Consider the following 55,829-nt stretch of genomic DNA (forward strand, 5'->3'; position numbering starts at 1 on the left):
ATTCATCACTCGGACGCGGGCTCGCAGTACACCAGCTTCCGCCTGGCCACCCACCTCGCCGTGGAAGACATCGCGGCAAGCATTGGCACCGTCGCGGACGCCCTGGACAACGCCCTGATGGAATCGACGATCGGGCTGTATAAAACGGAGTTGATAAAGCGTCAGAAACCCTGGCGAAGCCTTACCGCCGTAGAGATCGCCACCGCCGAGTACGTCGACTGGTACAACCAGTCCAGACTCCACGGTGAGCTCGATCACGTACCGCCCGCCGAGTACGAAGCCACCTACTACCTCCAGAACCAGCCAAAACCGCTGGTCACAGCCACAACTTAGAGTCTCTACCGAACCCGGAACGATTCACTCAGTGGTCAGGGAGTCAGCGAACGCCTGAGTCGATTCGCGGCAGCGTCGGCCTACCCCAGCCTCGGGGCCGCGGCGAACAGTCTCGGACTCAACACGTTCACGCTCGTCGCGCAGATCAACCGGATCGAACGAGAACTCGGAGGGCCGCTGCTGTTCAGAGCCGAACGCGGCCGACCCATGACGCTGACCCCCTTGGGAAGGAAGGTGCTCCGGGCGATCCGGACTTCAAGGTGATGCCTAGTCATGAAGGGTTGAAGCTCACGTCGTCGTCCAGACGGTGAAAGGCCCCGTCGAACTCTCCGGACGCAAGCAGCTCGGCGATCACGCTCACCATCCCTCGAATGCCGGGATCTCGAACAATCAGCCCGTCCGAGCACCAGAAGCACCGACCACCTGCCGCTTCTCCCGTCTCCTCCCACCGCTTCATCAACCGGCCGGCCTCAGCAACGGTGAAGATCGTCGCACTCCAGCGCGAGCCATCGGGCGGGCGGACCTCAGCGTCGATGTTGCAGACCTCGTCGGGCACCTCCTCAGGGCCCGGCAGGAAGAGAGCTTCAAAGTCCTCGGTTCGGATGCGGTAGTAGGCGCCGTCCCATCCTGCTGCAGGCACCGGCTTGTCCATGGTGGTCACCGAAGGAGCATCCCAACACGGTAAGAAGTTGTTTCCGATCTGCGGGTTTGTCGAGTCACCCGCCTGATTACGGCCTGGTAACGACCCGGAAGGTCGTAAGCACCAGCACCACCAGACTGATGGGTTAAGGGGATCCGCCCCCTTCCCATCCGCTTGCCCCACCAGGTATCTTGCATCGCATGGAACCAGGTGATTCGGCCAAGCAGGCCCGGGCAGCCGCCCAGCTGCGCAAGGGCGTCCTGGAGTACTGCGTACTCGCCCTGATGCGGGACCGCCCCCGCTACGGCGTGGAACTCCTCCACGCCCTGGAGGACTCCGGTGCCCTGGCCACCAGCCAGGGCACGGTCTACCCGCTGCTCTCCCGGCTCCGCCGCGACGACCTGGTCACCACCACCTGGCAGGAATCCGCCTCCGGACCACCTCGTCGCTACTACGCGCTCACCGACAGCGGCCGGGCCGCGCTCGACGAGTTCACCCGCGTCTGGCCCGGCTTCCGCAACGCCGTCGACGCCTTCCTGACCACCCCACACCCCTCCACCGGAGACCTCGCATGAAGACCTCTGCCGACCCCGTACGCGACTACCTCTCCGCCGTCGAGCGCGAGGGCTCCGCACTCCCCGCCGACCGTCGCCAGGAACTCCTCGCCGACCTCGCCGAACACATCGAGGTGACGCGCACCGAACGCCCCGACGCCACGATCGGCGAGATCCTCGCCGAGCTCGGGGACCCCCGCACAATCGCGGCGACGGCACTGGCCGAGGCGGGGAACGGGACCACCGGCACCCCGGCCGGGAGCGACGTGGACGCACCCGCCCGGCGCGGCAAGGTGCACCCCCTGGTCCCGCTCCTGATGCTCACCCTCTCGCTGCCCTTCACGATGATCTTCTCCATCGGCCCCGACGCGGCGTTCGACCCCGGCCCGGTGTTCGGCTTCCTGTTCCGCATCACCGGCGCGGTACTTCTCTGCACCTCAGTGCACTGGACCGCCGTCCAGAAGACCACCGGCGTACTGCTCACCGTCATCGTGCCGACCACCGTCATCGTCACCTGGAACCTGATCAGCGGCTCGGCGGCGAGCGAAGTCCCGGCCCTCCTGGGCAACCTGGGAAGCCTCGCCCTGATGGCCGGCACGGCAGCATGGCTCTGGCGGGCCCGCCGCGCCTGAGAAGCTGTTTCCGGTCTGCGGGTTTGTCGAGAGCCGTTGGGCGACTGGTGCGGTGACGGAGGGTGGCCGGTCAGCGGGTGATGCGGCGGGTCATGAGGGTGATGGCGGCCCAGGTGATGAGGGTTTCGGAGTGCTGGACGAGCCGTTCGTAGTCGCGGGCATGGCGGCGGGCGTTCAACATCCAGGCCAGCGAGCGTTCGACGACCCAGCGGCGGACGATGACGACGAAGCCGGTGGTGTCCTTGGGCCTGCTGACGGTCTTGATCGTCACGTTGAGGTGGCGTTTGGCCCAGGTCACGAGCTTCCCGGCGTAGGCCCGGTCGGCCCAGACGATGGTGATCTCCGGGTGCATCAGGCGGAGTCGGAAGAGGACCTCCTTCGCGGCGGCGGAGTCGTGGAGGTCGGCCGGAGTGACCATGACGAGCAGGGGAAGGCCGCGGGTATCGACGACCAGGTGCCGCTTGCGGCCGTTGATCTAATGGGCAGCAGATCGGGAACCTGAGCGGTCGAACTGCCAACTCAGACCACTACTCGCCGTTGCCGGTGGCCGGCGTCAGCGTGACGCCCTCCGTTGATCCGGGCTGGAGCCCTCAAAGAAGACTGGCGGGCGCTGGCGCTCGCCATCGGCAACGTAATCGATCATATGATCGGACCGTTGATGTTCGTGGTCCGAGCCGCGTGCGGGGATCACCTCTGAGATGTTCGGGAGCCGACGAGCTCCTCTCAAGACCGAGGGCCCCGCTGGCCGCTGGGGTCACGAACGGCTAATCGGATGTCGGGCCTTCGAGCCCTGCCATTAGAGAGACGCGTGCCCCGCACGGCTGTGACCAGTAACAACAGCCCTTCCATGAAGGACGTGAGCCGGCTTGAACCTGTTCTGCGGTATCGACTGGGCCAGTGATCACCACGATGTCGTCATAGTCGACGCCTCCGGATCCTTACTCACCCGGGGCAGGATCGACGACACAGCCGAGGGCCTCGCCGAGCTGCTGCAGATGCTCGCCGCCCACGGCGACAGTGCCGACGACCCCATCCCCGTCGCTATCGAGACCTCCCGTGGTCTGCTCGTCGCCTCCTTGCGGGCCACCGGCCGCTCGATCTACGCCATCAACCCCATGGCCGCCGCCCGCTACCGAGACAGACACGCCGTCACCCGCAAGAAGTCCGACCACCTCGACGCCATGGTGCTCGCGAACATCCTGCGCACCGACGCCGCCGCTCACCGCCCCTCCCCGCGGACACGGAACTCGTACAGGCCGTCGCCGTGCTCGCCCGAGCCCAGCAGGACGCGGTCTGGGACCGCACGCAGGCCAGCAACAAGCTCACCTCCCACCTGCGCGAATACTTCCCCGGGTTCCTCGCCGCTGTCGGAGTGCGACGCGAGGGCGTGTCCCACCCGATCGCCAGGGTCCTGCTCGCCGCCGCACCCACACCCGAACGCGCCTTGCGGCTGACCCGAGCTCAACTACGTTCGCTGCTGCGGAAGGCCGGCCGCAAGAACACCATCGACGCTGAAACGGAACGACTCTACGTAGCTTTACGACATGCACAGATGCGCCAACACCCTTTGGTAGAAGAGGCGATGGGGCATCAGACGTTGGCGCTTTTGTGGCAACTCGACGCCGCCTGTGTCAGCGCGAACGACCTCGCTGAAGCGTCGGCTGAGGCGTTTGAGAAGCACCCCGATGCCGAGATCATCGTCAGCTTCCCCGGCCTTGGCCCTCTCAGCGGAGCCCGCGTCCTCGCCGAGATCGGCGACGACCGCTCCCGCTTCGCCGACGCGAAGGGCCTCAAGGCTTACGCAGGCGCGGCCCCGATCACCAGAGCATCCGGGAAGAGCGTCGCGGTCCTGGCCCGCCGCGTGAAGAACCAGAGACTGGCCGCAGTCGGCTACGTCTGGGCATTCGCAGCCATGGCCCACTCACCCGGCGCCAGAGCCCACTATGACCGTCGTCGAGAGACTGGCGACCGGCACACCGCAGCCCAGCGCAACCTCTTCAGCCGCATGATCGGCTGCCTCCGCCGACGGCGGTCACCCCGGCGGCCGGGACGAGGGTCTCACCGGGCAGGGTGAGCTCGAAGGAGTACGCACCGGCGGTGCCGACGGGCCGCCCGTCCGCCGTCATGGCGAGCAGGTTGCGGTCCATTTCGAGGGCCGACCACCAGACCCCGCCGCCCTCGGTCGGGGTTTCCGGGAAGCGCCCGAACGCGGCATGGAGTGTGTCGACGAAGACGTCGAGGTCCTGGTCGGTCGTGGGACGGATCTCCATTGCTGCCGCTGCCTCCCCGGGATACCGGCACCACGACTCGTGGTGTCCCGCCACAGTGCAGTGTTGACCCGTGGCCAGGGCAAGCGAATTACGGCCGGGCTCGCGGCCGGTCACAGCACAGCCCGGTCCCAGCCCGGCCCCGGGGGTGAGTTTCGGTGGTCGGGCTCGGCGGCGGTGATCCCCGCCGCCGCCCGCACGGGAGGCTCAGCCCTCGGCACGGTAGTCGAGCCGCCCGCCGCGGGTGGCCGCATTGCGCCGCAACTCCCGGGAGACGGTCGACGGCGATCGGCCCAGCCGGCGCGCGATCTCGCGTACTCCCACGTCCTGGGCCTTGAGCAGCGCGATCTCCTCACGTTCCGCGAATGACAGATATCTGCCCGACAACGGGCTGAGCTGGATCAACGGCATACCGCCACGCTCGCGGAACCACCGTGAACCCACAGGCCCCGACACACCGCACGCGATCGCCGCATCTTCGCTGGTCAGCCCCTCGGCGATCTTCACCCAGAACGCCCGCTCCACGTCCCGACGGACCGGAGGCCGCCCCGTGAACGCATCGCCGGACGCCCCGTCAACGTCGTCACCCATCCCACTGGTCTTCCCACGCAACGCCTCCACGATCAGGTGTTGCGACGACCCGTTGAATCCACCCTCGCTTCCCCTGTCGGAATGGAAGATCACGCTGTCGACCTGGCCGCCGCGGGTCGCGGCTGCCATGTTCGGCGACGCTCCCACCAGGGCCGCGTCGTGGTGCGCGCCCATCGCGTAGCCGAGCAGGCGGCGCGAGAAGAGGTCCAGGACGGTGGCGAGGTAGAGAGGAACGCCACCAACTCGGCCGGGAGCGGGCGTTCGTCCGGCCGACGTCAGGAGCTCGTGAGGATGACGAGTTGCTGGGTCGCTCGGGTCATCGCGACATAGCGGTCCACTGCTCCTTCGATGCCCTTGCCGAACGCCTCTGGGTCGATGAGGACGACCAGATCGAACTCGAGCCCCTTCGACAGCTCCGGGGTCAGCGACCGGACGCGGGACGTCGTCCGGAATGTGGGATCGCCGATGACGCAGGCGATCCCGTCGACATGTGCGGCGAGCCAGGTGTCGAGGATCGAGCTCAGATCCGAAGCAGATCCGTGTACGACGGGGACGTCGCTGCTGCGGATGGAGGCCGGCACGTTGGCGTCCGGGAGCACGGCCCGGATGACCGGCTCGGCTTCCGCCATGATTTCTTCCGGCGTCCGGTAGTTGATGCTCAGGGAGGCCAGGTTGATCCGGTCGAGCCCGATCCGCCCGAGCCGTTCCTGCCACGACTCCGTGAACCCGTGCCTGGCCTGGGCGCGATCCCCGACGATGGTGAAGCTCCGGGACGGGCACCGGAGCAGCAACATCTGCCACTCTGCGTCGGTCAGTTCCTGGGACTCGTCCACGACGATGTGCGCGAACGGGCCGGCGAGCAGGTCCGGTTCGGTGCTGGGCAGTGCGGTCTCGTCGACCAGGGTGTCCTGTATGTCCTGTCCGCGCAGCATCGTCACCACACCTTCACCGTCGTCATCGGCCTCAAGCAGGGCGTCGACGACCTTGGCCATGTGCTCGCGTTCGGCGGCGACAGAGGCGTTATGCCGACGCTTACGTCGCGACGCCTCCGGGTCGCCGAGCCGCTGCCGTGCTGCGTCCAGGAGCGGCAGGTCGGACACCGTCCAGGCCTGGGCGGCCCCGCGCTGCAGCTGCTGAACGTCCTCGGGGCTGAGCCAGGGCGCGCACTTCCGCAGGTAGGCGGGTACCGACCACAGGTCTGCGACGAGGTCAGCCGCTTCGAGCAGCGGCCACGCGTGGTTGAAGGTCGTGAGCAGCTCCCTGTTCTGCAGCAGCGACTTGCGGAGCAGGTCAGCCGAGGCGTCGCCGTCGTGCTTGTCCACCAGGATCGTGAGCAGCTCCTCCCAGATCTGGTCGCGCGCCTCGTTGTGCGGAGTACCGGGTTCTGCTGCTTCGAACGCCACGGCCCAATCGTCGGCGCCCAGCCAGATGTCGGACCAGTGGGTCGTGATCGTCATCCCCTTGGTGGGTGGCTCCTCGTAGAACCTGACGGCCGTCTCGATCGCCTTCATCAGGTTCGCCGACGACTTCAGGAGGGCCACGTTCGGGTCGGCCTCCATCGCTGCTGCGGCTCCCTCGGCGACGAGGTCCCGCAGGGTGCAGGTCTGCACGCCCTCCTCTCCGAGGCTGGGGAGGACGTCGGCGACATAGCCCAGGTAGGGCTGGTGCGGACCGACGAACAGCACGCCGCCCCGGCGGTGACCGAGGCGAGGGTCGGAGTAGAGGAGGTAGGCGGAGCGGTGCAGAGCGACGACGGTCTTCCCCGTACCCGGACCGCCGTCGACGACGAGAGCGCCGCGGGATCCCGCGCGGATGATGGCGTCCTGGTCGGCCTGGATGGTGCCCAGCACGTCTCGCATCCGTGTCGACCGGTTGCTGCCCAGGCTGGCGATGAAGGCGGACTGGTCGTCGAGCGCGGCGTGCCCGGCAAACCCGTCCGAGGTGAACACCTCGTCCCAGTAGTCGCTGATCCGGCCGCGGGTCCAGCGATACCTGCGGCGGCTCGCCAGACCCATCGGGTTGGCGTGGGTGGCTCCGAAGAACGGCTCGACCGCGGGGGAGCGCCAGTCGAGCAGCAGCCGACGACCCGCGCTGTCCGTAAGGCCAAGTCGTCCGACGTACACGGGCTCGGCGTCGTCTGCGCTGACCATGTGTCCGAGGCACAGGTCCAAACCGAAGCGACGCAGTGCGCGCAGGCGAGCGGTCAGCCGGTGGACCTCCGTGTCCCGGTCCATCGCCTGCCGGCCGATGCCGCCGGGTGCCTTGCGCTCGGCGTCGAGGCGGTCGGTCAGCTCGGCGATCGACTGCTCGAGGCACTCCGCGATGGCTGCGAAGTGCTGCTCATCGCCGGCGATCAGCGTCGGGTCGGCCTTGGGGGAGATGTGGTCGGGAAGGTCGAACGCGCTGGTGGTCAGAGGGTTCACTCATCAGCTCCGATCTGAGGCCGCTTGCAACCATTGCGCGCGGCAGGGCGTCTGGACCGGCGCGACGAACCTGGTGGCCATGACGAGCAACGCTCCGCCTGACGTGGACCCCGTGGCCGTTGTCGGTTCAGGTCGCCAGGGTGTGTAGGTTCTCGTGTTCTGGGTCCTGGCTCGACGATCCGGTGTGGTTCACGCGGACCTGGGCGGCCTTTCTCGGCTGACCGTGTCGAGCAGCAGCTTCGCGGCCACCGTTGTCCCGTCGGTGCGGATCGTGCCGGCCACGGCCGTCGCTCGTGCGCGGGTCTGGGGGGTCAGGGCCGTCTGGAGCGCGGCCGACAGGGACTCGAAGGTCGGAGTCGGACCGTCGTGTGCCGCGCCGATGCCCAGGTCGGCCACCCGGTCGGCCCAGTACGGCTGGTCCACCATCTGGGGTACCACCACCTGGGGCGCGCCGGCCCGGGTGGCCGTCGTCGTGGTGCCCGCGCCGCCGTGGTGCACGACGGCGGCCACCCGGCCGAACAGTGCCTGCTGGTTGACCTCGCCGACGACGAAGCAGTCGTCCTGGCCGTCGATCAGGGCCAGGTCGGCCCAGCCGCGCCCGACGAGTGCGCGGCGGCCCTGCGCGCGGATCGCCTCGATGGCCACCCGGGCGACGTCCTTCGATGCGCGCATGGGCATGCTGCCGAAGCCCACGTACACCGGTGGTGTGCCGACGTCCAGGAACGCCACCAACTCGGCCGGGATCGGGCGTTCGTCCGGCAGGATCCACGCGCCGGTCTGCACGACGTCGAGGTCCGGCGTCTTCTGCCACGGGTCCAGGGTCGGGTCCGTCGCCAGCCACGGCTGGTCGCCGATGACGTAGTCGCGGACGTCGTCCACCGGTGGCAGGCCGATCGATGCCCGGTTCGTGTTGAGCGCCTCACCGAACAGCGCGTTGATGCTCTGGGCGTCCAGGTCCCACAGCACCCGGTTGTCGGTTACCTCCGGCGGGAACGGCCGGCCCGGATACGCCAGCGGCGGGTGGTGCGGCGACGGCAGGGTGAGCTGCTGGAAGGTCACGGACACGGAGCGGATGCCCAGTTTCTCGGCCACCGACCGCGCGCCGGCCGCGGCCGGCAGCGCGCCGGTCGCCACCAACGCATCGCATCCCTCGGCCGCCGCGGTGACCGCGGCGAACTGGCTGGCGATCAACTCGGCCGCGCGCCGGGGGAGGGATGACGGCGGCGACGCCGCAGTCGTCAGCGCACGCGCCGACTGGCCGACCGGCACCAGCGGCACGCCGACACCGGCCAGCCGCTGCGCGAAGTCCTCGTCCGGCGGCGCGCACACCCGCACCTCCGCGCCGAGTGCCCGCAACTGCCCCGCGAGTCCCACCATCGGTTCGACGTCCCCGCGCGACCCATACGTCGACAACAGCACCCGCACTTCGCGACTCCCATTTCCTCAAGTTCTGGCTTCGGTCGGCGATTCTGCGGCACGACCCGGGTCTTGCCGCAAGCCCCCCGGTGCGCTATACGTTGAGAGTGGAAAGGAGTGGGTACTCCCCTTTCCCATTTATCGTCCGCTGTGGACGGACAACCTCCTCGCGAAGCGGCGGCGCGCCGCGTACGGGGGTACCGTCGGCCCAGGAGGATCTCCCCATGGGCCTACGGATGCAGCCGCGGAACGAGAAGTTCTTCACCCTCTTCAGCAAGGCCGGCTCGAACGTCGTCGAGAGCGCCGCCCTTCTCAGGGAGTTCGTTGCCGCGCCGCACGAGCGCTGGGTGGAGCCCGCCAAGCGCATGCACGACACCGAGCACGCCGGCGACGGCACCACTCAAGAAAACGACAAGTGCCACGGGATTACGGCACCGACACGGTGCTGGAACGGCACGTGAAACCACAAGTCACAGAATCTGACGCTGATTCAGGGCAGGGGAACCTGCAGTCCCAAGGGCCCCCGACTTCACGGCACAGTCGCAGCCTCGTGGGCATCACGGTGGCACGTGTGACGTCGCCGCGAGACTCGCCGGCAGATCCTCCTTCTCCCCGCGGCGAATGCGGGATCCACTGGGAGGGATGACTTTGGAGCGGCGCCGGAGTCTTTTCTGCAGTTGACCCGGATGAGGAAGTGGAGCGAGTCCCGTGCGCATCGTGATCAGTGAGTTCATGAGCTTGGACGGCGTCGTGCAGGCGCCAGGCGGACCCGACGAGGACACCGACGGTGGCTTTGCCCACGGCGGCTGGTCGCACCCCTTCTTCGATCCGGAGGTGGTGGGCGGTGCCTTCGACGACGCGCTGACCAAGGCCGAGGCGCTGTTGTTCGGGCGCCGCACGTGGCAGTCGATGGCCGCGGCGTGGCCCGAGCGAGCCGGTGACCCGTTCGCCGACCGGATGAACGCCATCCCGAAGTACGTCGTGTCCGACACGCTGGGCGACGCCGAGCTGACGTGGGACAACACCACGCGCATCCCCGGCGACAAGGCCGTTGCCTGCATCCGTGAGCTGCACGAGGCCGACGGCGGCGACCTGCTGGTCATGGGGAGCCCCACGCTTGCGCGCACCCTCCTGCGCGAGGGCATGGTCGACGAGCTCCGGCTGGTGATCATGCCGGTGGTCCTCGGCGGTGGTAAGACGATCTTCCCCGGCGACGGCGCGCTGCGCCCGTTGGAGCTGGTCTCCACGGTCACCAGCGGCACGGGGGTACACGTCTGCACCTACCGGCCGGTCACCGAGGGGTAGGTCGGGCGGCGGGGCGCCGGGGCCGTGCGCCGGGCCGACCCTGGTGGCCGTACGGTTCCGGCGCTTGCCGGTTCGCCTCGTTCGACCCGTCCGTCGGCGCGGCGGTCATCCGCCGGTTGCACCGCTGCCGGCGCCGAGGTCCTGGGCGGAGGGCACGGCCGGCCCGGTGGCGCGCAGCGTCATGCCGGCCAATTCCCGGCCGGCTCCGGGTCGAAACACTCCAGGGCCGCCGGTCGGTGCCCGAGCGCGACGGGACGGGGAGCCTTCTCGACCTCGCGGGACGCCTTCCAGGGAGCGATCCCGCTTCGGTCGGTGCGACCGACAGCCATGCGGTCAATCGTTCTTTGTCCGCCCGCGCCGCAGGCCGGAACCCATGCCGACCGGACGTGCCACGGCGGGTTCGGCAGCCGATAAACGCCGTTGTTGCGGACCCCGGCGATGGATACGGTTGCTGGGTCGTCCCGCGCGCGGAGCGACGTCATCGACGGGAGGTGTGCAGCACATGCGCAGGAGCTGTCAGCACCCGAACTCGTGCACTGCCAGGCCACCAACCGCTTCCTCATGACGGAGACATCTTGTCGATTCGCATCACCCCGCTGACCGACCCCGACCGCGGCCCGGCCGGCCACCGCCTGGCGTGGCTCGCATCCGGTCCCACCGGAGCTCCGACCGGATCAGCTTTTCTGCGTCTCTTCACGACCACCGGTCAGGAGCACCTGGCCGAGCTCGAACTCGACGTCCATCCGGCCGAGAGGCGGAACGGCATCGGATCACAGCTGCTGGAAGCGGCTGTGGCCACTGCTCGAGCCGAGGGCCGGAGCTGCGTCACCGCTCAGGTGGACGCGGGATCACCCGGTGACCGGTTCCTTTCGGCACGGGGCTTTCGCAAGGTCCTGACCCTGACGTTCGCCCGGCTCGCGTTGGCGCGGGCGGACCTCGCCGCTCTCACCGAGATCATCCGGAAGCCGCACCCCGGCTACCAGCTGGTGTCATGGGCCGGAACCGTCCCCGATGAGCTCGCCGAGACTTTCGCGTCTTCGCGGCGGGCCATGGACGACATGCCGATGGACGACACCGACTACGGCACGGTGAGCTGGGACGTGGACCGGGTCCGGGCAGTGGCACAGGTCATCGAGAAGCGCGGCGACCTTCTGTACACGGTCGCCGTCATCGACCAGTCGAACGGCACGATCGCCGGTTTCACCGAGCTGGTCGTCCCCGGCGCCGGCAGGGGTGACGGCCAGCACTACGGCACCGGGGTCCTGCCCGAGCACCGCGGACATGGCCTCGGCCGATGGATGAAGGCCGAGGCGATCCGGCAGGCCGTCGAGTACCACCCGGATCTCGGCGGTCTGCTGGCAGACACGGCCGACAGCAACCGGCCCATGCGCGCGATCAACGACGCGTTCGGATATCTGCCGACCCATAAATCGCTTCTGTACCAGCTCGATCTGTAGACGCGATGCCGCAAGGCCGGGATTGCTCTGTTGCCCGGACAGGGCTGCCCCGGCCGTGTGCTGCCCTCCCCGAGCGGGTCACCCCGCAGGGATGATGCGGGTGACGACCGTCTCCACAAGCCGGTCCAGGACGGCCTCGGTGTGGGGAGCGTCGGCGGTCTCGCTCCCGGTGAGCACGTCGGGCAGTGTGAAGTGCTCCAGCAGCAGGCCCGTCATGGCGAGATACAGCACGAGGAAGGCGTCGGCATCGCCCGGCAGCCCCGCTTCCCGGTGGAAGCGGGCGCTCTCGTCCAGATTGGCGCGGAAGGTCCGGTTGAGCCGGTCCCGGAGGGCGGGGCGCCGGGTGGCCTCCAGGCGCAGTTCCAGCATGGCGAGGTAGCCGGTGCGATCGGCGGCCATGCGCTGTACCAGCCATCGCATCAGTTCGGTGACCAGCTCGCGCGAGGGAGCCGGGCGCATCGCCTCCTCGACTCCGACCGGGTCCGGTGTCATCCGGTCGGTGATCCGGGCGCCGGCTTGCATGAACAGGTCGTCCCGGTTGGCGAAGTAGTTGGACGCCGTCCCGACCGGTACGCCCGCCCGTGTGTCGACCGCACGGAAGGTGAGCCCTCGCGCACCCTCGTGCGCCAGCACCTCGATGGCGGCATCGACGAGTGCCGTTCTGCGCTCCGGGTTCCTGACCATGTGTGTCTCCTCTTCCTTCGGTCCCTCTGCGGAAAGGGTCTTGCGCAACCACTACATGTGAAGCACTATAAGCGAAGTGGTTCACATGCCCGAGCCAACGCCACATTGAACGGGGATCTTGTGCGAAAGCTGACCTACTTCATTGCCTGCTCCATCGACGGCTTCATCGGTGACCCGAGCGGTGATGCGTCGTCCATGTACCGGTTCGTGGACGAGGAATTCCTCGACTACCTCAAGTCCCAGTATCCGGAGACGGTTTCGACCGCAGGCCGCCGGCAGCTGGGAATTCACGGCGTCAGGAATCAGAAGTTCGACACCGTGATCCAGGGAAGAGCCAGCTACCAACTGGCCCTGGACGCCAACATCACCAGTCCGTATGCCCAACTGCGCGAGCTCGTGGCATCCCGGACCGTGAAGGAGTCGCCGGACCCGAACGTCGAACTCGTCTCCGGCGACGTGGTCGGCAGGGTGCGGGAACTCAAGGCGGAGGAGAGCGGCCTCGGGATCTGGCTCTGCGGTGGCTCACAGCTCGCGGGGGAACTGCTCGACGAGATCGACGAGCTCGTGATCAAGACGTATCCGCTGGTCTACGGCTCGGGAATGCCGATGTTCGGATCGGATTTTGCGGCCACGGAGTTCATGTTGGATTCGGTGGCTGCCTTCGACAACGGAGTACTGGTCAGGACGTACAGCCGCAAGCGCTGACCCCCGGGCCCGCTGGCCGCGAAATCGGGTCGCCGACGAGTCGATGTGCCGGTACTTGTGGACCATGACCTATTCCTCAGAAGAGTTGCTTCCCGGTACGCAGCGGGCGCTGCTGCACCGCATCGCCTCCGCACAGGTCGAAGGCCGTACGCCCTCGCTCGTCGCTGCGGTGCAGCGCCAGGGCCGGATCGTCTGGAACGGATCGCGCAGTTGCGTCGACGGTCACGCCCCCGACTCCGATACACAGTTCAGGATCGGTTCCCTGACCAAGACCTTTACAGCCGTGCTGGTCCTGCGGCTGCGTGACGAGGGGCTGCTCGATCTCGACGACCCGCTGGAAAAGCACCTGCCAGGGACAGGGGTCGGCGGGGTCACCGTCCTCCAACTACTGGGCCACAGTGCGGGGCTGAGCGCCGAGTCGCCCGCGCCCTGGTGGGAGCGGACGCCGGGAACTCTGCGCCCCGAGCTCGCCGATGTCCTCGGCGAGCAGACGCGGATGCACCCTCCTGGCCGTCGGCACCATTACTCGAACCCCGGCTACTCAGTGCTCGGAGCGCTGATCGAGGCGGTGCGCAGCGCATCGTGGGCGGAGGTACTGCAGCGCGAGATCCTGAAACCGTTGGGCATGCGTCGTACGAGCACCCAGCCACAGGCGCCGCACGCGGGTGGCTGGGCCGTCCACCCGTGGGCCGATGTCATGCTTCCCGAACCGGCGGAGGACCTCGGTCTCATGGCACCGGCCGGGCAGCTCTGGTCGACCACCGCCGACCTCCTCCGGTTCGCCGCCTTCCTCGTCGAGGGGGATGACCGTGTGCTGGGCGCCGCCTCGGTGGAGGAGATGCGTGCTCCGTCGGCGCCGTCCGAGTCCGGTCCCGGGGAGGGCGCTTACGGTCTCGGCCTGCAGGTCGTACAACAGAGCGGCCGCACCCTGCTCGGGCACACCGGCTCGCTGCCGGGGTTCCTGGCAACGCTCTGGTTCAGCATCGAGGATGATGTGGCCGCCGTGGTGCTCGCCAATGCCACTTCTGGGCCGCTCGCCGGTCCGATTGCCGCGGACCTCGTGGAGATCGTCGCCGAGGCCGAGCCGCGCATCCCTGAGCCGTGGCGCCCGCTGCCCGAGGCCGACCCGGAACTCCTCGCGCTGACCGGACTCTGGTACTGGGGCACGCGCCCGAATGTCCTGCGCCTGACTGCAGACCGGGGGCTGGAACTGGGGCCGCTGCGTGGCGACGGCCGCGGTGCCCGATTCGTCGCGCAGCCGGACGGCACCTGGACCGGCCTCGACGGTTATTACGCGGGGGAGACACTCCGTGCCGTCCGGGACGTCGACGGAAGCGTGAGCCACCTCGACCTGGGGTCGTTCGTCTTCACACGTGAGCCGTACGATCCCGCGTCGGCCGTTCCCGGTGGGGTCGACGCGGAGGGCTGGCGGGGCCTCGGCGCCTGAGCGTCACGGCGTCCGGCGTCACGTTTCACGTGAAACGCGACGCCGGAGCCCGCTCATGCCGTCAACTCCCTTTCCAGCGGCGTGCGGAAGCGTGGAGTGATCCGTGTTTCCCCCACCCACTCCGACAGCCGGGACGCCTCCGCCTCGATCGCGGTGGTGGCATCCCGGCCGATGTCGGACAGCAGTCGCCAGGCCGGCCCGCCATCGGCGCGCTGTGCCCAGCCACCCACGATCTCGCCGTTCCACCACACCGTCGGGCCGATGTTGCCGGACCGGTCGAAGAGTGCCGCCCGGTGCTCGGCCGGAAGATGGAAACCGCGATCGGCCCAGCCCATCGCGCTCGGGTCGAGGGCGGGAAGCAGTGCCGCCCACGGCTCCAGGGACGGTTCGGGCTCCGTGTCCCCCGGGGAGACCCAGCCCGTCGCGCCGCTGTCGAGCCGCACCTCCTCGGCTCCGGCGGCTGCCAGCGCACTGCGTACCTGGCCGAGGCCCCAGCCCGTCCACCACTTCAGATCGGCCTCGGTCGCGGGGCCGTACGAGCGGAGATAGCGCAGGGCCAGTTCCGCCTGTGCCTCTGCGGGCTCCCGGGCGGGCCATGGCTCGCCTGCCGTCCAGCGGAACTGGCTGGAGGTCCAGGAGCCGCGCGGCCGGTCCCGGCGGATCAGGCCTTCGGCTGCCAGCACCCGCAGAACACGGGTGGCGACTCCCTGAACCGCCTCCTGCTTCTTGCCGGGGAAGATTGTGATCTTCGTACGCAGCGCTGGTACGGCGGCGGACAGCTCGCTGCCGGTGGCGGAGCCGCGCGCTGTGAGGGCGGCCAGGGTCGCTTTTTCCGTCTCGATGAGCCAGTTCTCGCCCAGTCCGTTCCCGTCGTCCTGCAGGTGCTTGAGGAAGGTCCGGCGCTCCTTGGCGGCCACGGCCCGGGCGTTCGACGCGTCGACATACGGGGCGAGCCCGCTCGACACCGTGAAGAGGGTGTTGCGCATGGAGAGCAGCCGGACCAGAGAGACGTCCTCGTAGAGAGCCCGCTCCACCGTGTCCACGCCGGCCTCGGCGAGCCGGGCGCAGGTGGAAAGAAAGACAGTGGCCGCGTCGGTGGCGTGCAGGGCAACGACCGCGTCGGCCACGGAGACCGCGGATGCGGCCCGCACGGAGGGCGCCAGGAAGTGACGTCGGCCGAGTCTGATCCGGCGCTGTGTGTCGCTGATGGCGCGCATCGAGCGCTCCTTCGGTCTGTCGGATCCTGTGGATTCCGAACTGCGGTCACAGAGCGAGCTTGAAACCTACGTGACTGGCGGTGAAGCCGAGTCGCTCGTAGAAGCGATGGGCATCGGTCCGCGTCGCATCGGACGTCAGCTGGACCAACTGGCAGTTCTGGCGCCGGGATTCGTCCACTGCCCATTGGATCAACTGAGTGCCGAGGCCGCTGCCGCGTTCATCGGCATGGACGCGAACGCCCTCGATGATGGAGCGGGTCGAGCCGCGCCGGGAGAGCCCGGGGACCACCGTCAGCTGCAGGGTCCCGACAACACCGCCTTCGCGGACGGCGACGACCAGGTGCTGGTTCGGGTCATCGGCGAGTCGCTGGAACGCGGCGTGGTAGGGGGCGAGATCGTCCGGCGACTCGCGCTGCGCGCCCAGCGGATCGTCCGCGAGCATGGCCACGACGGCCGGGATGTCGGTGGGGGCCGCCGGGCGTATTTCCAGATCGCTCATGATCGGCAGGCTACGCAGTTCAGGTGGCCTACGCGGGGACTTTCAGCTCTTCGACCGCCGTGACGAGCGGGGCCAGCTCGGGGTTCCTGGCCGCCTCGTCGAGGGCGGCGCGCAGAGCGGCGTCATTGGTCGGCCGGGCCTGGGCAAGCAGTGTGAGGCCGGCATCGGTGACGTTGGTGTAGATGCCGCGGCGGTCGGTGTCGCAGAGATACCGGGTCAGCAGCCCGCGGTCTTCGAGGCGGCTGACAAGACGGGTGGTGGCGCTCTGGCTGAGCACGACCGCGTCGGCGACCTGCTTCATCTGCAGATGGCCGCCCGGGCCGTTGTGCTGTCGGCTCAGGACGTCGAGCAGGGAGTACTCCCGCATGCTGAGCCCGTGCCCGGACTGCAGGGCCCGCTCGATATGAGACTCGATCTTGCCGTGGAGCAGGGAGAGGGCGCACCAGCCCTGCGAGAGGGCAGTCAGTGCAGGGTCCGTCGCTGTCATGGTCTCTCCTCTGTGCGGAGCCGCTTGCCTCCAGGATAGAGGACGTCTGCAATAGCCCGCGTTTGCAATTAATCGCGCTTGCAATTATTGTGGACGCTTGTAAGGCGCAGATGCAATCTCTTGAGAAGGTGAAACCCATGCCGCTCGCGCTCCTCGCCCTCGCCATTGGGGCATTCGGTATCGGAACCACCGAGTTCGTGATCATGGGGCTGCTCCCCGAGGTTGCTGCGGACTTCCAGGTCTCGATCCCCACCGCAGGATTCCTCGTCACCGGCTACGCACTCGGAGTCGTACTCGGCGCTCCGCTGATGACAGTCCTTGGCACGCGGGTCACCCGCAAACGCATGCTCATGCTCCTGATGGGGCTGTTCATCGTGGGCAACGTGGTGTCCGCCGTCGCCCCCGTCTTCGGCGTGATGCTCGCCGGGCGAGTGATCGCCTCCCTCGCCCACGGTGCCTTCTTCGGCATCGGATCGGTCGTCGCGGCCGATCTGGTCGCCCCACAGAAAAAGGCCGGCGCGATCGCCATGATGTTCACCGGCCTCACCGTCGCCAACGTCGTCGGCGTACCGCTCGGCACCTACATCGGGCAGAGCGTCGGGTGGCGGACCACGTTCTTCATCGTTGCGGCCCTCGGAGTCGTCGGCCTTCTGGGTGTGGCCAGGCTGGTGCCCGAGCAGCCGAAGGCCGAAGGCGTGCGGCTCCGCCATGAGCTGGCCGCGTTCCGCAATGTGCAGGTGCTGCTCGCCATGGCGATGACCGTCCTGGGCTTCGGTGGAGTTTTCGCCGCGATCACCTACATCACGCCGATGATGACCGAGATCGCCGGCTTCTCCGCGTCCTCCGTCACCTGGCTGCTGGTCCTCTTCGGGCTCGGCATGGTCGGGGGCAATCTGCTCGGCGGCAAGTTCGCCGACCGCCACCTGATGCCGATGCTGTACGTGTCGCTGGGCTCCCTGTCCGTGATCCTGGCAGTCTTCACGCTGACCGCCCACAACAAGATCGCGGCAGCCGTCACCATCGTGCTGATCGGTGGCCTGGGCTTCGCGACCGTACCGCCGCTGCAGAAGCGGGTTCTCGACCAGGCGGCGGGGGCCCCGACCCTCGCCTCCGCCGTCAACATCGGCGCCTTCAACCTCGGCAACGCGCTGTCGGCGTGGCTCGGCGGCCTCGTCATTGCTGCCGGTCTCGGTTACACCGCACCCAACTGGGTCGGCGCCGCACTGGCTGCTTCCGCTCTGGTCCTCGCCGTCCTCTCCAGCGCCCTGGAGCGCCGGACGGTCACCCGCAGCCGCCTTGTCGCCGGACGTATTCCCGAGCCGGTCGAGGCATCCGCCGCCCGGCGCTGACACCCCCACAACGCGCGCGCTCACCACAGGGCGCGCACTCTCCACCGCACCAAGGAGCCATCCCTCATGAGCACCACCCTCCCCACGGCCGTTGCTCCGCTGACCATTCAGGACGCGGAATTGCTGGTCGCCGCAGCCCGCACCGCTGCCGAAGCCGCCGGTGTCACCGCCGCTGTGACGGTCCTCGACGCGGGCGGCCACCTGCTGGCCTTCCGCCGCGACGACCGGGCCGTACTCATCGCGGGCGAGACCAGCACCCGCAAGGCGTACACGGCCCTTCAGCTCGGCGCCCCGACCGCCGACCTCGTCGACGCGGTCCAGCCGGGCGGGCTCTTCCACACCCTGCCGACCGCCCTCGACCGGCCGCTGCTCTTCATCGCCGGCGGTGTTCCGGTCTTCCGCGACGGTCGGCTGATCGGAGCCGTCGGCGTGGGCGGTGGCGCGCCCGAGCAGGACCACGGCTTCGCCACGGCCGCCGTGACGGCTCTCGGCTGACTCGCGAACCGCTGCGAAGGCAGCGGAAATCCATTGGTGTCCGTTCCCATGTGCCAGGAGAATCCCGGCACATGGGAACGGACATCTACGGTTTCATCGAGTGCCGGGCCAGTTGGTACGAGAAGGGCGAGCCCTGGTCGGCCGCAGTCGATCTCGATCTGCTCTACATGGGCCGGAGTTACGACGCGTTCGGCTGCCTCTTCGGCGTGCGCAACCGTGCCGGCTTTCGACCGCTCGCGGCCGGCCGTGGGCTGCCGGAGGGTGTCTGCGACCGCGTCCGCCAGGAGTTCGGGAACATGGCGGCCGACGCGTGCAACGCCACCTGGATCGGCTGGGACGAGCTGAAGACCGTCGATTGGGACGAGCCCGCAGCGGCGTCGGACGCGCGGATGGCCCGGCGTGAGGCCGTTCCGGTGGACGGAGACCGGAAGCCGGTGTGGACGGTGATAGAAACGCCGGCCGCCATCCACGGTGACGCAAACGTCCAGCTCGCGCTCTGGTTCGACTGACAGGACAACGGGCCGGTGACAGGCATTTCCCCGGCCCGGCGCCGTTCAGCCCGGTCCGCGTCAGCCCGTCGCCACGGTCAATGGTGCGAAGCGACGGGTCCAGTCGCCCGGCAGGTCCGGGGACCGGTAGGCCATCACCGTGGTTCCGGAGCCGACCGGCTGCAGACCACACTCCTTGAGCCGGTCCAACAGTTCTTCGTGGCGTGCGTCGATGTCCGCGCGCAGGGGACGGTCCGTCGCCTGCGCGAGGGAGTCGACGAGCGCCAGCGCCGTGACGGTGTCATGGGCGATCAGCGGACCGACCACATGGACACCGTCGCTCGGCCACAGCGCCGCGTAGCCGACAAGCCCGTCCTTGTCCTCCGCGACCCGGAGGTGATCTGCGAAGGCCGGCAGCCGGGCAAGGAGATGCGTCCGGTCCGCGCCGAACACCTCCGCGTCCAGCCGGAGCATGGCACGCAGATCCTCGGCCGTCGCCGGACGGACGGCCACGGTGGACGCTGCGGGAGTGCCGTCACCCGACGCGCCGGTCGGCCGGAAGCGACCACTGATCCGCTCGGCCCGGCCCACCCCTTCGAAACCGAGCTCTTCGTACAGCGGCCGCCCGGCCGACGTCGCGTACAGGCTGAGTGACGTCTCCCCCGCCGTTTCGATCACCTGGTGCATCAGGCGCCGGGCGATCCCCTGGCGCGCGTACCGCTCGGCGACGAGGAGCATGCCGATGGCGGCGAGGCCCTGGCCGTATGAGGTCATCACACAGGCGGCCATCAGGCCTTTGCCCTCGGGATCATCGATGCCGTAGCCCTTTCCTGCGGAGAGGAGCAGGGCCCAGCGGTGCTCGTCACGCGGCCAGCCGCGGTCCTCGCAGAGATTGGCGCAGGCGACTAGGTCTCCCCGGGTGAGGCGCCGGATGGGCGTATCGGTGTGCGGGTGGGGCAGTGGGCTGGGCATGAGGGCCAGGCTGTCCGACGCAGTGATCGCTCGTCCACCGCTTTACCGGATCCGGCCGAGACGCATATGCGCCGACCGCGCCGATAGCGCCCGCGCGGCCAGAGAGCCGAGCCCGCGGTGAGGGCTTGGCAGCGAGCTGCACGCGTGCGCAGTTTCACGTGAAACACGCAGCTGAGCGACGGTCAGAGGTGATCCGGCGCTGATGCGTGTTGCCCGCATTGTCCCCGGGTTCCCGTTCTGGCCATGGGGCAAAAGAGCGTAACGGGAGAACTGGTTCGGATACCCGGACTTCCCGCTATTTGTCCGACCTACAGGTGTCGCAGGCATGCTGGGGCGAGGGACCGCAGGCGGTGCGTGCGGTGTCGGCACGCTCATGCGACCAGAAGATGCTCGAGGCGAGGCACAATTATGGACGCTCCGGCCACCATGTCGACCGGCGACGGAACTCTGAGATCTCCCGATGCGACCCTGATCCACCGCACCCTGGCAGAGCTCACTCCTGTCGCGGACCAGGCCACCTCGTACTTCTACGCCCTGCTCTTCGTGCGCCACCCCGATCTGCGGGCCATGTTTCCGGTCGCGATGGACGCCCAGCGCGACCGTCTCCTCCGGGCGGTCCTCACGGCTGCCGACCGGATGGACGACCCCGATGCGCTGACCGAGTACCTCGGCGGACTGGCCCGCGGGCACCGTAAATACGGCGCTCTGCCCGCGCACTATCCCGCATTCGGCGAGGCTCTCCTCGGCGCACTGAGTCGCTACGCCACCACATGGGACGGGGAGACCGAAGCGGCCTGGATCCGTGCCTACACCGCGATTTCGCAGATCATGATCGACGCGGCTGCCGAGGACGAGGAACGGGCTCCCGCCTGGTGGCTGGCGGAGGTTGTCTCCCACGACCTCAGAACGCCCGACACAGCGATCCTCACCGTCCGTCCCGACCAGGCGTATCCCTTCCTCGCGGGCCAGTACGCCGCCATGGAAACCTCGTGGTGGCCACGGATCTGGCGGCACTACTCCTTCGCCTCGGCCCCTCGCCCCGACGGTCTGCTCACCTTCCACATCAAGGCGGTCCCGGCGGGCTGGGTCTCCAACGCTCTGGTGCGCCGGGCCCGCCCCGGCGACGTGGTGCGTCTCGGCCCGCCCACCGGCTCGATGACCGTCGACCACACCACCCACAACGGTCTGCTCTGCCTGGGCGGCGGCACGGGTATCGCGCCCATCAAGGCACTTGTCGAGGATGTCGCCGAGCACGGCGACCGGCGCCCCGTGGAGGTCTTCTACGGCGCACGCAGCGACCGCGACCTGTACGACATCGACACGATGCTGCGGCTCCAGAAGACTTTTCCCTGGCTCGCCGTGCGGCCTGTGGTCTCCAGCGGTACGGGGAGCAGGCTGAAAGGCCTGCTGCCCGACGCGGTACGCGAGGGCGGTCCGTGGCCCGAGTACGACGCCTATCTCGCGGGGCCGCCGGGGATGATCCGCAGCGTCGTGGACGTCCTCAGGGGGATCGGTATGCCGCCCGAGCGCATCCGGCATGACTCCGTCGAGAAACTGGCGCCCCCGGGCCCGGGCTGACCACGACGGCCCGACCCATCGGCATGGGGCCTCCGGGCTCGGGATCAGCCCAGATCCGGCGCGTGCATCGCCCGGACGCCCTCGATGTTGCCGTCCAGGTAGTGCCGCAGCGACAGCGGCACGAGATGGACGGCGGCGATCCCGATCCGGCTGAACGGCACCCGTACGACGTCGTACTCGCCGCACGGATCGTCGATCTCAGGGCCGTGCCGCCGGGACAGGTCCATCGAGTCCAGCCGGCAGACGAAGAAGTGCTGGACCTTGACGCCCTTCACCCCACCGCCCTCGATGTGTTCCACGGTGTCGACGAAGCAGGGGACCACATCGGTGATCTTGGCGCCGAGCTCTTCGTCCACCTCGCGGTGGAGTGCGTCGACGACGGTTGCGTCCTCGGGCTCGACCCCGCCGCCCGGCGTGAGCCAGTACGGATCCACCCCAGGCTTCGTGCGCTTGATGAGGATGAGGTCGTTGCCGTCGAGCAGGATGGCGCGTGCGGTGCGCTTGACCACAGGACGTTCGGTCATGGCAAGAGAGTGGCCCACAGAACCCTTTCTGAAACACCCGCCCTGCCGTCGGGTCACCAATCGACGGCAGCACGCACCAGCCACTCGTGCGCCCGCGCGATATGCGGCAGCGCGAGTGTGCCGGTCCGCGCGGCCAGGAAGTAGGTGCGCAGCGGCGGCACGGGCGGGTCCAGGACGGTCACCACCTCGCCGCGCTCCAGTGCCCCTCGCACAGATAGCGCGGTAGTACAGCGAGTCCGGCGCCCGCCGCGGTGCACTCCTGGACCGCGCGCAGATCCGGCGCGATCACGGTGCCCGCTGCGGCCGGCCGGCCGTCGAAGACGGCGGCCCAGTAGCGGGAGACGAGCGGAAGGCTCTCATGCACCTCCACCACCGGCAGCTGCTGAAGCACCATGGGACCCTTGTGCCGCAGCGCTCCGGGTCCGAGGCGTGCCGCCCAGCGCGGGGCGGTGACCAGCACATGCTCTTCGTCGCCGAGCGGCGTCGCGGTGAGCAGACCACCGCGCGGCCGGGCCGTCGCAATGGCCAGATCATGATGTCCGGCGGCGAGCCCCTCCAGCGCCTCCTCGGAATTGGCGAGGAACGTGCTGCGCAGGGCGAGGCCCTGGGAGATGAGCGGGGTGAGCGCGGGCAGGGCCCGCAACGAGGTGAATTCCGGCGGACCGGCCAGATGCAGTGTCCGTACGACCGACTCCTCGTCGAGCCCCGTCTCGGCGATCTCGACCAGTGCGTCCAGATGGGGAGCCGCCCGGTGCGCGAGCTCGTCGCCCATGGTGGTCGGGGTGACGCCGCGGGCCTTGCGCAGGAAGAGCGGACGGCCCAGCTGCCGTTCCAGCGTGCGTATCTGCGAGGTGACCGCGGGCTGGGAGAGACCGAGCAGCGCGGCGGCCCGGGTGAAGGAACCGGCCCGGTGCACCGTGACGAATGTGCGCAGCAGGGCCAGGTCCATGTCCGGTTCCCTCCCGCCCTTTCGACGTGTCCGACCCGAACAATCATAAATATGTCGATAGGTCGCTGTCGCTACTGTGATTGGACACTGACGCAGAGTCAATTAGCCTTGTCCAGGCGGTTCTTCGCGTGTGGAACCGGGACGGTCCGAGCCACGAGGGGGGAGGCTCGGACCGTCCGTACCGCTGGTTCTCCTCTGTCCTGACCTGGCCCCCTAGCCCATCGCCTCGTCCAGGGCCCGCTCCACGTCGGCGATCAGGTCGTCCGCGTCCTCGGCCCCGACCGAGAATCGGATGAAGCCCTCCGGTACGGCGTCGCCGCCCCAGCGCGCCCGCCGTTCGGCGGTGGAGCGCACGCCGCCGAAGCTGGTGGCGTCGTCGACCAGCCGCAGCCCGGCAAGGAAGCGCTCCGCGATCTCGCGGTCGGGCAGCACGAACGACACCACGGAGCCGAAGCGTCGCATCTGCCGCGCGGCGACCGGGTACGAGGGGTCGGTGGGCAGCCCGGGATACCGCAGCCCGGTCACCTCCTGCCGTTTGCCCAGCGCCTCGGCGAGAGCCAGCGCGGTCGCGCACTGCCGGTCGATGCGCAGTTCCAGCGTGGCCAGCGAACGGTGTGCGAGCCAGGCCTCCATCGGGCCGGGGATCGCCCCGACCACCTTGCGCCAACGCCGTACACCCGCCGCCAGCTCCGGATCCCGGCACGTCACATGGCCGAGCAGGACGTCGCCGTGCCCGGTCATGCCCTTGGTGTCACTGGCCACGGAGAAGTCGGAGCCCAATTCCAGAGGGCGCTGGCCGAGCGGAGTGGCGAGCGTGTTGTCCACGGCCACCAGAGCGCCGGCCGCGTGCGCGGCGTCGATGACCCGCCGCAGGTCGCAGACGTCGAGTCCCGGATTGGACGGCGTCTCGATCCACAGCAGCCGGGCCCCTTCCAGGACCGCAAGCTGTCCGTCGCCCCCGGTCGGCGCGGTCCGCACCTCGACCCCGTACGCCTCCAGCTGCTCACGCACCAGAGGCAGCGCCTGATAGCCGTCGTCGGGCAGGACGACCGTGTCACCGGTACGCGCCTGCGACAGCAGCACCGCCGATATCGCCGCCATTCCGGAGGCGAACACCGTGGTCTCGACGGCCTCTCCCGGCGCTTCGAGCTCGCCGATGGCCCGTTCCAGATGAGTCCAGGTCGGGTTGGTGTCCCGTCCGTAGGTGTACGGACCGGTCGGCTCGCCGGAGAGATGGAAGTGCGCGGCGAAGACCGGGCCGGGCAGGGTGGGTTCGTACTGCTCCGGTTCGGGAAGGCCTGCCCGTACCGCCCGGGTGCCGTCGCCCATGGTGCTCATGTTGTTCTCTCTGTTCTCTCTGGTCTGTGTGGCGTCGGATCAGTCCTCGTCGGGCAGGACCACGTTCAGTGCCCAGGACACGATCGAGATGATGAGACCGCCGAGCACGGCGGTCCAGAAGCCGTCGACATGGAAGCTGAGATTGAACTGGCCCGCCAGCCAGGAGGTCAGCATCAGCATCAGCGCGTTCACCACGAGGGTGATCAGCCCCAGTGTGAGGATGAACAGCGGCAGGGTGAGCACCTTCACAATCGGCTTGACCACGAAGTTCACCAGCCCGAAGAGCAGGGCGACCAGGATCAGGGTGAGCACCTTGCGACCGGTGCTGCCGCCCGACAGCGTGATGTCGTCCAGCAGCCAGATGGCCACGGCCAGCGCACCCGCGTTGGCGATCGTCTTGACTACAAAATTCTTCATGTGTCTGATCGTGGCAGACATGATCGGTGGCGGACACCGGCTGAACAGAAGCAAGGAGCGGACGGGCCATGAAGGCATTCAGGCTGGACGAGCTGGAGGCGGAACGTGCCGCCAACGACGGCGCGTATCTGCAGTTTCTGCGGGAGCGGAACATGTCCGTCGGCCTGTACGCGCTGGACGCCGGCGAACTCGACCCGCAGCAGCCGCACCAGCAGGACGAGGTCTACTTCATCGTCAGCGGTCGTGCCTCGATCACCGTGGGCATGGAGACCACGCAGGTGGGCAGGGGAAGCGTGGTGTACGTACCGGCCGGGATGGCCCACAAGTTCCACCACATCACCGAGGATCTGCGGGTCATGGTGGTCTTCTCTCCACCCGAGAGCTGAGCCTGGCTCTCAGGGATCCCTCGGGGTTCGATCAGGGGAGATCAAGGGCTCCGGAGCCCCCGCCGGCGACCCCCGCGCCTCTAGCATCGAGTCAGGTACTCACAGGAATGAGGTAGGGACGATGGCTGTGCGGGAGATATTCGCGGGGATGCCCTGGTGGGTGAAGTGGGTCGCAGTGCCCGTCATCGCGATCGGGGTGTTCGGCGGTCTGATCGCCAGCGTGATCGGGTTCGTGATCTATCTGCTCTTCAAGGTCCTGGTGTTCGTCATCCTGGTCGGTGGCCTCGTTTTCGTCGTACGGAAGTTCATGTCCTCCTCGTCCTCGCGCGGCGACTGGTAGGGCGGGCGGTCACCAGTCGGGCAATTAGCCCAGCTGAGCTAAGCGCAGGACGAAACGACGCCCCCTGCTTACACGGCCGATACAGTGGCAGTCCGCTGCCGCCGCCTGGGAATTAACTGTCCGTCACCGCTGTGCCCAGTGGTTTGTGCATACGTCCGGTCTCCGGACCTCAGGTTTGCGGCAGGACCGTGGGGGCGGCCCCCACGGACGGGCCGACCGCCCGTCGCCATGCCTGGGGGTGACTTTTGACCACGGCATCGAGCACCGCTGTTCCGACGTTGATCGGTTCGGTTCAGCGGGCGTTGAGGCTGTTGGAGGCTGTGGGTGCCCATCGGGACGGGGCGCCCGCGAAGCAGCTCGCACGGGAAGCGGGACTTCCTCTTCCTACCGCCTATCACCTGCTGCGCACCCTCACCCATGAGGGCTACCTGCGCCGCGCGAACGGTGTTTTCCTCTTCGGCGCTGCCGCAGAGAGGCTCGTCGACGACGGCTGTCTGCAGAATCGACGCAGCAGAATGACCCAGTCGCTGGCCCGCTGGCGCGACATCATCGGTGCGCCGGTCCACTGCGCCGTCTACCGCGAGGGCGAGATCGAACTCATCGCGGTCGCCGACACCCCCGCGGCACCCGCGGTGGACGAGTGGGCCTCGTTCCGGGAGACCGGGCATGCCCATGCGCTCGGTCAGTGCCTGCTCAGCCAGCTCGACGAGAAGGCCCGTGAGGACCATCTGGACCGTCACCCTGTGCAACCTCTCACCCGCTATTCGGTGCGGGACCGACCGGCGCTTCTTGAGCGTTTGAGGTCGTTGGAGCGAATGGAACCTGTCATCGAACGACAGGAGTACGCCCTGGGGACGGTCTGCGCGGCCATCCCGATCACGGCCGGATTCACTGCAGCCGCCATGGCGATTTCCATGCCTCTCGACCAGGAAGATCGATTGCTCCCCGCAGTCGAACGACTACGCGGCGAAGTGGCAAGCCTCTTGCGTTCGTTCGTGTTCTCTATCAGTATCTGAAAAATCACTCCTTGTGATCTGCTATCGCGTGCACCACGATGGCGTCAATAGGGCCATGGGGGATCATTCCTGGCCAGATTCAACTACTGCGGGGTTGGACGATGCGCGAGTCGGTTCAAGCTGAGGTCATGATGAGCTTTCTCGTTTCCGAGGAGCTCTCATTCCGTATCCCGGTGGAACTCCGGTACGAGGTGTGCGATCCGTATGCGATCCGGATGACCTTCCACCTGCCCGGCGACGCCCCCGTCACCTGGGCTTTCGGCCGTGAGCTGCTGCTGGACGGCCTCAACAGCCCCAGCGGCGACGGCGATGTGCACATCAGTCCCACGGAGCCCGAGGGACTCTCCGACGTACACATCCGGCTGCAGGTCGGGACGGACCGCGCCCTGTTCAGGGCCGGTACAGCGCCACTCGTTGCGTTTCTCGACCGCACGGACAAGCTCGTGCCCCTCGGGCAGGAGTGCACGCTGAGTGACTTCGAGGGCAGCCTGGAAGAAGCGCTGGGCAGGATCCTGGCCAAGGAACAGAACGCCGGCTGAGGAAGAACTGCGCGGACGGCCTACCGGCCGATCGAACGCCGTATCTGCCGAACGGATTACATGTGCTCCGCGTCGAGGTGCTCAATGCCTCGCCCTGCGACGCCGGCCCCTCCCGCCCTGTACGGGTGCCGAAGCTCCTGCTTCCGCGCCGAACCCTGTGCGGTCCGCGGAGACGACCAGTGCCGCGAGCACCGTCGTCACCGGCACCGAGGCGACCAGTCCGATCGAGCCGACCAGCGTCCGGACGATCTCCTCCGCCACGAGCTCGCTGTTGGCCACCGTCCCCACGCTGCTCTGCGCGATCGAGAACAGCAGCAGGAGGGGAAGCGCGGCGCCTGCGTAGGCGAGTACCAGCGTATTGACCACCGAGGCGATGTGATCGCGACCGATCCTGATCCCTGCCCGGTACAGCTTTCGCGCACCCATGGTCGGGTCCGCCTGGTGCAGTTCCCAGACCGCCGACGTCTGGGTGACCGTCACGTCGTCGAGCACACCGAGCGAACCGATGATGACGCCGGCCAGCAGCAGGCCGCTCATGTCGATGTGCGGGTAGAGGCCGTGGATCAGACCGGTGTTGTCGTCGGTGTTCCCCGTCAGGCTCGCCCAGCCGATGAAGAGCGAACCGAGCAGCCCGATCAGCAGCAGTGAGATCAGCGTGCCGATGACCGCGACCGAGGTACGTGCGGTCAGGCCATGGCACATGTAGAGCGCGATGAGCATGATCGCGCTGGCCCCGACGACCGCGACGAGCAGCGGATTCGACCCCTGAAGGATCGCGGGGAGGATGAACAGGGTCAGTACGGCGAACGACACCGCGAGCGCGACCAGTGCCATCAACCCGCGCATTCTGCCGACGACGACCACTGCGAGAGCGAAGATCCCGGCCAGCAGCGCCATCGGGAACGTCCGGTTCACATCCGTCACGGAGTACTGCAGGTCATGGGGCGCGTCGGGGGCGTACGCCACGACCACGCCCTGACCCTCGCGCAACTGCCGAGGGGCGTCGGGCTGAACGATCTCGACGAACGTGCGCCCCTTGTCGTGCCCGGTCGTCACCTCGACCGTGGCCTTCTCGCACAGCCCCGGTTCCTGACCGGCGCCCGCGTCCCCCGATGGTGTCGTGGTGCCGCCCGTGACCGGCGTCTGCGCGGCATTCACGTCCTTGCAGTCGACCTTGTCGACGCTCACCACCTGGCCCTGCTGGGTCTGCCGGTCGAAACCGACACCGGTGCGCTCGTGCGCGGGCGCACCGCCCGGCCAGAGAACCACCAGGCCGACAACGACCGCGGTGGCGAACGGGATCAGCACGGCCGCGATGACCTTGCGCAGATGTGTGGAGACCGGCGCAGCAGGGCCGTGGCTGTGCGAATGCCCGTGCTGATGGTCCTGCGATTCGGGGGCGCTCTGAAGGGACGTCACCGGGCGATCATTGCAAGAAGGAACAGGCCCTCTGTCCAGCACGCCGGAACAGGCGCTAGCGTGGTGGCACCTTTGCACACGCGGGAGCTCGGAGCACCGGGCTGAGAGGGCGCTGATATCCGTACATCCGTACGGGACAGGCTGCGCCGACCGCCGAACCTGTTACCGGGTAATGCCGGCGTAGGGAGTAGGTCTCATGACCACATCGGACGCACGCACGCCTGCCTCGAACCAGAGCGACGAGGCCGGCACGTCCATCGGCTGGCACAAGGGATACGTCCAGGGCTCGCGCCCGGACATCCAGGTGCCGGTCCGAAAGGTGCACCTCACCAACGGCAAGGACGTGACGCTGTACGACACGTCGGGGCCGTACACCGATCCCGCCACCGAAACCGACGTACGGCGCGGTCTTGCACCCCTGCGGGAGAACTGGATCACCGCCCGCGGCGACACCGAGGAGTACGTGGGCCGCCCCGTCCGCCCCGAGGACGACGGGCTCAAGCACACCTCGCCGCGCGGCGGACTGCGCAACCTCGACGCCGTCTTCCCCGGCCGTCCGCGCCAGCCGCGCCGCAGCCGCGACGGGCAGCCCGTCACCCAGCTCGCGTACGCCCGCCGGGGCGAGATCACCCCGGAGATGGAGTACGTGGCGATCCGGGAGAACGTCGAACCCGAGGTCGTACGCGAGGAGATCGCGGCCGGCCGGGCGGTCCTGCCGGCCAACGTCAACCACCCGGAGACCGAGCCGATGATCATCGGCAAGCAGTTCCTGGTGAAGGTCAACGCCAACATCGGCAACTCCGCGGTCACTTCCTCCATCGAGGAGGAGGTCGAGAAGATGACCTGGGCGACGCGGTGGGGCGCCGACACGGTCATGGATCTCTCCACCGGCCGCAACATTCACACCACCCGCGAGTGGGTGCTGCGCAACTCCCCCGTGCCGATCGGCACCGTGCCCCTCTACCAGGCCCTCGAAAAGGTCGACGGCAGGGCGGAGGAACTGACCTGGGAGATCTACAAGGACACTGTGATCGAGCAGGCCGAGCAGGGCGTCGACTACATGACGGTCCACGCCGGCGTGCGGCTGCCGTATGTCCGGCTCACCGCCCGGCGCAAGACCGGGATCGTCTCCCGCGGCGGGTCGATCATGGCCGCGTGGTGCCTGGCGCACCACAAGGAATCGTTCCTGTACGAGAACTTCGAGGAGCTCTGCGAGATCCTCGCGACGTACGACGTGACGTACTCGCTGGGCGACGGACTGCGCCCCGGCTCGATCGCCGACGCCAACGACGAGGCGCAGTTCGCCGAACTGCGCACGCTGGGCGAGCTCAACTCGGTCGCCAAGCGGTTCGGCGTCCAGACCATGATCGAGGGCCCGGGCCATGTCCCGATGCACAAGATCAAGGAGAACATCGACCTCCAGCAGGAGATCTGCGAGGAGGCGCCGTTCTACACGCTCGGCCCGCTGACCACCGACATCGCCCCGGCGTACGACCACATCACCTCGGGCATCGGCGCGGCGATGATCGCCTGGTGGGGGACGGCGATGCTCTGTTACGTCACGCCCAAGGAGCACCTGGGCCTGCCCAACCGGGACGACGTGAAGACGGGCGTCATCACCTACAAGATCGCGGCCCACGCTGCGGACCTCGCCAAGGGGCACCCGGGGGCGCAGGACTGGGACGACGCACTGTCGGACGCGCGGTTCGAGTTCCGCTGGGAGGACCAGTTCAACCTGGCGCTCGACCCGGACACGGCACGGGAGTTCCACGACGAGACGCTGCCGGCCGAGCCGGCGAAGACGGCCCACTTCTGCTCGATGTGCGGCCCGAAGTTCTGCTCGATGAAGATCAGCCGAAGCATCTCGGAGCAGTTCGGCGGCGACGAGCCTGCGGCGACCGAGGCCGAGATCGCCGAGGGCATGATGAAGAAGTCGGCGGAGTTCGCGGCCGCGGGCAACCGGGTGTACCTCCCGCTCGCCGACTGAGCACGCTGTACCGGAACGGCCCGCGCCCCCCGGAAACCGCCGGGGGAGCCGCGGGCCGTGTGGGGACGGCACCTACCCCCTCTTCGCGCGGGATGTCCCTGACCTGCGCCGTCCGGCGGGCACGGACATGTTGCAGGCCACGACTCTTGGTGAGCCGAGGGGTGCTGATCCCACGGCCCGTGGCACCGCGGCTGGTGATTCCCCACCACTCACGAGGCAGGCCGGGCCGCGGCGGCCGGTCAGTCCGGTTCGTGGTCCGGGGGGCCGAAGTCCGGGCTGGTGAAGTCCGGGCTCGTGAACGACGGGCGGGGGCCTGCCGCCGGCCCCTCGTCCGGCCCCGTGAAGTCCGGTCTGCTGTAGCCGATCTTCGGGATGCGGTTGGCCGACGGGTGCGGTGTGCGCGACGCGGCGCCTGCGGTGGGATCGGCGAGTGCATCGCGCAGGAACGGCAGGATGCCGCGCTCCAGCAGCGCATGACGCCAGGCCTCCCTCGCGCGCGCTACCTCCTCCGGCAGCTCGTCCTCGGCATCCTCGGCGGGCAGCGCGGTCGATCCGTTGCGCAGCGCCGTGATGAGCAGTCCGACGGCGGCGGCCAGTATCGCGGCCGCCGTCACCGCCGCGAAGAACCACCCGGCGGCGACCATGGTGTCGGCGAACGAGGGGGGCCGGCTGAGCATCTTCAGCAGATAGCCGACCAGCAGGAAGATCAGTGCGGCGGTGCCCGCGAGCATCGGCGCCAGGACCGTGACGACCGCCCCTATCCCGGCGCCCGGCCGGTCCGGATCGTCCGCGTCGGAGCCGAGGCCCGAGCCCTGGGCGGAGTCGGCGGCCGGTCCGCGCAGCTCTTCGCGGGCCTTCACATAGTGGTCGTACTCGGTGGCCGCCGCCGTGGTGATCAGCGCCGTGGCGTTCAGTGCCATGGAGCGCAGCTGTTCCGCGTTGAGCCGTTCGCCGACTCCGGCGAGATCCGGTCGTTCGTGAGCGTGACGCAGCGCGTCGCCGAGGATCCGCTCGTACTCGGGTCGGTCCTCGGCCAGCAGGTGCGGAGCGCTGTTCATGTGCATCCCCCGATGCTCCGTTGGGCCTGATTACCCGCTTTGGCCGGGCAGTTGGGCGGAAACGGAGGAGAGCCTGCTACTGATACGCCGATGGTAGAGCGCCCACGGCACGGGGTGACAGGGGGTTTCCGTAAATAGGCCCAGTGGTCGGCGTGGTCAGGTCGTGGATGCGTCTTCCCCGAAGACCGTCAGTCATGCAACGGCAGCTGGACGACCAGTAGCTTTCCGGCCATGGTCACGCCGCCGTCCATGGCGATCGCGAGCCCGTCCGCGTATACGTGCGGGCCCTCCACCACGGGTCTGGCGCTGTTCTCGCCGTCCTCCGAGCCAACCTCGCCGAGGAGATACGGAATGGGGCTGTGACCATGGACGATGCGCTGTCCGCCGTAGGCCGCCATCAGCTCCTGGACCGCCTGCGGACCCGCCTCGTCGCGGAAGGCGAAGCGCTTGGTGAGCTTGCGGAAGAGGTCCCAGCACTCGTCGGCGTCGTTACGCGTGAGAATGGCGTGCACGGTGTCATTGACGTCCTCGACGGTGGAGCCGTAATCGAGGTACGCCGTCGTGTCGGAGTGCATCAGCAGATGCCCGTCCTCCTCGACGACCGCGTCGAGCCGGGACATCCACTGGAGGTGGTGGTCCTGGAGCCGCTCCATGTCGTTCTTCTGGCCGCCGTTGAGCAGCCAGGCGGCCTGGAACGTGGCGGTGCCGGCCCCGGAGTTCACCGGTGTGTCGCCGAACCGCTTGGCGCCGATGAGCAGCAGTTCGTGGTTGCCCATCAGGGCCTTGCAGTAGCCGCCAGCGGCGGCGGCCTCGGCGGACAGGCGCATGACGAGTTCGATGACGCCGACGCCGTCCGGACCGCGGTCGGTGAAGTCGCCGAGGAACCAGAGCCGGGCGTTGCCCGCGGCCCACTGCCCCTCCGCGTCGATGAGCCCCTGTTCGGCCAGGGCGGCGTGGAGTTCGTCCAGATAGCCGTGGACGTCGCCGACGACGTACAGCGGTCCGAGCCCCGGGTCCTGGGCGGGCCGAGGGTCGGGGACGGTCTGCACCTGGACGGTGTCACGGTTGATCACGGGAAGATCGCGCGCGGTGGGCGTGTAGCCCTCCGGCTCGTCCGCCGGAACGGCACTGCCCGGATGCGGCGCCGTGGGTGGCACCGGAGTCTGCGCATAGGGCGGCACACGGAAGTCACGCAACGTCGCCGTCCGCACCACGGGTTCCTGACCGGCCCCCTGTGTCATCGACCCCTCCACCACCGTCGCGCCGCCGTACACCTGACGGGCCCTGCTGGTCGGGGTGGTCCGCGGTGTCGTGCGCCCATCATAGGAATGCGAATCGTGCTGTGTGACGCACCAGGGGTGGTGAATCCGGGCGCACGCGAGGTTCACCGGTTGATTTGTCTTAATTGCGCCGATCAGTCCCCTGAGGGGGACCGCGGGGCGCTGACCGTGGTGCGGGGCGGACGGCGTTGCGAGGACGTCCGCACGATGAGTTCTGTCGGTATGACCTGTTCCACCGGGCCGTCCTGGTCGACGCCTTCGATGGCGTCGATGAGGAGCTGGACAACCGCCGTACCGATCTGGCGCGGTTTGAGCGAGAGCGTGGTGATGGGCGGCTCGGTCGTCGCGTACACGGTGGACTCGCTGCAGCAGATGAGCAGGAGGTCCTCGGGGACGCGCAGACCGTACCGGCGGGCGGCCGCCAGCAGATCGGTGCCATTGGGATCGAAGAGCCCGTAGACGGCGTCGGGCCGGTCCGGGCGGGCGAGCAGACGGTCGGCGGCGACCGCCCCCGCGCACGGGTCGTGGGCGGGATAGGACTCGTACACCGGGTCCTGGCCCACGCGCTCGCACCAGTGGAGGTACGCGGTGGTGGAGAGGCGGGTGTACGTGTCGGTGGTGGTGCCGGTGAGCAGGCCGATGCGGCGGGCCCCGGCGGCGGCGAGATGGTCGAGGAGGCCGAGCACGGCGGCCCGGTGGTCGTTGTCGACCCAGGCGGTGACCGGGAGGGTCCCGGCTGGGCGGCCGTCCGAGACGACGGGCAGCCCCTGCCGGACGAGTTCGGTGACAACCGGGTCCTGGTCGGAGGGGTCGATGACGACAGTGCCGTCGAGAGCGACGTTCGACCAGACGTCATGGCGTGAGATGGCGGGGAGGATGACGAGGGCGTACCCGCGGGCGAGCGCGGCGGAGGTGGCCGCCCTGGCCATCTCGGCGAAGTAGGCGAATTCGGTGAAGGTGAAAGGTTCATCCCCGTACGTCGTCACGGTCAGGCCGATGAGGCCGGACTTGCCGGTACGGAGGGTTCGGGCCGCGGCGGACGGGCGGTAGCCCAGGCGCTCGGCGACCTCGCGGACATGGCGGCGGGTGGCGTCCGGGAGCCTGCCCTTGCCGTTGAGCGCGTCGGAGACGGTCGTGATGGAGACCCCGGCGGCGGCGGCCACATCCCGGATTCCCGCTCGTCCCTGCCGGCCGCCGCGCCGGGGGGTCTCCGTCCGGCTCACCTGGTGCTTCCCTGCTGCTGTCATGGCGAGCCGATAGTAGGGCTCGCGGTGACGGTTGGCCCGGTCGCATATTCACACGTCGACAGGCACGTTTCTGCATGATCATCTGGCCACAAATGCCTTGCAAAACAAGGGTGTTGGTGGGGTGGGCCGTAGTGTGTCATGTACTGAGGAGGATGGGCCTACTAAATAGTCGATGCTTCGAAGCGGTCTCAACTCACCTCTTCGAGGGATGCGTGCCACGGAGTGAGCCACCGGCGCGCGCCGGTACGAGGAACGCTCCCCCCATTCCTGGGCCCACCGGACGATTCCTCCGCTCTGCCATTCGCACAGGCGCGCAATCCTCATAAGGTGAGCAGTATTGATGTGTGCGACGGTCGAGGAGGACCTGCAGTGAGCGAGACGAGCCCCAAGCTGCGCGCCGAGCTGGACGGCGTCCCTGCCTATGTGCCGGGCAGGCCGGCGGCGGCCGGCGGACCGGTCGCGTTCAAACTGTCCTCCAACGAGAACCCGTATCCGCCGCTGCCCGGGGTGATGGAGTCCGCCCTGGCCGCGGCCGCGAACTTCAACCGCTACCCGGACATGGCGTGCACCGGTCTGATGAACGAGCTGGCCGACCGGTTCGGTGTGCCCATCTCGCATCTCGCCACCGGCACCGGTTCCGTCGGGGTGGCGCAGCAGCTGCTCCAGGCCACCTCGGGCCCGGGCGACGAGGTCATCTACGCCTGGCGCTCCTTCGAGGCGTACCCGATCATCACCCAGGTCAGCGGAGCGACCTCGGTGAAGGTTCCGCTCACCGACGGCGAGGTGCACGACCTCGACGCGATGGCGGACGCGATCACGGACCGCACGCGGATGATCTTCGTCTGCAACCCGAACAACCCGACCGGGACCGTGGTGCGCAGGGCCGAGCTGGAGCGGTTCCTGGACCGGGTGCCGGGCGATGTGCTTGTGGTGCTGGACGAGGCGTACAAGGAGTTCATCCGCGACATCGATGTGCCGGACGGCATCGAGATCTACCGGGACCGGCCCAATGTGGCGGTGTTGCGGACGTTCTCCAAGGCCTACGGTCTGGCCGGTCTGCGGGTCGGGTTTGCGGTGGCCCACGAGCCGGTGGCGGCGGCGCTGCGCAAGACGGCGGTGCCGTTCGGGGTCAGCCAGCTGGCGCAGGACGCGGCGGTTGCCTCGCTGCGCGCCGAGGACGAACTCCTCGGCCGGGTCGGCTCCCTGGTCTGCGAGCGCGTCCGGGTGCACAAGGCTCTCGTGGACCAGGGCTGGACCGTTCCGGAGTCCCAGGCCAATTTCGTCTGGCTCCGGCTGGGCGACCGTACGGTCGACTTCGCCGGGTTCTGCGAGCGGGCCGGCGTCGTGGTCAGGCCGTTCGCGGGCGAGGGTGTGCGGGTCTCGATCGGTGAGGACGAGGCGAACGACGTGTTCCTGAGGGTGGCGGAGGCGTACCGCAAGGAGCTGTAGCGCGGCGGATCCGGCCCGGGTGTACCGGAAGGCCCCGTACCTCTCGTTTCTTGGAGGTGCGGGGCCTTCGCGTGGAGCGTCCCGATAGGGGACCCCCCTCGAACATCCCGAAAGCCTGTGCGCCATAATGCTTGTGAATGTGAACGCGTTCACAAGCGTGTCCTGTTCCTCCGGCGATGGGTCGGATTAACAGGGCAAACTGCCGCTGTGACTACGGCGACGTAAGGAGAGACGACGTGGAGCTGGCTTTGGCGCCCGAGACCCTCGCGCGATGGCAATTCGGTATCACCACCGTCTACCACTTCCTTTTCGTTCCTCTGACGATCTCGCTCGCCGCGCTCACCGCCGGCCTGCAGACCGCCTGGGTGCGGACGAACAATCAGAAGTACCTCAGGGCCACCAAGTTCTGGGGCAAGCTCTTCCTGATCAACATCGCCATGGGCGTCGTCACCGGCATCGTCCAGGAGTTCCAGTTCGGCATGAACTGGTCCGACTACTCACGGTTCGTAGGCGACATCTTCGGCGCTCCGCTCGCCTTCGAGGCGCTGATCGCCTTCTTCTTCGAATCCACCTTCATCGGGCTGTGGATCTTCGGCTGGGACAGGCTGCCGAAGAAGATCCACCTCGCCTGCATCTGGATGGTCGCGATCGGAACCATCCTCTCCGCGTACTTCATCCTCGCGGCCAACTCCTGGATGCAGCACCCGGTCGGCTACCGGATCAACAAGGAACGCGGCCGGGCCGAGCTCACCGACTTCTGGCATGTGCTCACCCAGAACACCGCTCTCGCCCAGTTCTTCCACACCATCACGGCGGCCTTCCTGGTCGGCGGCGCGTTCATGGTCGGCATCGCCGCCTTCCACCTGGCGCGCAAGAAGCACATCCCGGTGATGCGCACCTCGCTGCGGCTCGGACTGGTCACCGTCGTGATCGCCGGCCTGCTCACCGCCGTCAGCGGTGACACGCTCGGCAAGGTCATGTTCAAGCAGCAGCCGATGAAGATGGCCGCGGCCGAGGCGCTGTGGGAGGGGCAGTACTCGGCACCCTTCTCGATCTTTGCGGTCGGAGACGTGGCCAAGGGCCACAACACCGTGGAGATCTCGATCCCGGGGATACTGTCCTTCCTCGCGGACGACAACTTCAATTCGTACGTCCCCGGCATCAACGACATCAACAAGGCCCAGCAGGAACGGTTCGGCCCCGGCGACTACCGGCCCAACATCCCGGTCGCCTTCTGGAGCTTCCGCTGGATGATCGGCTTCGGCATGGCGTCCTTCGGCCTCGGCCTGCTCGGACTGTGGCTGACGCGGAAGAAGTTCATGCTGCCACCGGGGCTGCAGACCGGCGAGGACGAAGTGCCGCACCTGGTCCTCTTCAAGAAAAAGGCGCTGAGCCCGAAGCTCACCAAGCTCTACTGGATCGTCGCCCTGTGGACGCTCCTCTTCCCGCTGATCGCCAACTCCTGGGGCTGGATCTTCACCGAGATGGGCCGCCAGCCCTGGGTCGTCTTCGGGGTGCTGCAGACGCGCAACGCGGTCTCCCCCGGCGTCTCGCAGGGTGAGGTACTCACCTCGATGATCCTCTTCACCCTGCTCTACGCGGTGCTCGCCGTGATCGAGGTCAAGCTGCTCGTGAAGTACATCAAGGCCGGACCGCCGGAACTCACGGAGTCCGACCTCAACCCGCCCACCAAGATCGGCGGCGACGACCACGACGCCGACCGGCCGATGGCCTTCTCCTACTGAGAGCAGAGGAGCTGAGAGATGGAACTCCACGACGTCTGGTTCGTACTCATCGCCGTCCTCTGGATCGGCTACTTCTTCCTGGAGGGATTCGACTTCGGGATCGGTGTCCTCACCAAGCTGCTGGCCCGTGACCGCCAGGAACGGCGGGTCCTGATCAACACGATCGGGCCCGTCTGGGACGGGAACGAGGTGTGGCTGCTCACCGCGGGCGGCGCGACGTTCGCCGCCTTCCCCGAGTGGTACGCGACGCTGTTCTCCGGGTTCTACCTGCCGTTGCTGATCATCCTGCTCTGCCTGATCGTGCGCGGTGTCGCCTTCGAGTACCGGGCGAAGCGGCCCGAGGAGCGGTGGCAGAACAACTGGGAAAACGCGATCTTCTGGACCTCGCTGATCCCCGCCCTGCTCTGGGGTGTGGCCTTCGGGAACATTGTCCGCGGCGTGAAGATCAACGCCGACATGGAGTACGTGGGCAACTTCGCGGACCTGCTCAACCCGTACGCGATCCTCGGCGGACTGGTCACGCTCTTCCTCTTCACCTTCCACGGTGCGGTGTTCGCGGGGCTCAAGACTGTCGGAGACATCCGGGAGCGGGCGCGGAGGCTGGCACTCAAGCTGGGGCTGGTCACCGCGGTGCTCGCCCTCGGCTTCCTGATCTGGACCCAGGTCGACCACGGCGACGGCTGGAGCCTGCTTGCGTTGATCATCGCCGTGATGGCGCTGGTCGGAGCGATCGGTGCCGTCGCGGCGGGGCGCGAGGGCTGGTCGTTCGCGCTCTCCGGGCTGACCATCACGGCTGCGGTTGCGATGCTCTTCCTGGCGCTCTTCCCGAACGTCATGCCGTCCTCGCTGAACGACGCCTGGAGCCTCACGGTCACCAACGCCTCGTCCACCCCGTACACCCTGAAGATCATGACCTGGTGCGCGGGGATCGCTACTCCCGTGGTGCTGATCTACCAGGGCTGGACATACTGGGTGTTCCGCAAGCGGATCGGTACGCAGCACATCGCCGAAGCGCACTGACGCGCCGAGGACGCGTCCCGGCGGATCGCGGCCGAGCCCGATCCGCCGGACACGTCCTGGGGACGGTCCGACACGTCCCGCCTGGTCCACCGCCCGAGCTCATTGGGGATGTTTCACGTGAAACCGATCGACCCGCGCCTTCTCCACTACGCCCGTGCCACCCGCCTCTTCCTGGCGGCCGTGGTAGCACTCGGAGTGGTCGGGGCGGCGCTGGTCATCGCCCAGGCCATGCTCATCGCCGAAGTGGTGGTGGGCGGGTTCGAGGACGGGCTGACCGTTACCGAGCTGCGGACCCCGCTGATGCTGCTGGCGGTGGTCGCGCTCGGCCGGGGGCTGGTCTCCTGGCTGACCGAGCTCGCCGCGTACCGGGCCAGTGCGGCGGTCAAGTCCGAGCTCCGCGGCCGGCTGCTCGACCGCGCCGCGGCGCTCGGACCGGACTGGCTGAGCGGGCAGCGCACCGGCTCTCTGGTGGCGCTCGCCACCCGCGGTGTCGACGCACTGGACGACTACTTCGCGCGCTACCTGCCGCAGCTCGGGCTCGCGGTCGTCGTGCCCGTGGCGGTCCTCGCCAGGATCGTCACCGAGGACTGGGTCTCGGCCGCGATCATCGTCATCACGCTGCCGCTCATCCCGCTCTTCATGATCCTGATCGGCTGGGCCACCCAGTCCCGGATGGACCGCCAGTGGCGGCTGCTCTCCCGGCTCTCCGGACACTTCCTCGACGTGGTCGCCGGACTGCCGACGCTGAAGGTCTTCGGCCGGGCCAAGGCCCAGGCCGAGTCCATCCGCACCATCACGTCGCAGTACCGCCGGGCCACTCTGCGGACTCTGCGGATCGCGTTCCTGTCCTCCTTCGCCCTGGAACTTCTCGCCACCCTGTCGGTGGCGCTGGTCGCCGTCACCATCGGCATGCGGCTCGTGCACGGCGAACTGGACCTCTACACCGGCCTGGTGGTGCTGATCCTCGCGCCCGAGGCATACCTGCCGATCCGGCAGGTCGGGGCGCAGTACCACGCCGCCGCCGAGGGGCTCTCAGCCGCGGAGGAGATCTTTGCGGTCCTGGAGACCGAGGTGCGGGCGGGCGGTACGGCGGACGTCCCGCAGTCGCTGAGGCTGGAGCTGGAGGGGGTGACGGTACGGCACGAGGGCCGTACCGCTCCGTCGCTGGACGGGGCCTCGCTGGTGGTCGAGGAGGGGGAGACCGTCGCCCTGGTCGGCCCGAGCGGTGTCGGGAAGTCCACACTGCTCCACGTCGTGCTGGGGTTCGCGGAGCCCGACGAAGGGCGGGTGCGGGTCGGCGGCGCGGATCTGGCGGGACTTGCGCCCGAGCGCTGGCGGGAGCGGATCGCCTGGGTTCCGCAGCGCCCGCATCTCTTCGCGGGCACGATCGCGGAGAACGTACGGCTGGCCCGACCGGACGCGGACGACAGCGCGGTCACGGCGGCGCTGCGGGACGCGGGGGCGTACGACTTCGTGGCGGACCTTCCCGACGGTGTGCAGACACTGCTCGGCGAGGACGGCACGGGACTCTCCGCCGGCCAGCGGCAACGGCTTGCGCTTGCGCGGGCGTTCCTCGCCGACCGGCCGCTGCTGCTGCTCGACGAGCCGACCGCGAGCCTGGACGGCGAGACGGAGGCCGGGATCGTCGACGCGGTACGGAGGCTGGCAGCGGGGCGGACCGTGCTGCTCGTCGTGCACCGGCCGGCGCTGCTCGCGGTCGCCGACCGGGTGGTGACACTGGCACCGGGCGTGGCACCGGAACGCGCGGCGGCCACGGAGCCGGTCGGGGTGGACGGACCGGCGCGCGCCTCCGATGACGTAGCCAAAGGCGTGCGGGAGCCCGAGGCGCTGCGGGAGACCGCGGCACGGTCCGGCCAGGTGCTCGCCCGGGTCCGGGAGGCCGCAGGGGCACACCGCGGACAGCTGGCGCTTGCGCTGCTGCTGGGCAGCCTCGCCCTGGGCTCGGCCGTCGGGCTCATGGCTGTCTCCGGCTGGCTGATCTCCCGCGCCTCCGAACAGCCCCCGGTGCTCTATCTGATGGTCGCCGTGACCGCGACCCGTGCTTTCGGGCTCGGCCGCGCCGTCTTCCGCTACGCCGAGCGTCTCGTCTCGCACGATGCGGTGCTCAAGATGCTCGCCGAGCTGCGCGTCGCCGTGTACCGCGGACTGGAACGCATCGCGCCGGCCGGGCTGGCCCGGACCCGGCGCGGAGACCTTCTGTCCCGGCTCGTCGCCGATGTGGACGCGCTGCAGGACTACTGGCTGCGGTGGCTGCTGCCTGCCGGGACCGCGGCGGTCGTGGGGGTGGCGGCCGCCGGGTTCACCGGCTGGTTGCTGCCCCAGGCGGGCGTCGTGCTCGCTGCCGGGCTGCTGCTGGCAGGGGTCGGGGTGCCGTTGGTGACCGGCGCCTGCGCCCGCCGCGCAGAACGTCAACTGGCGCCCGCGCGAGCCGATCTGGCCACCCGGATCACCGATCTGCTCGGCGGGACCGCCGAACTGACCGTCGCGGGTGCCCTGCCCGCGCGTTCGGCGCGGACCCGCGAAGCCGACAGCGTCCTGACCCGGATCGCGGCCCGGGCGGCAACGGCCACCGCGCTCGGGGGCGGGCTCTCCGCCGCGATCTGCGGTCTGACGGTTGTCGCTGCCGCACTCGTCTCCGTGCCGGCGGTTCTCGACGGGCGGCTGGCGGGAGTGGAGCTCGCGGTGGTGGTGCTCACCCCGCTCGCCGCGTTCGAGGCCGTGACCGGCCTGCCGCTCGCCGTGCAGTACCGGCAGCGGGTCAAGCGGAGTGCGGAGCGGGTGTACGAGGTGCTGGACGCCCCGGTGCCGGTGCTCGAACCCGCCGCCCCGGCCGATCCACCCGCCTCTCCCTTCCCGCTGGAGGTACGCGGGTTGGCGGCCCGGTACGCAGGAGCGTCGCGGGACGCCCTGGACTCCGTCGACCTGATGCTGACCGCCGGGCGGTGTATCGCCGTCGTCGGCCCTTCGGGCTCGGGGAAGACCACCCTCGCGCAGGTCCTGCTCCGCTTCCTGGACGCGCGGTCGGGGACGTACCGGATCGGTGGTGTGGAGGCCTCTGCACTGGACGGCGACACTGTCCGGCGGTTCGTCGGGCTGTGCGCCCAGGACGCCCATGTCTTCGACAGTTCCATCCGGGAGAACCTGCGGCTGGCCCGTACCGGCGCGACGGACGACGAACTGCGGGACGCCCTCGCGCAGGCACGGCTGCTCGACTGGGTGCAGGCGCTGCCCGACGGGCTCGACACGCTCGTCGGCGAGCATGGCGCCCGCCTCTCCGGCGGCCAGCGTCAGCGGCTCGCGCTCGCCCGGGCGCTCCTCGCCGACTTCCCCGTACTCGTCCTGGACGAGCCCGCCGAACATCTCGACCTGGCGACGGCGGACGCCCTGACGGCGGATCTGCTGGCCGCCACCCGGGGCCGCGCAACGGTTCTGATCACCCATCGGCTGGCAGGGCTTGAAGCGGTCGACGAGGTGGTCGTGATGGACGCGGGCAGGATCGTGCAGCGCGGTCCGTACACCGATCTCGAGACGGTGGAGGGGCCGTTGAGCCGGATGCTGGAGCGCGAACAGGAGACCGTACGGATCCCGGCTCCCGTAGGACGGGCGTAGAAGCACCCGGGCAGGCCCGTCGGGCAGGGGCCGTAGCGGTTTGCCGGACCATCGGCCGACTTTCCTCCCCAAAAGGGACTAACTAGGCTCTGGGTATGTCAGAGCCGGACCCGAAGGACTCACTCGAAGCCGCGACGCAGGCGACGCGCAGCCTGCAGGGCCTGTCCACCGAGCTCACCGCCCGCGTCCCGCAGCTGCTGGAAGCCATGCGCTCCGTCGGCACCGGTCTCGAACTGCACTCCACCCTCGACCGGATCTGCGAGACCGCTGCCGAACTCGCCCACGCCCGCTACGCCGCCATCGGCGTCGTCGACACCAAGGGCAAGGGCCTCTCCGACTTCCTCACGTACGGGGTGTCGGAGGCGGTGGAAGCCGAGATCGGCCACCGGCCCGACGGTCAGAGGGGACTGCTCGGCGCACTCATTCACGACCCGGCACCGGTGCGGCTCGCAGATCTGACGGCCGATCCGAGGTTCGCCGGATTCCCTGCCGGCCATCCACCGATGCGGACTTTTCTCGGGGTCCCCATCCGCGTGCAGGGAGAAATCTTCGGCAATCTCTATCTGGCCGAGAAGGAGGGCGGGGGCGAGTTCAACGACTACGACCTGCACATGGTGCGGGTGCTCGCCACGGAGGCGGGGATCGCCATCGGCAACGCCCGGCTCTACGAGGCGGCGCGCCAGCGCGAGCGGTGGATCGACGGATCGGTGGCCGTGACCACCGCGTTGCTCTCCGGCGGGGACGCGGACGACGCGCTTGCCGTCGTCGCCGAACAGGCCCGCCATCTCGCCGCCTCCGCTGCCGGGATCGTGCTTCTGCCGGCCGAGGAGGGCGGTCTGGAGATCGTCGCCGTCTCCGCCGACAGCCCGTCCGCCTCGCTCGGGATGATCATCGGTCCGGAGAGCCCGGTGGTGGCGAAGCTGCTGGCCGGCGAGGCGGTCTTCATAGACGACTCGGCCACCGACTCCCGCATGATCACCAGGCTGGCCCACCAGTTCGGCCCGAACATGCTGCTGCCGCTGCACAGCGGTGGGCGGGTGCTCGGCGCGCTCGCCACCCCGCGCGCCCGGGGCGACCGGCCGTTCACCGAGACCGAGCGGACGCTGGCCACACAGTTCGCCTCGCAGGCCGCACTCGCGCTGATGATGGCCGAGGCGCAGCGGGACCGGGAGCGGCTCGCGGTCTACGAGGACCGCGACCGAATCGCCCGCGACCTGCACGACCTGGTCATCCAGCGGCTGTTCGCCACCGGGATGATGCTGGAGAGCGCCCAGCGCCGGTCGGTCGTACCCGAGGTGCAGACCGGAGTGGGGCGGGCCGTGGACGAACTGGACGTGACGATCCAGGAGATCCGCACCGCGATCTTCGCGTTGCAGCAGGAACCGGCTGAGGCGCCGTCCGGGCTGCGGACCCGCGTCCTGCGCGAGATCAACATGGCGGCCGTCCCGCTGGGCTTCAAGCCGTCGCACCGCTTCCTCGGCCCGGTCGACTCGCTGGTCGGCGAGCTGACCGGCAAGAACCTGATCGCGGCGCTGCGGGAGGCTCTCTCCAACGCCTTCCGGCATGCCGAGGCGTCCTTGATCGACGTGGTCGTCGACGCGACCGTCACGCTGCCCGACGGACGCGACGCGGTGCGGCTGTCGGTCGCCGACGACGGGGCGGGCATTCCGGAGGGCGGGCGGCGCAGCGGGCTGCGGAACCTGGCGCGCAGGGCGGAGTCGCTGGGCGGGTCGAGCTGGTTCGGGCCGGGCCTCGGCGAGGACGGGGGCGGCACGACCGTGGTGTGGGAGGCGCCGCTCTGAGGTCCTCGTCGGGCGTTCGGGCCCGGGCCCTTCAGCTCTGGCTGGGGTACCTCCGGCGCTCGGCCACGAGCCGCTCGATGACGATCGCGACGCCGTCCTCCTCGTTGGTGACGGTCCGCCCGGAGGCGGCGGCCACCGCGGCCGGGTGGGCGTTGCCCATCGCGTACGAGGTGCCCGCCCAGCTCAGCATGTCCACGTCGTTCGGCATGTCCCCGAAGGCGACGACCTCTTCGGGCGAGATGCCGCGCTCGGCGCAGCACAGCGCGAGGGTGCTGGCCTTGGAGACGCCGAGACCGCTGACCTCCAGCAGGGCCGTCGGGCTGGACCGGGTGAGGGACGCCCGGGCACCGGCTGTTGTGTGCGCGACGGTGAGGAAGTCGTCCGGGGCCAGTTCGGCGTGGTGTGCGAGGAGCTTCAGTACGGGGGCTCCGGCGCCCGGCGTCTCTTCGTGGAGGAGCTTCTCGGCAGTGGCGACGGTGGCGCCCGGGTCGAGATGGAACGGCGGGTAGGCCGGTTCGTAGTGGATGCCGGTGGTCAGCTCGACAGCGAACGAGGTACCCGGAGCGGCCGCGCGCAGGGCGTGGACGACATCGAGGGCCGCGGCGCGTTCCAGCGGGCGGACCTTGAGCAGCCTGCCGCCCGCGTGCAGGTCGGCGATCGCGGCGCCGTTCGCGCAGATCGCCAGGCCGTGGCCGTGGACATGGTCGCTGACGACGTCCATCCAGCGGGCCGGGCGGCCGGTGACGAAGAAGACCTCGATCCCGGCCTCCTCGGCCGCGGCCAGCGCCGCGACCGTGCGGTCCGAGACGGTTTTGTCGTCGCGCAGCAGAGTGCCGTCCAGGTCGGTGGCGATCAGCCGGGGAGCGGCAGGCAGAGGCGAGTCGGTAGCTGAGGTCACCCGGCCATTCTCCCGTACAGGGGTGCACGGGTGTGCGGAGGGGCGCGCATTTGAGGATGCACGCCCCTGGCCAGGAGAACACGCCTGACGCATGTCAGGGGTGATGAGAGGGCAGCCGGTGGTAGGCAGGCCGGGCAGGAGCCGCTCACCCTGCCCCAGACAGGATCGCTGCTGCCTGGGAAGCCCTGATCGAAGCGTGAGGCTGTGACGCTCCGGAGTTACGGGGAGACATGTCTGAGTCCGACGTAGGCTCGGTGGCATGAGCCTGCGCCTGAGCACCGCGATCCTGCCCGTCGACCGCTGGCACGAGGGAGGCCGCGTCAAGTGGCAGCGCGCCGAGGAACTCGGCTTCCACGCCGCGTACACCTACGACCACCTGTCCTGGCGCAGCTTCCGGGACGGCCCCTGGTTCGGCGCGCTGCCCACCCTCACCGCCGCCGCCACGGCCACTGACCGGCTGCGCCTGGGCACCCTTGTTACGTCACCTAATTTCCGCCACCCGGTGACCCTCGCCAAGGAGCTGATCTCGCTCGACGACGTCTCCGGCGGGCGGATCACCCTCGGCATCGGGGCCGGCGGCAATGGCTTCGACGCCACCGCGCTCGGGCAGGAGGCGTGGACGCCGAAGGAGCGGGCGGACCGCTTCGGCGAGTTCGTGCCGCTGCTCGACCGGCTTCTCACCGAGGGCGCGGTCTCGCAGCGGGGCGACTTCTACACGGCGGTGGAGGCGCGGAACATCCCCGGCTGCGTCCAGCGGCCGCGGCTCCCCTTCGCTGTGGCGGCGACCGGCCCGCGCGGCCTGAAGCTCGCCGCGCGGTACGGGCAGGCGTGGGTGACGACCGGTGACCCGAAGCTGTACGAGGAGGGCACGTCCGAGCAGTCGGTCGAGGCGATCCGGGGCCAGGTCGAGAAGCTCGGCAAGGCGTGCGCGGAGATCGGCCGGGACGTGACGGAGCTCGACAAGATCCTGCTGCACGGCTTCACCCCGGACCGGGGCCGGCCGCTGGAGTCCGTGGACGCCTTCGTCGACTTCGCCGGGCGCCACCGCGAGCTCGGCTTCAACGAGATCGTGATCCACTGGCCGATCGCGGACTCCGACTTCGCCGCCGACCAGACCGTCTTCGAGGACATCGCTACCGAGGCCCTCGGCCAACTGGGCTGAATGTCGATCACTGCTTAGCCGGCGCGGTGGATGGCCACGGGAGCGCGCCGCCTGGGCACGTTGGCGCTGCCACTGCCTAACTGGCTTCGCCACGTTGAGCCGGTGAGCCAACGGCCCCGATGCGGCAGACCGGCGCCTTCGGTGGCCAGTCTGCCGCGTTGGCCGGAGGTCGCGTTCGTGCTCCTGCCTCAGTTCATCCAGCCCTTTTCGTGCGCGAGGAGCGCGGCCTCCACTCTGTTGGCGGCGCCGAGGCGGCGCATGATGGTGGCCAGATACTTGCGGTAGGTGCGCACGGACACGCCGAGGCGGCGCGCCGCCGTCTCGTCCTTGTCGGCTTCTCTGAGCATGGCGAGAATCTCGCGTTCGATGTCGGACGGCATGTCCGTGTCCTCACCGGGGAGTTCCTCCGCGGCCTCCCACATGCGCTCGAAGAGCGTGACCAAGGTGGCCACCAGGCCGGGCTCGCGCACGAGCAGGGCTCCCACTGAGGTGTGGGCCGGGTCGATGGGGGTCAGCGCGGCCGACCGGTCGACGATGATCACGCGCTCGATCGGGTGGTGGGAGATCCGCACCTCGGCTCCGTGCGAGACCAGGTCACGCATGTAGGTGAGGGTGGTGTCGTCCTGTGTGATCGCCGACCCCATGATCATGCGCATGCGCACACCGCGGCGCAGCAACCGCATGTTGATCGGGTGCGAGACGGCGATCGACTCCTCGGTCAGGAGCCCGGTCGGCTCTGTGGTCAGGTCCTCGGTCCGGGCGAAGAAGGTCAGCTCGTCGATGGCTTCCCGGACCGCCTCGATCCCGTGCAGCTGCGTGATCATCTGGCCGTGGTCGTCAGCGTCCGCGCGGGGCGACGGAGCGGCCGTCCAGCGCTCCAGGAACAGGGACTCGATGACCGAGTGTCTCGTGGCCTCGGCCTCCAAGTCCTCCCGCAGGCGGCGCAGACGACCGTCGAAGAGGGCGTCCACGGCCCGGGGTGGAGGGGCCGGACGTTATCGCACCATGGGTGTTCCGGGTGGCGATCCCCAGCGCCACCAGCCTGTCCAGGGTCGACTCCTCGGACGATGTGCGCGTGTCCGGATCGAGCTCTTCGGAGCCGGATGCTGGCGAGGACGAGTCGCGACGCAGGAGGGCGCGGTACAGACGCTCCTCTTCCTCGCTCACGCCTAGGAAGGCGAGCAAGTTACTCATGTGCTCCCCCTGTTGATGATCGATCAAACCAGCGATTCCTGGAATCCTCAGCTGTCCGTTATCGGCTGTCAACGACGGGCTGCTGCTATGTGCCAGTTATTTCTCAAATCGGAGGTGGCTTTGGGGATGGCGAGCCAGCCGGGCGAGATAGCGACTGCAGCTTGAGGAACCCGTGCGTGCAGCAAGCTGCGCGCACACGGCCTCGTGGTGGCCTTCGCCAGACGGCAGAGTCGTTCTCGCAAGGAAGCACGAACAGCGCAGAGCGAACGAACGCCGCATCGAGCATCGAGGAGACACCCTGTGAACCGCTTCACGTCCCGCAGCACGCTGTCGTCCCGTCGTCGTGGACACGTCGTCGTCGGTCTGCTGACTGCGGGGCTGATCGCCCTGGTCGGCCAGGGAACGGCCTTCGCCGCCGAGCAGCCCTGACCGCTCGTTGCCGGCCGCGCCGTAGCCGGGGCGTACCTCCGCCGAACTCGATTCCCTGCTGCCCAGAGGCAGAGGGGGAAGCAGACCAGTAAAGGATCGCCTGGCATGGACATGACTGCTCGTGGACGTCTGAAGCAACACCTCATCTCCTGGGCCACCGCCTCCCCGCTCGTCGGGCCCCCCGGCGCCGGCGTCGGCACACTCGTACTGGCCGACGCGGCACACATCCCCGCCGTCACGGCCGCCGGGCTCGTCGGCCCACGGACCCTACTCCTGGCACCCGATGACGGCACCGGCGTCCTCGCCCCCGCCGTCAGCTACCAGGGCAGCCTCACGGAGCCCGGCGATGAGTTCTCCAACGGCCAGGACTTCTTCCTGCAGACCCATGCCTACGCCGCCAGCCCCTTCATGACCGTCTTCGGTCCGACCGTCGTCCGAGTCTTCGACCAGAACGACTTCGATGCCTTCCTCGCCGACGCCGACCGGGCGCTCGCCAAGGGCGTCTTCCCCGAGTTCCTCATCACTTCCTCGGTGCTCCTTGCCGACCCGGCCGCCCTGAGCGGTGCTCACGACCCGGCGGACGGACCGGCCCTGCGTCTCTACGCCGACCGGAACGGGCAGGTGTCCACCAGTCCCACGGGAGCGGTGCTCGGCACGGTCGACGACAGCCTCGACACCCTCACCGAGCGCTTCGCCCGGGCCGGACACGACACAGCCGCGCTGGACGCGGCACTGCCGGCGGAGACACGGGCGGAGGCCCTGCGCAGTCGCCCCTTCCTGGCCCGCTACCTCGAAGCCGTCACCGCGCTGCGCAGCCTCATGGCGCGCGGAGCCACCGGCCTGCGGGTCTCCGGCTTCGGCTCCCGACTGACGCCCGGGCTCGCTGCGGCCGGCACCGACGCCGACCTGGCGGACCCGACCCTGCCGATCGTGCTGTACGGGGACGAGGACGCGTATGTCGTGGCCGGCAGCCGCCTGTTCGCCGTCGACCGGCGGGCCGCACAGGCCCTGGAGTGCCTGCTCGCGACCTCCGGAGTGGTGGGCGACATTCTCCCCGCCGACCAGGTGGGCCGGCTGGCCGAGCTGCTGGCCCGGCACGACCTGCCGCTGCCCGTACCGGTGCGCGTCCCGGCGGCCGCGCGATGAGCGCCCCGGCCATGCCCCTCACCATGATGACGGGCAACGAGACCACGACGGCCGAAGGGATCCAGGCCGCGCGCCGGACGGCAGAGCTCGGCGACAGGGCCCGCGTCTGCGGCCTGTACGACGCCCTCGGCGCCCCGCTCTACCACGACCTCGCCACCTACGACGACCCCGAGACCCGGGCCCTGCTGACCGCCGTGCGGACGACGCCCGGCCCCGTGCTCGACCTCGCGGCCGGCTCGGGACGGTTCACCCTGCCGCTGCTCGCCACCGGCCGGGAGGTCACCGCTCTCGACCTGTCCACCGACATGCTGACGCTGCTGCAGGCCCAACTGGACAGAGCCCCGGCGTCGATGCGAACCCGCTGCACCGTGGTGCAGGGCGACATGTCCCGCTTCGCACTCGGACGCAGCTTCCCTCACATCCTGCTCGGCACCACCTCGCTCTCGCTCCTGGACGAGGACGGCCGCGCGGGCCTGTACCGCAGCGTCCTGGCGCATCTGACCGAGGGCGGCCGGTTTCTTCTGACCGTCCTGGAGCGGGGCGACTCCGATGGCCCCGACGAGACGGCCGTACGGGTCACCGGAGCCGGTGGCACCGTCTACGAGCTGTACGAGCACTGGCCCGCCGGCGCCGACAGCCGCACCGTCACTCTGTTTCCCGCCGACCCGCCGCAGGACGACAGCCCCGTCACGGTCCGCACGGACCGCGTGGCCGTCCTCGATCTGTCCCGCCTGGAGGAAGAGCTCGCCGCGGCCGGCCTGACCATCACCTCCCGCCACCTCCTCTCCCCGCCCGGCGAGCGTCACCGCGTGACACTCCTGACCACGGAAGCCTCCCGATGACCGCGCTCTGGCCCTACCTCATACCGCCCTCCGGCCACGGTGACGACAGCCTCTGCGCCGTCGGTGCGACCGGACACCGCGTCACTCAAGGTGGTGGCCCCCGGCTACCAGAACCTGCGGATGGACGAGACGCACGAGTGGAGCTGGCACCTCCCCCGTCTGGCGTCGGCGGCGGAGCGCACCGGCTGCCCCGCCCGCCGGGACGACCCACGGGACGCGGCCCCCCACCCATTGCCCTGACCCGACGATGGCCCGCCGCCGCTCGAGACCCCCTACCCGAACCACCGATCAACCGAGCTGAGAGAAGACACAGATGCTGGAACTGGAAGAACTCGTACGAGACTTCGGCGATCACCGTGCCGTCGACCAGGTGTCCTTCCGGGTGTCCAGAGGCCGGTTGACCGGGTTCGTCGGTGGGAACGGTGCGGGCAAGACCACCACCATGCGCATGATCATGGGCGTACTGGCCGTGAACGGGCGAGATCCGCTGGGAGGGTGCCCCCGTCACGGCCGCCGACCGCAGGGACTTCGGCTACATGCCGGAGGAGCGGGGCCTCTACCCGAAGCAGACTGTCCTCAGCCAACTCGTCTATCTGGCCCGGCTGCGCGGCCAGAGCGCCGCCGACGCCCGCCGTCACATCCTCGAACTGCTCGAACGCCTCGGTCTGGCCGAGAAGAGCCAGTCCCGGCTGGAGTCCCTGTCCCTGGGCAATCAGCAGCGTGTGCAGATCGCGGCCGCCCTCCTTGGCACGCCCAAGCTGCTCGTCCTCGACGAGCCCTTCTCCGGGCTCGACCCGCATGCCGTCGACACGATGGCCGAACTGCTGCGGGAGTACGCGGAGACCGGCGTTCCGGTGCTCTTCTCCTCGCACCAGCTCGACCTGGTCGAGCGCCTGTGCGACGACCTGGTGATCATGGCGACCGGCCGTGTCGTCGGCAAGGGCGCTGCGGACGAGCTGCGTCACCGCGAGAAGCCGCTGTACCACCTGGTCACCGGCGCTCCGGCCGGCTGGGCCCACGCCGTCCCCGGCGTGACCGACGTCGAAGAACTCCCCGACGGAGCCCGCGTCGAGCTGGCCGCCGACGCCGATCCCGGCGCGCTCCTGACGGAGGCCCTGCGCCGGGGAGCCGTGCACGCCTTCACCCCCCTCGTTCCCAGCATCGCCGACGTCTACCGGGAGATGACCTCCGCATGAGCACCCTGACCTCGAACCCCGTGCACCGGTCCGAGACGTCGCCCGGCCCGAAGGGCACGCCCGCGGCTTCCGGCACCCCGTCCCGTACGGCCACCGCGGCCTCCTGGCGGATCGTCGCCGCCCGTGAGATCTCGGTGAAGCTCACCAACCGCGGCTTCCTGCTGTCGACGCTGGTCACCCTCGCCCTGATCGTGGGCGCGATCGGACTACAGCTCTACCTGGCCGACTCGATGGGGAAGATCACCGTCGCGGTGGACGACCAGCAGGCCGGTCGGATCGCCGGCCAGGCCGAGCAGCTGGCCGTCCGGGCGGACCAGGACGTCGAGATCACGGTGCGGCAGGAGTCGTCCGCCGATCAGGTCCGCGAGTCCGTACGGTCCGGTGAGGCCGAGGCCGGGCTGCTGTTCGAGGGCGGCCGCTGGGTCCTGCTCGGCGACACCGGGCAGAACGACATCGCCGCCACCTGGATCGGCGCCGCCGTGCAGTCGAACGCCCTCGACCGGAACGCGCAGGCCGCGGGCACCAGCCTGGGGGCCCTCAGCGAGGGGGCGGAGGTCAAGCACATCCTGCTTTCGGCCGACAAGACACCCGAGGGCGCGGTCCGGATGACGACGTACTTCTTCGGCTTCCTCTTCTACCTGGCCGCGGTTCTGCTCGGTGCCGCGCTGGCGACGAGCGTCGTGGAAGAGAAGCAGAACCGCATCGTCGAGCTCATCGCCAGCTCCGTGCCTCTGCGGTCCCTGCTCGTCGGCAAGATCGTCGGCTCCACGCTCCTGGCGCTCGCCCAGATGGCCCTGTTCTGCCTGGTCGGCATCGGCGGCCTGGTGTTCACGGGCGAGCAGGAGTTCCTCGCCGGCATCAGCTCGGGCCTGGGCTGGTTCCTCGTCTTCTACGTCGTGGGCATCGCGGTCCTGGCCTGCCTGTTCGCCGCCGCGGGCGCGCTCGCCACCCGGAGCGAGGACATCCAGTCCACCACGACGCCGGTGAACGCGATCACCGCGCTCGTGTTCATCGTCGGCGTCACCGTGTCCGGCAGTCTGCGGGAGATCCTCTCGTTCATCCCCCTTACCTCAACCGTCACCATGCCGGCCCGCGTCCTGGCTGGAGAGACCGCCTGGTGGGAGCCCGCCGTCGCGCTCGTCCTGTCGATTGCCGCCGCGGCGGTCATCGTCGGAGTGAGCAGCCGGGTGTATCGCCGGGCGCTCCTCCAGACCGACCGCAAGCTCTCGTTCCGCCAGGCCGTGAAGCTGACGGACTGACCTTCCCGCGCCACCCGAACCACCGGCCAGACACGCCGGTACAGCCAGAAACCCGACGTCACCCGGAAGGAACTCCGATGACCGCCTCCCGCTCCAACACCTCCCTCGCCGCGCTTCTGGCCGTGCTCGCCTGTGTGGAGGTGGTGCTGATCACCAGCGACGCCGCCGACGGCGTCCGCTACGGCGTCGGCGCGGCACTCGCCGTCACGATCCTCGTGGTGGTCGGCCGGCTCGCCAAGGGCGGCTCGTCCGACTGATCGGCCCCTCGACCGTGTCCGGGGTCGGCCGTACCGAGGCAGCCGGCCCCGGACCCTGTTTCAGCGCACGGATTTTACGCGTGTGAGACTGCAACCTGCCTCACCGCCATCCCTTCTCTTCCTCATGTGGAGCCGCCCATGAACTCCTCCCACCAGGTATCGATCACCGGTCCGTCCGGGGTGCCGCCAGAGACCGCAGCGATCCGCTTCGTGGCCTTCCTCCCGGACGGATGGCATGCCGAGGTCAGCGAATTCCAGGAGAACCTCGCCCGCCTCCTGATAGTGGCCCCGCCCGGAACCACCACGTCCGAGGTCACCCGAATCGCCACTGACATCTTGTCCCGGCCCGGCCTTCAGGGTTGGCTCCTGGCCTCCCACTGACGCACGACCCGGGAACGGCGCACCGACGAAGAGTCGGAAGTCGCAGGTCAGGCCGCGATAGGTGAAAAAGGCTTGACTGAGGTGACGAGGGTGCCCAGGCGCAGCCGCTCGGTGGCGGCCGCCGCGGCGGTCAAGGTCGGCACCGCGCCGAACCACGGCCCGTCGCGGAAGGTCCGCCACCGAATCGGTTATGACGAGGGTGCCTGGGGAGGTTCGGCGGAAGACCTGGTCGGCGCCGATGTCATCGGTGGCCCGCACCTCCGGATCGAATGTGTGGGCGATCTCGCGGATCGCGAGGACGTCGGTCTCGGTGCCGGCGAAGTGCGGACGGCGCCTGAGGGCATTCACGCCGGGACGGGGAGCCGAGGCGGATCCAGGACCACGGGGAGGGCAGGTGGGACGGGCAGACGATGGCCGGGAAGGCGGACGGGTCGGGTTCAGCCGGGAAAGCGGAGGAACTCCGGCGGTACGGAGTCGGTCAGCCAGACCCCGTTCGCGCTGACGTAGAAGAGGTGGCCGGCGCGGTGCATCGCGCCCGCGTCCACCGAGAGGATCACGGGCCTGCCACGGCGGGCGCCGACGCGGGTAGCCGTCTCGCGGTCGGCCGAGAGGTGGACGTGGAGCCGGTTCATGGGGCGCAGCCCCTCGGTGCGGATCGTGTCGAGGGCGCGGCCCACAGTGCCGTGATAGAGGTACGCGGGCGGCTCGGACGGAGGCAGGCCGAGGTCCACCGGGACGGTGTGGCCCTGGCTCGCCCGAATACGGTCGCCTTCGATCGCGTAGCGCTGTTTGTCATTGGCGGCAACGACATGGTCGAGCTCGGCACGGGTGATGGGGAAGCCGTGCCGAGCCGCGGCCCGGAGCAACTCGTCGATCGTCACCCAGCCGTTCGGGTCGAGATGGATCCCGATCCGCTCGGGCTGGTGCCGCAGATGCTTTGCGAGGTACTTGGACACCTTGACGGTGCGTCTCTCGTCCATCCGGACAGAGTGCCTGTGGCGATCTCGTCGGCGCACCAGAATTTGCTCACGATTCGCACCAACGATTTTCGTCCACAGGTTTGATCCACAACCAACTGCGGTTATCCACAGGTTAATTGGCCATTCTGTGGACAAGTGACGTCGTAATCAACCGTTTTGGGTAACTTGCCTTGATTCGTGGCTTGATGTGGCAAGTGCATCCAATGCCCTGGCCTGTACCTCGCGTTCAGTGGCGGCGGCGACAAAGGCAGCGACGTTCTGCGGACCAACCAGGCGCTTTACGGCCTGCATTGTTTCCGGCGGCAGTGGTACGGAACGAGGCTCGCTCGTCGAGAGTCCCGGGGTGAGCGGTGTGTCCGCGCCGAGATGGTGCTGCAGATGACGCGTGGCGAACGTCCGCATGGCCCGGGCCAGTTCCGCGTCCACTGTCTGCTGCGCGAGCGGGCGGAGCCGACGGACCAGCGAAGCGGCCTCGGCCGCATCCGCGTCCGTCGGTGGACGATGGCCGAGGTAGCGAGCGAACACATGCTCCGTGGTGAACTCCAGGAAACGGGAGGCGATGTGCTCGACCTGTCCCCGAAGTTCCCGCAGATGGCCGGAGATTGCGGTGAGCGGCACCCCTGCGGCGTGCAACTCGACGGCTACAGAGAGCTCTTGTGGGCTCGGGACCAGGAACTCGTCGCCCCGGCCCGGGATGCACTCCAGTACTCCGAGCTCGACCGCCTCGGCGATCGCCTGGTCGTCCTGCATGCCGCCGAACTTCGCATGCAGCTCGTCCCGGGTGATCCGGTCGGCCTGCTCGTCCGTCCACGGGCCGTGCACCTCGGCGACGAGCCCGAGCACCCCGCCCAGCCCGCGTCCCGCGTCCCACGCCTCCAGCAGCTCCTTGATGCTGGCCAGCGTGTAACCGCGGTCCAGCAGGTTGGCGATCTGCCGGAGCCGGGCGAGATGCGTGTCCCGGTACACATTGGCCCGGCCGCGCCGCTCCGGCGTCGGCAGCAGCCCCCGGTCCTGATAGGCCCGGATCGTGCGGACCGTGGCACCGCTCGCATGCGCCAGGTCCTCGATCCGGTACTCGACGGCGGAACGCGTCGTTGCCGCGGACGGCCCGGCCCCGCTCACAGCGGCGGCTTCAGCCGGGCGATCCCGCGCAGCGCGCCGGGACTGAGCCGGGACAGAAACCGGGCGGCTCGCGCCTCCGGTGTCACCGGCACCACGGCCCGGTTGTGCGCCACGGCCTCGAGGATCGCGTCGGCGACCTTCTCCGGCGGGTAGTTACGGAGCCCGTACAGCCGGCTGGTCCGCTTCCGCAGACGCTTCTCCTCATCGGCGTCGGCCCCGGCGAAATGCGTGGTCGCCGTGATGTTGGTGTTGACGATGCCGGGGCAGATGGCGCTGACCCCGATCGACCGCTCGGCCAGTTCGGCCCGCAGGCACTCGCTGAGCATCAGCACGGCCGCCTTGGAGGTGCTGTACGCGGGCAGCGCCCGGGACGGCTGATACGCGGCGGCGGAGGCGGTGTTGACGATATGGCCGCCCTGGCCGCGCTCGGCCATCTGCCTGCCGAAGATCCGGCAGCCGTGGATGACACCCCACAGATTGACGTCCAGGACGTTCTTCCAGTCCTCGCTCGTGGTTTCCAGGAAGGAGCCGGACAGGCCGATCCCGGCGTTGTTGACCAGGACGTCGACGATGCCGTACTCGGCGGCGACCTTCTCGGCGAGCTTCTCCATCGCCTGCTCGTCGCTGACGTCCACCGCCTCGCCCCAGGCGGCGGGGGAGCCGATCAGACGGGCCATCTCCGCCGTTCTGGCCGCCCCTTCCGCGTCACGGTCCACGGCCACCACCCGGGCGCCCGCCTCCGCGAACGCGAACGCGGTGGCCCGCCCGATACCGCCCGCCGCGCCCGTCACCAGGACCAGCTGACCGCCGAACCGGTCGGCGTACGCCCCGGTCGGTGCGGTGTCCGGGGCCGGCCGCCCGTCTTCCAGCGCCGACTCGTTGGCGGCGACGAACTCGCTGATCCAGGAGGCAAGCTGGTCCGGGCGGGTGCGCGGCACCCAGTGCTTGGCCGGCAGGGAGCGTCGTACCAAGTGCGGCACCCACAGCTCCAGTTGCTCGTACAGCTTCTCCGAAAGGAAGATGTCACCCGTCGGCGTGATCAGCTGGACCGGCACATGCGCGTACGCGTCGGCACGCGGTCTGCGCAGCCGGGCGCGGACGTTGTCCCGGTAGAGCCAGGCGCCGTGCGCCGCGTCGTTCGGCAGGGACGGCGTCGGGTAGTCGCCCGCGGGCACCTTCTCCATCCGCTGGAGTATCCGCGGCCACTGCTTGCCGAGCGGGCCGCGCCAGGCGAGCTCCGGCAGCACCGGCGTGTGCAGCATGTACACGTACCAGGAC

52 protein-coding genes and 8 pseudogenes (1 of these 60 running past the window's edge) are annotated in these 55,829 nt (G+C 69.1%); 34 read left to right on the forward strand and 26 right to left on the reverse strand.

Going from position 1 to position 55,829, the window contains the following annotated elements:
• Both ACWD6R_RS09435 and ACWD6R_RS09440 read left to right on the forward strand, forming a co-directional pair.
• The coding region (locus ACWD6R_RS09435; RefSeq protein WP_451818168.1) for an integrase core domain-containing protein at positions 1-333 on the forward strand (333 nt) is incomplete at its 5' end.
• Positions 334-387: 54 nt separating this feature from the next.
• Entirely contained in the window at positions 388-597 is a 210-nt protein-coding gene (locus tag ACWD6R_RS09440) for a LysR family transcriptional regulator (protein ID WP_451818263.1), read from the forward strand.
• Between the two features lie 7 nt (positions 598-604).
• On the opposite strand, the gene ACWD6R_RS09445 is transcribed toward ACWD6R_RS09440, so the two are convergent.
• Positions 605-985 carry a hypothetical protein gene (locus ACWD6R_RS09445; RefSeq protein WP_451818264.1) on the reverse strand — a complete coding sequence of 127 codons (381 nt, stop codon included), beginning with the start codon at positions 983-985 and terminating at the stop codon, positions 605-607.
• A 188-nt stretch (positions 986-1,173) separates the two neighbouring features.
• Here ACWD6R_RS09445 and ACWD6R_RS09450 point away from each other — a divergent pair, with 188 nt between their 5' ends.
• Both ACWD6R_RS09450 and ACWD6R_RS09455 read left to right on the forward strand, forming a co-directional pair.
• Positions 1,174-1,548 (forward strand): PadR family transcriptional regulator, encoded by a 375-nt coding sequence (locus ACWD6R_RS09450; RefSeq protein ID WP_451818169.1) that lies wholly within the window; start codon positions 1,174-1,176, stop codon positions 1,546-1,548.
• Positions 1,545-2,159 carry an HAAS signaling domain-containing protein gene (locus ACWD6R_RS09455; protein ID WP_451818170.1) on the forward strand — a complete coding sequence of 205 codons (615 nt, stop codon included), beginning with the start codon at positions 1,545-1,547 and terminating at the stop codon, positions 2,157-2,159. The genes ACWD6R_RS09450 and ACWD6R_RS09455 overlap by 4 nt, the downstream gene beginning before the upstream one ends.
• A 58-nt stretch (positions 2,160-2,217) precedes the next feature.
• Here the strand turns inward: ACWD6R_RS09455 and ACWD6R_RS09460 are convergent.
• Positions 2,218-2,634 (reverse strand): annotated as a pseudogene (locus ACWD6R_RS09460) (transposase); the annotation flags it as partial.
• Positions 2,635-3,025: 391 nt separating this feature from the next.
• On the opposite strand from ACWD6R_RS09460, the pseudogene ACWD6R_RS09465 reads away from it, so the two are divergent.
• A pseudogene (locus ACWD6R_RS09465) lies at positions 3,026-4,233 on the forward strand (IS110 family transposase).
• Here the strand turns inward: ACWD6R_RS09465 and ACWD6R_RS09470 are convergent.
• The 5 genes and pseudogenes from ACWD6R_RS09470 to ACWD6R_RS09490 all read right to left on the reverse strand — a co-directional run.
• Positions 4,181-4,429 (reverse strand): annotated as a pseudogene (locus tag ACWD6R_RS09470) (GNAT family N-acetyltransferase); the annotation flags it as partial. The pseudogenes ACWD6R_RS09465 and ACWD6R_RS09470 sit on opposite strands and share 53 nt — an antisense overlap.
• A gap of 213 nt (positions 4,430-4,642) precedes the next feature.
• A pseudogene (locus ACWD6R_RS09475) lies at positions 4,643-4,986 on the reverse strand (helix-turn-helix domain-containing protein); the annotation flags it as partial.
• Between the two features lie 106 nt (positions 4,987-5,092).
• Positions 5,093-5,296 (reverse strand): annotated as a pseudogene (locus ACWD6R_RS09480) (DDE-type integrase/transposase/recombinase); the annotation flags it as partial.
• A complete protein-coding gene (gene helR, locus ACWD6R_RS09485; protein ID WP_451818171.1) occupies positions 5,293-7,440 on the reverse strand; it encodes an RNA polymerase recycling motor ATPase HelR in 2,148 nt (715 codons plus the stop codon). The pseudogene ACWD6R_RS09480 and the gene helR, both read right to left, overlap by 4 nt.
• A 189-nt stretch (positions 7,441-7,629) precedes the next feature.
• Positions 7,630-8,865, reverse strand: a complete 1,236-nt coding sequence (locus ACWD6R_RS09490) for a glycosyltransferase (protein ID WP_451818172.1) — start codon at positions 8,863-8,865, stop codon at positions 7,630-7,632.
• 215 nt (positions 8,866-9,080) lie between these two features.
• On the opposite strand from ACWD6R_RS09490, the gene ACWD6R_RS09495 reads away from it, so the two are divergent.
• The 3 genes from ACWD6R_RS09495 to ACWD6R_RS09505 all read left to right on the forward strand — a co-directional run bounded on the left by ACWD6R_RS09495 (position 9,081) and on the right by ACWD6R_RS09505 (position 11,618).
• Positions 9,081-9,317, forward strand: a complete 237-nt coding sequence (locus tag ACWD6R_RS09495) for a hypothetical protein (RefSeq protein WP_451818173.1) — start codon at positions 9,081-9,083, stop codon at positions 9,315-9,317.
• Between the two features lie 247 nt (positions 9,318-9,564).
• Positions 9,565-10,161 carry a dihydrofolate reductase family protein gene (locus ACWD6R_RS09500; protein ID WP_451818174.1) on the forward strand — a complete coding sequence of 199 codons (597 nt, stop codon included), beginning with the start codon at positions 9,565-9,567 and terminating at the stop codon, positions 10,159-10,161.
• 575 nt (positions 10,162-10,736) lie between these two features.
• The gene (locus ACWD6R_RS09505; protein ID WP_451818175.1) at positions 10,737-11,618 is read left to right on the forward strand and encodes a GNAT family N-acetyltransferase; all 882 of its coding nucleotides are present in this window, start codon (positions 10,737-10,739) and stop codon (positions 11,616-11,618) included.
• A gap of 78 nt (positions 11,619-11,696) precedes the next feature.
• Here ACWD6R_RS09505 and ACWD6R_RS09510 read toward each other — a convergent pair whose 3' ends face one another.
• Positions 11,697-12,302, reverse strand: coding sequence for a TetR/AcrR family transcriptional regulator (locus ACWD6R_RS09510; protein WP_451818176.1), 606 nt, complete (start codon positions 12,300-12,302; stop codon positions 11,697-11,699).
• 120 nt (positions 12,303-12,422) lie between these two features.
• Here ACWD6R_RS09510 and ACWD6R_RS09515 point away from each other — a divergent pair, with 120 nt between their 5' ends.
• Complete coding sequence (locus ACWD6R_RS09515; RefSeq protein WP_451818177.1) at positions 12,423-13,007, forward strand: dihydrofolate reductase family protein; 585 nt, start codon at positions 12,423-12,425, stop codon at positions 13,005-13,007.
• A gap of 64 nt (positions 13,008-13,071) precedes the next feature.
• Positions 13,072-14,454: a serine hydrolase domain-containing protein gene (locus ACWD6R_RS09520; RefSeq protein ID WP_451818178.1), complete on the forward strand. Its 1,383-nt coding sequence runs from the start codon at positions 13,072-13,074 to the stop codon at positions 14,452-14,454.
• A gap of 53 nt (positions 14,455-14,507) precedes the next feature.
• Here ACWD6R_RS09520 and ACWD6R_RS09525 read toward each other — a convergent pair whose 3' ends face one another.
• Genes ACWD6R_RS09525 through ACWD6R_RS09535 form a run of 3 tightly spaced genes read right to left on the reverse strand, consistent with a single transcriptional unit; the run spans position 14,508 to position 16,657 of the window.
• Complete coding sequence (locus tag ACWD6R_RS09525) at positions 14,508-15,671, reverse strand: winged helix DNA-binding domain-containing protein (protein WP_451818179.1); 1,164 nt, start codon at positions 15,669-15,671, stop codon at positions 14,508-14,510.
• Positions 15,672-15,717: 46 nt separating this feature from the next.
• Complete coding sequence (locus ACWD6R_RS09530; RefSeq protein ID WP_451818180.1) at positions 15,718-16,170, reverse strand: N-acetyltransferase family protein; 453 nt, start codon at positions 16,168-16,170, stop codon at positions 15,718-15,720.
• 28 nt (positions 16,171-16,198) lie between these two features.
• A complete protein-coding gene (locus tag ACWD6R_RS09535; protein WP_451818181.1) occupies positions 16,199-16,657 on the reverse strand; it encodes a MarR family winged helix-turn-helix transcriptional regulator in 459 nt (152 codons plus the stop codon).
• 137 nt (positions 16,658-16,794) lie between these two features.
• On the opposite strand from ACWD6R_RS09535, the gene ACWD6R_RS09540 reads away from it, so the two are divergent.
• The 3 genes from ACWD6R_RS09540 to ACWD6R_RS09550 all read left to right on the forward strand — a co-directional run bounded on the left by ACWD6R_RS09540 (position 16,795) and on the right by ACWD6R_RS09550 (position 19,010).
• Positions 16,795-18,006, forward strand: coding sequence for an MFS transporter (locus tag ACWD6R_RS09540; protein ID WP_451818182.1), 1,212 nt, complete (start codon positions 16,795-16,797; stop codon positions 18,004-18,006).
• 66 nt (positions 18,007-18,072) lie between these two features.
• Positions 18,073-18,501, forward strand: a complete 429-nt coding sequence (locus ACWD6R_RS09545) for a GlcG/HbpS family heme-binding protein (protein ID WP_451818183.1) — start codon at positions 18,073-18,075, stop codon at positions 18,499-18,501.
• A gap of 71 nt (positions 18,502-18,572) precedes the next feature.
• Positions 18,573-19,010, forward strand: a complete 438-nt coding sequence (locus tag ACWD6R_RS09550; protein WP_451818184.1) for a hypothetical protein — start codon at positions 18,573-18,575, stop codon at positions 19,008-19,010.
• Between the two features lie 60 nt (positions 19,011-19,070).
• Here ACWD6R_RS09550 and ACWD6R_RS09555 read toward each other — a convergent pair whose 3' ends face one another.
• Positions 19,071-19,961 carry a GNAT family N-acetyltransferase gene (locus ACWD6R_RS09555; protein WP_451818185.1) on the reverse strand — a complete coding sequence of 297 codons (891 nt, stop codon included), beginning with the start codon at positions 19,959-19,961 and terminating at the stop codon, positions 19,071-19,073.
• A gap of 408 nt (positions 19,962-20,369) precedes the next feature.
• Here ACWD6R_RS09555 and ACWD6R_RS09560 point away from each other — a divergent pair, with 408 nt between their 5' ends.
• Positions 20,370-21,539 carry a globin domain-containing protein gene (locus ACWD6R_RS09560; protein WP_451818186.1) on the forward strand — a complete coding sequence of 390 codons (1,170 nt, stop codon included), beginning with the start codon at positions 20,370-20,372 and terminating at the stop codon, positions 21,537-21,539.
• 44 nt (positions 21,540-21,583) lie between these two features.
• Here the strand turns inward: ACWD6R_RS09560 and ACWD6R_RS09565 are convergent, their stop codons facing one another.
• The 4 genes and pseudogenes from ACWD6R_RS09565 to ACWD6R_RS09580 form a co-directional block, all read right to left on the reverse strand.
• Positions 21,584-22,063 carry an NUDIX domain-containing protein gene (locus ACWD6R_RS09565; RefSeq protein ID WP_037702185.1) on the reverse strand — a complete coding sequence of 160 codons (480 nt, stop codon included), beginning with the start codon at positions 22,061-22,063 and terminating at the stop codon, positions 21,584-21,586.
• Positions 22,064-22,116: 53 nt separating this feature from the next.
• Positions 22,117-23,012: pseudogene (locus tag ACWD6R_RS09570) on the reverse strand (LysR family transcriptional regulator).
• Between the two features lie 213 nt (positions 23,013-23,225).
• A complete protein-coding gene (locus ACWD6R_RS09575; RefSeq protein WP_451818187.1) occupies positions 23,226-24,350 on the reverse strand; it encodes a cystathionine gamma-lyase in 1,125 nt (374 codons plus the stop codon).
• Positions 24,351-24,389: 39 nt separating this feature from the next.
• Complete coding sequence (locus ACWD6R_RS09580; protein ID WP_266983655.1) at positions 24,390-24,767, reverse strand: phage holin family protein; 378 nt, start codon at positions 24,765-24,767, stop codon at positions 24,390-24,392.
• Between the two features lie 68 nt (positions 24,768-24,835).
• Between ACWD6R_RS09580 and ACWD6R_RS09585 the strand changes: the two genes are divergently transcribed.
• The 4 genes from ACWD6R_RS09585 to ACWD6R_RS09600 all read left to right on the forward strand — a co-directional run bounded on the left by ACWD6R_RS09585 (position 24,836) and on the right by ACWD6R_RS09600 (position 27,048).
• Positions 24,836-25,153 (forward strand): cupin domain-containing protein, encoded by a 318-nt coding sequence (locus ACWD6R_RS09585; RefSeq protein WP_451818188.1) that lies wholly within the window; start codon positions 24,836-24,838, stop codon positions 25,151-25,153.
• A gap of 127 nt (positions 25,154-25,280) precedes the next feature.
• Entirely contained in the window at positions 25,281-25,493 is a 213-nt protein-coding gene (locus ACWD6R_RS09590; protein WP_451818265.1) for a DUF5326 family protein, read from the forward strand.
• 245 nt (positions 25,494-25,738) lie between these two features.
• Entirely contained in the window at positions 25,739-26,509 is a 771-nt protein-coding gene (locus tag ACWD6R_RS09595; RefSeq protein WP_451818189.1) for an IclR family transcriptional regulator, read from the forward strand.
• Positions 26,510-26,610: 101 nt separating this feature from the next.
• The gene (locus ACWD6R_RS09600; RefSeq protein ID WP_037702202.1) at positions 26,611-27,048 is read left to right on the forward strand and encodes an SsgA family sporulation/cell division regulator; all 438 of its coding nucleotides are present in this window, start codon (positions 26,611-26,613) and stop codon (positions 27,046-27,048) included.
• Positions 27,049-27,129: 81 nt separating this feature from the next.
• On the opposite strand, the gene ACWD6R_RS09605 is transcribed toward ACWD6R_RS09600, so the two are convergent.
• Positions 27,130-28,467 carry a YibE/F family protein gene (locus ACWD6R_RS09605; protein ID WP_451818190.1) on the reverse strand — a complete coding sequence of 446 codons (1,338 nt, stop codon included), beginning with the start codon at positions 28,465-28,467 and terminating at the stop codon, positions 27,130-27,132.
• Positions 28,468-28,663: 196 nt separating this feature from the next.
• Between ACWD6R_RS09605 and thiC the strand changes: the two genes are divergently transcribed.
• Positions 28,664-30,454, forward strand: coding sequence for a phosphomethylpyrimidine synthase ThiC (gene thiC / locus ACWD6R_RS09610; protein ID WP_451818191.1), 1,791 nt, complete (start codon positions 28,664-28,666; stop codon positions 30,452-30,454).
• Between the two features lie 239 nt (positions 30,455-30,693).
• Here thiC and ACWD6R_RS09615 read toward each other — a convergent pair whose 3' ends face one another.
• The 3 genes from ACWD6R_RS09615 to ACWD6R_RS09625 form a co-directional block, all read right to left on the reverse strand.
• The gene (locus tag ACWD6R_RS09615) at positions 30,694-31,518 is read right to left on the reverse strand and encodes a hypothetical protein (protein ID WP_451818192.1); all 825 of its coding nucleotides are present in this window, start codon (positions 31,516-31,518) and stop codon (positions 30,694-30,696) included.
• A gap of 182 nt (positions 31,519-31,700) precedes the next feature.
• Entirely contained in the window at positions 31,701-32,753 is a 1,053-nt protein-coding gene (locus ACWD6R_RS09620) for a metallophosphoesterase (RefSeq protein ID WP_451818193.1), read from the reverse strand.
• 173 nt (positions 32,754-32,926) lie between these two features.
• Positions 32,927-34,039 (reverse strand): LacI family DNA-binding transcriptional regulator, encoded by a 1,113-nt coding sequence (locus ACWD6R_RS09625; protein ID WP_451818194.1) that lies wholly within the window; start codon positions 34,037-34,039, stop codon positions 32,927-32,929.
• 369 nt (positions 34,040-34,408) lie between these two features.
• Here ACWD6R_RS09625 and hisC point away from each other — a divergent pair, with 369 nt between their 5' ends.
• The 5 genes from hisC (at position 34,409) to ACWD6R_RS09650 (ending at position 43,685) form a co-directional block, all read left to right on the forward strand.
• A complete protein-coding gene (gene hisC, locus ACWD6R_RS09630; protein ID WP_451818195.1) occupies positions 34,409-35,488 on the forward strand; it encodes a histidinol-phosphate transaminase in 1,080 nt (359 codons plus the stop codon).
• 236 nt (positions 35,489-35,724) lie between these two features.
• Positions 35,725-37,233, forward strand: coding sequence for a cytochrome ubiquinol oxidase subunit I (locus ACWD6R_RS09635; protein WP_451818196.1), 1,509 nt, complete (start codon positions 35,725-35,727; stop codon positions 37,231-37,233).
• Positions 37,234-37,251: 18 nt separating this feature from the next.
• Complete coding sequence (cydB, locus tag ACWD6R_RS09640) at positions 37,252-38,253, forward strand: cytochrome d ubiquinol oxidase subunit II (RefSeq protein ID WP_451818197.1); 1,002 nt, start codon at positions 37,252-37,254, stop codon at positions 38,251-38,253.
• A 117-nt stretch (positions 38,254-38,370) separates the two neighbouring features.
• Complete coding sequence (cydD, locus tag ACWD6R_RS09645; RefSeq protein ID WP_451818198.1) at positions 38,371-41,883, forward strand: thiol reductant ABC exporter subunit CydD; 3,513 nt, start codon at positions 38,371-38,373, stop codon at positions 41,881-41,883.
• 95 nt (positions 41,884-41,978) lie between these two features.
• Positions 41,979-43,685, forward strand: a complete 1,707-nt coding sequence (locus ACWD6R_RS09650; RefSeq protein WP_451818199.1) for a sensor histidine kinase — start codon at positions 41,979-41,981, stop codon at positions 43,683-43,685.
• Between the two features lie 31 nt (positions 43,686-43,716).
• Here ACWD6R_RS09650 and ACWD6R_RS09655 read toward each other — a convergent pair whose 3' ends face one another.
• On the reverse strand, positions 43,717-44,583 hold the full coding sequence (locus ACWD6R_RS09655) for an HAD hydrolase family protein (RefSeq protein WP_451818200.1): 867 nt from the start codon (positions 44,581-44,583) through the stop codon (positions 43,717-43,719).
• Positions 44,584-44,842: 259 nt separating this feature from the next.
• Here ACWD6R_RS09655 and ACWD6R_RS09660 point away from each other — a divergent pair, with 259 nt between their 5' ends.
• A complete protein-coding gene (locus tag ACWD6R_RS09660) occupies positions 44,843-45,745 on the forward strand; it encodes an LLM class flavin-dependent oxidoreductase (protein WP_451818201.1) in 903 nt (300 codons plus the stop codon).
• Between the two features lie 188 nt (positions 45,746-45,933).
• On the opposite strand, the gene ACWD6R_RS09665 is transcribed toward ACWD6R_RS09660, so the two are convergent.
• On the reverse strand, positions 45,934-46,716 hold the full coding sequence (locus ACWD6R_RS09665) for a LuxR C-terminal-related transcriptional regulator (protein ID WP_451818202.1): 783 nt from the start codon (positions 46,714-46,716) through the stop codon (positions 45,934-45,936).
• Between the two features lie 523 nt (positions 46,717-47,239).
• Between ACWD6R_RS09665 and ACWD6R_RS09670 the strand changes: the two genes are divergently transcribed.
• From ACWD6R_RS09670 to ACWD6R_RS09710, 9 genes and pseudogenes are all read left to right on the forward strand, one after another.
• Positions 47,240-47,368, forward strand: a complete 129-nt coding sequence (locus ACWD6R_RS09670; RefSeq protein ID WP_451818203.1) for a hypothetical protein — start codon at positions 47,240-47,242, stop codon at positions 47,366-47,368.
• A 105-nt stretch (positions 47,369-47,473) separates the two neighbouring features.
• Complete coding sequence (mpaB, locus tag ACWD6R_RS09675) at positions 47,474-48,514, forward strand: daptide biosynthesis RiPP recognition protein (RefSeq protein ID WP_451818204.1); 1,041 nt, start codon at positions 47,474-47,476, stop codon at positions 48,512-48,514.
• An 11-nt stretch (positions 48,515-48,525) separates the two neighbouring features.
• On the forward strand, positions 48,526-49,356 hold the full coding sequence (gene mpaM, locus ACWD6R_RS09680; RefSeq protein WP_451818205.1) for a daptide-type RiPP biosynthesis methyltransferase: 831 nt from the start codon (positions 48,526-48,528) through the stop codon (positions 49,354-49,356).
• Between the two features lie 39 nt (positions 49,357-49,395).
• The gene (locus ACWD6R_RS09685) at positions 49,396-49,596 is read left to right on the forward strand and encodes a hypothetical protein (RefSeq protein WP_451818206.1); all 201 of its coding nucleotides are present in this window, start codon (positions 49,396-49,398) and stop codon (positions 49,594-49,596) included.
• A gap of 73 nt (positions 49,597-49,669) precedes the next feature.
• Positions 49,670-49,777, forward strand: a pseudogene (locus tag ACWD6R_RS09690) (ABC transporter ATP-binding protein); the annotation flags it as partial.
• Between the two features lie 115 nt (positions 49,778-49,892).
• Complete coding sequence (locus ACWD6R_RS09695; protein WP_451818207.1) at positions 49,893-50,552, forward strand: ABC transporter ATP-binding protein; 660 nt, start codon at positions 49,893-49,895, stop codon at positions 50,550-50,552.
• Positions 50,549-51,811 carry an ABC transporter permease gene (locus ACWD6R_RS09700; RefSeq protein WP_451818266.1) on the forward strand — a complete coding sequence of 421 codons (1,263 nt, stop codon included), beginning with the start codon at positions 50,549-50,551 and terminating at the stop codon, positions 51,809-51,811. Before ACWD6R_RS09695 ends, ACWD6R_RS09700 begins: the two co-directional genes overlap by 4 nt.
• A 77-nt stretch (positions 51,812-51,888) precedes the next feature.
• Positions 51,889-52,068 (forward strand): hypothetical protein, encoded by a 180-nt coding sequence (locus ACWD6R_RS09705; protein ID WP_451818208.1) that lies wholly within the window; start codon positions 51,889-51,891, stop codon positions 52,066-52,068.
• A 138-nt stretch (positions 52,069-52,206) separates the two neighbouring features.
• Positions 52,207-52,449 (forward strand): hypothetical protein, encoded by a 243-nt coding sequence (locus tag ACWD6R_RS09710; RefSeq protein ID WP_451818209.1) that lies wholly within the window; start codon positions 52,207-52,209, stop codon positions 52,447-52,449.
• Positions 52,450-52,526: 77 nt separating this feature from the next.
• Here the strand turns inward: ACWD6R_RS09710 and ACWD6R_RS09715 are convergent.
• The 4 genes and pseudogenes from ACWD6R_RS09715 to ACWD6R_RS09730 form a co-directional block, all read right to left on the reverse strand.
• A pseudogene (locus ACWD6R_RS09715) lies at positions 52,527-52,634 on the reverse strand (LLM class flavin-dependent oxidoreductase); the annotation flags it as partial.
• A gap of 252 nt (positions 52,635-52,886) precedes the next feature.
• Positions 52,887-53,429, reverse strand: a complete 543-nt coding sequence (locus tag ACWD6R_RS09720; protein WP_451818210.1) for an RNA 2'-phosphotransferase — start codon at positions 53,427-53,429, stop codon at positions 52,887-52,889.
• 147 nt (positions 53,430-53,576) lie between these two features.
• The gene (locus ACWD6R_RS09725; RefSeq protein WP_451818211.1) at positions 53,577-54,551 is read right to left on the reverse strand and encodes a MerR family transcriptional regulator; all 975 of its coding nucleotides are present in this window, start codon (positions 54,549-54,551) and stop codon (positions 53,577-53,579) included.
• Positions 54,548-55,829: the 3' portion of an SDR family oxidoreductase gene (locus ACWD6R_RS09730; protein ID WP_451818212.1), read on the reverse strand. It continues 500 nt past the right edge of the window; the window shows 1,282 of its 1,782 coding nt (coding positions 501-1,782); the start codon falls outside the window, past its right edge; it ends in the stop codon at positions 54,548-54,550. The genes ACWD6R_RS09725 and ACWD6R_RS09730 overlap by 4 nt, the downstream gene beginning before the upstream one ends.

The organism is Streptomyces sp. NPDC005151 (assembly GCF_053599875.1).

Bases quoted from the DNA above. Each gene is read 5' to 3' on its own strand.
- ACWD6R_RS09720 (WP_451818210.1), bottom strand. From the start codon at position 53,429: ATGGACGAGAGACGCACCGTCAAGGTGTCCAAGTACCTCGCAAAGCAT.
- ACWD6R_RS09650 (WP_451818199.1), top strand. From the start codon at position 41,979: ATGTCAGAGCCGGACCCGAAGGACTCACTCGAAGCCGCGACGCAGGCG.
- ACWD6R_RS09620 (WP_451818193.1), bottom strand. From the start codon at position 32,753: ATGACACAGGGGGCCGGTCAGGAACCCGTGGTGCGGACGGCGACGTTG.
- ACWD6R_RS09600 (WP_037702202.1), top strand. From the start codon at position 26,611: ATGCGCGAGTCGGTTCAAGCTGAGGTCATGATGAGCTTTCTCGTTTCC.
- ACWD6R_RS09445 (WP_451818264.1), bottom strand. From the start codon at position 985: ATGGACAAGCCGGTGCCTGCAGCAGGATGGGACGGCGCCTACTACCGC.
- ACWD6R_RS09585 (WP_451818188.1), top strand. From the start codon at position 24,836: ATGAAGGCATTCAGGCTGGACGAGCTGGAGGCGGAACGTGCCGCCAAC.
- ACWD6R_RS09535 (WP_451818181.1), bottom strand. From the start codon at position 16,657: ATGACAGCGACGGACCCTGCACTGACTGCCCTCTCGCAGGGCTGGTGC.
- ACWD6R_RS09455 (WP_451818170.1), top strand. From the start codon at position 1,545: ATGAAGACCTCTGCCGACCCCGTACGCGACTACCTCTCCGCCGTCGAG.
- thiC (WP_451818191.1), top strand. From the start codon at position 28,664: ATGACCACATCGGACGCACGCACGCCTGCCTCGAACCAGAGCGACGAG.
- cydB (WP_451818197.1), top strand. From the start codon at position 37,252: ATGGAACTCCACGACGTCTGGTTCGTACTCATCGCCGTCCTCTGGATC.
- ACWD6R_RS09550 (WP_451818184.1), top strand. From the start codon at position 18,573: ATGGGAACGGACATCTACGGTTTCATCGAGTGCCGGGCCAGTTGGTAC.
- ACWD6R_RS09510 (WP_451818176.1), bottom strand. From the start codon at position 12,302: ATGGTCAGGAACCCGGAGCGCAGAACGGCACTCGTCGATGCCGCCATC.
- ACWD6R_RS09540 (WP_451818182.1), top strand. From the start codon at position 16,795: ATGCCGCTCGCGCTCCTCGCCCTCGCCATTGGGGCATTCGGTATCGGA.
- ACWD6R_RS09705 (WP_451818208.1), top strand. From the start codon at position 51,889: ATGACCGCCTCCCGCTCCAACACCTCCCTCGCCGCGCTTCTGGCCGTG.
- ACWD6R_RS09545 (WP_451818183.1), top strand. From the start codon at position 18,073: ATGAGCACCACCCTCCCCACGGCCGTTGCTCCGCTGACCATTCAGGAC.
- ACWD6R_RS09580 (WP_266983655.1), bottom strand. From the start codon at position 24,767: ATGAAGAATTTTGTAGTCAAGACGATCGCCAACGCGGGTGCGCTGGCC.
- ACWD6R_RS09525 (WP_451818179.1), bottom strand. From the start codon at position 15,671: ATGCGCGCCATCAGCGACACACAGCGCCGGATCAGACTCGGCCGACGT.
- ACWD6R_RS09495 (WP_451818173.1), top strand. From the start codon at position 9,081: ATGGGCCTACGGATGCAGCCGCGGAACGAGAAGTTCTTCACCCTCTTC.
- mpaB (WP_451818204.1), top strand. From the start codon at position 47,474: ATGGACATGACTGCTCGTGGACGTCTGAAGCAACACCTCATCTCCTGG.
- ACWD6R_RS09615 (WP_451818192.1), bottom strand. From the start codon at position 31,518: ATGCACATGAACAGCGCTCCGCACCTGCTGGCCGAGGACCGACCCGAG.
- ACWD6R_RS09565 (WP_037702185.1), bottom strand. From the start codon at position 22,063: ATGACCGAACGTCCTGTGGTCAAGCGCACCGCACGCGCCATCCTGCTC.
- ACWD6R_RS09700 (WP_451818266.1), top strand. From the start codon at position 50,549: ATGAGCACCCTGACCTCGAACCCCGTGCACCGGTCCGAGACGTCGCCC.
- ACWD6R_RS09555 (WP_451818185.1), bottom strand. From the start codon at position 19,961: ATGCCCAGCCCACTGCCCCACCCGCACACCGATACGCCCATCCGGCGC.
- ACWD6R_RS09575 (WP_451818187.1), bottom strand. From the start codon at position 24,350: ATGAGCACCATGGGCGACGGCACCCGGGCGGTACGGGCAGGCCTTCCC.
- ACWD6R_RS09660 (WP_451818201.1), top strand. From the start codon at position 44,843: ATGAGCCTGCGCCTGAGCACCGCGATCCTGCCCGTCGACCGCTGGCAC.
- mpaM (WP_451818205.1), top strand. From the start codon at position 48,526: ATGCCCCTCACCATGATGACGGGCAACGAGACCACGACGGCCGAAGGG.
- ACWD6R_RS09625 (WP_451818194.1), bottom strand. From the start codon at position 34,039: ATGACAGCAGCAGGGAAGCACCAGGTGAGCCGGACGGAGACCCCCCGG.
- ACWD6R_RS09450 (WP_451818169.1), top strand. From the start codon at position 1,174: ATGGAACCAGGTGATTCGGCCAAGCAGGCCCGGGCAGCCGCCCAGCTG.
- ACWD6R_RS09560 (WP_451818186.1), top strand. From the start codon at position 20,370: ATGGACGCTCCGGCCACCATGTCGACCGGCGACGGAACTCTGAGATCT.
- ACWD6R_RS09695 (WP_451818207.1), top strand. From the start codon at position 49,893: ATGCCGGAGGAGCGGGGCCTCTACCCGAAGCAGACTGTCCTCAGCCAA.
- ACWD6R_RS09530 (WP_451818180.1), bottom strand. From the start codon at position 16,170: ATGAGCGATCTGGAAATACGCCCGGCGGCCCCCACCGACATCCCGGCC.
- ACWD6R_RS09710 (WP_451818209.1), top strand. From the start codon at position 52,207: ATGAACTCCTCCCACCAGGTATCGATCACCGGTCCGTCCGGGGTGCCG.
- ACWD6R_RS09520 (WP_451818178.1), top strand. From the start codon at position 13,072: ATGACCTATTCCTCAGAAGAGTTGCTTCCCGGTACGCAGCGGGCGCTG.